The organism is Serratia liquefaciens (assembly GCF_027594825.1).
In the GTDB taxonomy this organism is placed as follows: domain Bacteria; phylum Pseudomonadota; class Gammaproteobacteria; order Enterobacterales; family Enterobacteriaceae; genus Serratia; species Serratia liquefaciens_A.
Window position 1 is genome coordinate 2,716,478 of the sequence record NZ_CP088930.1, and the last position, 57,671, is coordinate 2,774,148.

The 57,671-nt window shown below is 54.3% G+C and carries 38 protein-coding genes, 4 tRNA genes and 3 rRNA genes (1 of these 45 cut by a window edge); 13 read left to right on the forward strand and 32 right to left on the reverse strand.

What is annotated here, in order from left to right; translation table 11 throughout:
- The 3 genes in view from LQ945_RS12360 to LQ945_RS12370 are tightly spaced (at most 58 nt apart) and all read right to left on the reverse strand, a layout consistent with a single transcriptional unit that may run on beyond the window.
- Positions 1-683, reverse strand: the 5' portion of a protein-coding gene (locus LQ945_RS12360) for a type I polyketide synthase (protein ID WP_270100879.1). The gene continues 4,822 nt to the left of window position 1, outside the view; only the first 683 of its 5,505 coding nucleotides appear in the window; it begins with the start codon at positions 681-683; the stop codon falls past the left edge of the window.
- Positions 684-720: 37 nt separating this feature from the next.
- Complete coding sequence (locus tag LQ945_RS12365; RefSeq protein WP_270100880.1) at positions 721-2,520, reverse strand: non-ribosomal peptide synthetase; 1,800 nt, start codon at positions 2,518-2,520, stop codon at positions 721-723.
- Positions 2,521-2,578: 58 nt separating this feature from the next.
- Positions 2,579-5,674 carry an AMP-binding protein gene (locus tag LQ945_RS12370; RefSeq protein WP_270100881.1) on the reverse strand — a complete coding sequence of 1,032 codons (3,096 nt, stop codon included), beginning with the start codon at positions 5,672-5,674 and terminating at the stop codon, positions 2,579-2,581.
- A 1,103-nt stretch (positions 5,675-6,777) separates the two neighbouring features.
- On the opposite strand from LQ945_RS12370, the gene LQ945_RS12375 reads away from it, so the two are divergent.
- Together LQ945_RS12375 and LQ945_RS12380 are read left to right on the forward strand one after the other, a co-directional pair.
- Positions 6,778-7,272 (forward strand): molybdopterin-dependent oxidoreductase, encoded by a 495-nt coding sequence (locus LQ945_RS12375; protein ID WP_182825673.1) that lies wholly within the window; start codon positions 6,778-6,780, stop codon positions 7,270-7,272.
- Positions 7,269-9,053, forward strand: coding sequence for a hybrid sensor histidine kinase/response regulator (locus LQ945_RS12380; protein WP_269935988.1), 1,785 nt, complete (start codon positions 7,269-7,271; stop codon positions 9,051-9,053). Before LQ945_RS12375 ends, LQ945_RS12380 begins: the two co-directional genes overlap by 4 nt.
- Here the strand turns inward: LQ945_RS12380 and LQ945_RS12385 are convergent.
- The 4 genes from LQ945_RS12385 to LQ945_RS12400 form a co-directional block, all read right to left on the reverse strand.
- Entirely contained in the window at positions 9,043-9,894 is an 852-nt protein-coding gene (locus tag LQ945_RS12385; protein ID WP_044554851.1) for a helix-turn-helix domain-containing protein, read from the reverse strand. The two genes, LQ945_RS12380 and LQ945_RS12385, sit on opposite strands and share 11 nt — an antisense overlap.
- 455 nt (positions 9,895-10,349) lie before the next feature.
- On the reverse strand, positions 10,350-13,454 hold the full coding sequence (locus tag LQ945_RS12390) for an autotransporter outer membrane beta-barrel domain-containing protein (protein ID WP_270100882.1): 3,105 nt from the start codon (positions 13,452-13,454) through the stop codon (positions 10,350-10,352).
- A gap of 69 nt (positions 13,455-13,523) precedes the next feature.
- Positions 13,524-16,538: an autotransporter outer membrane beta-barrel domain-containing protein gene (locus LQ945_RS12395; protein ID WP_420136189.1), complete on the reverse strand. Its 3,015-nt coding sequence runs from the start codon at positions 16,536-16,538 to the stop codon at positions 13,524-13,526.
- Between the two features lie 493 nt (positions 16,539-17,031).
- Complete coding sequence (locus LQ945_RS12400; RefSeq protein WP_044548806.1) at positions 17,032-17,655, reverse strand: TetR/AcrR family transcriptional regulator; 624 nt, start codon at positions 17,653-17,655, stop codon at positions 17,032-17,034.
- A gap of 337 nt (positions 17,656-17,992) precedes the next feature.
- Here LQ945_RS12400 and LQ945_RS12405 point away from each other — a divergent pair, with 337 nt between their 5' ends.
- The gene (locus LQ945_RS12405) at positions 17,993-19,210 is read left to right on the forward strand and encodes a Tm-1-like ATP-binding domain-containing protein (protein ID WP_270100884.1); all 1,218 of its coding nucleotides are present in this window, start codon (positions 17,993-17,995) and stop codon (positions 19,208-19,210) included.
- A gap of 11 nt (positions 19,211-19,221) precedes the next feature.
- Positions 19,222-20,055: a phosphoenolpyruvate hydrolase family protein gene (locus LQ945_RS12410; protein ID WP_044548803.1), complete on the forward strand. Its 834-nt coding sequence runs from the start codon at positions 19,222-19,224 to the stop codon at positions 20,053-20,055.
- A gap of 124 nt (positions 20,056-20,179) precedes the next feature.
- On the opposite strand, the gene spy is transcribed toward LQ945_RS12410, so the two are convergent.
- Positions 20,180-20,677 carry an ATP-independent periplasmic protein-refolding chaperone Spy gene (gene spy / locus LQ945_RS12415; RefSeq protein WP_270100885.1) on the reverse strand — a complete coding sequence of 166 codons (498 nt, stop codon included), beginning with the start codon at positions 20,675-20,677 and terminating at the stop codon, positions 20,180-20,182.
- A 606-nt stretch (positions 20,678-21,283) separates the two neighbouring features.
- Here spy and pdeR point away from each other — a divergent pair.
- Positions 21,284-23,278 carry a cyclic di-GMP phosphodiesterase gene (gene pdeR, locus LQ945_RS12420; RefSeq protein WP_270100886.1) on the forward strand — a complete coding sequence of 665 codons (1,995 nt, stop codon included), beginning with the start codon at positions 21,284-21,286 and terminating at the stop codon, positions 23,276-23,278.
- Positions 23,279-23,294: 16 nt separating this feature from the next.
- On the opposite strand, the gene LQ945_RS12425 is transcribed toward pdeR, so the two are convergent.
- The gene (locus tag LQ945_RS12425; protein ID WP_020837470.1) at positions 23,295-24,161 is read right to left on the reverse strand and encodes a crotonase/enoyl-CoA hydratase family protein; all 867 of its coding nucleotides are present in this window, start codon (positions 24,159-24,161) and stop codon (positions 23,295-23,297) included.
- Positions 24,162-24,501: 340 nt separating this feature from the next.
- Here LQ945_RS12425 and yhjD point away from each other — a divergent pair, with 340 nt between their 5' ends.
- The 3 genes from yhjD to LQ945_RS12440 all read left to right on the forward strand — a co-directional run bounded on the left by yhjD (position 24,502) and on the right by LQ945_RS12440 (position 28,038).
- Positions 24,502-25,521 (forward strand): inner membrane protein YhjD, encoded by a 1,020-nt coding sequence (gene yhjD / locus LQ945_RS12430; RefSeq protein WP_262242336.1) that lies wholly within the window; start codon positions 24,502-24,504, stop codon positions 25,519-25,521.
- Positions 25,522-25,849: 328 nt separating this feature from the next.
- Positions 25,850-27,172, forward strand: a complete 1,323-nt coding sequence (locus LQ945_RS12435; RefSeq protein ID WP_182825532.1) for an MFS transporter — start codon at positions 25,850-25,852, stop codon at positions 27,170-27,172.
- 107 nt (positions 27,173-27,279) lie between these two features.
- Positions 27,280-28,038, forward strand: coding sequence for a CDP-diacylglycerol diphosphatase (locus tag LQ945_RS12440; protein ID WP_044548798.1), 759 nt, complete (start codon positions 27,280-27,282; stop codon positions 28,036-28,038).
- Positions 28,039-28,067: 29 nt separating this feature from the next.
- Here LQ945_RS12440 and LQ945_RS12445 read toward each other — a convergent pair whose 3' ends face one another.
- Positions 28,068-30,101: an AsmA family protein gene (locus LQ945_RS12445; protein ID WP_044548797.1), complete on the reverse strand. Its 2,034-nt coding sequence runs from the start codon at positions 30,099-30,101 to the stop codon at positions 28,068-28,070.
- A 99-nt stretch (positions 30,102-30,200) separates the two neighbouring features.
- Positions 30,201-30,986, reverse strand: coding sequence for a cyclic-guanylate-specific phosphodiesterase (gene pdeH / locus LQ945_RS12450; RefSeq protein WP_081835834.1), 786 nt, complete (start codon positions 30,984-30,986; stop codon positions 30,201-30,203).
- A gap of 147 nt (positions 30,987-31,133) precedes the next feature.
- Here pdeH and LQ945_RS12455 point away from each other — a divergent pair, with 147 nt between their 5' ends.
- Positions 31,134-31,337, forward strand: coding sequence for a 2-hydroxymuconate tautomerase family protein (locus LQ945_RS12455; RefSeq protein ID WP_020837477.1), 204 nt, complete (start codon positions 31,134-31,136; stop codon positions 31,335-31,337).
- A 165-nt stretch (positions 31,338-31,502) separates the two neighbouring features.
- Positions 31,503-32,435 carry a sugar kinase gene (locus LQ945_RS12460; RefSeq protein WP_270100887.1) on the forward strand — a complete coding sequence of 311 codons (933 nt, stop codon included), beginning with the start codon at positions 31,503-31,505 and terminating at the stop codon, positions 32,433-32,435.
- A 158-nt stretch (positions 32,436-32,593) separates the two neighbouring features.
- On the opposite strand, the gene ilvC is transcribed toward LQ945_RS12460, so the two are convergent.
- Positions 32,594-34,069 (reverse strand): ketol-acid reductoisomerase, encoded by a 1,476-nt coding sequence (gene ilvC / locus LQ945_RS12465; protein WP_126485974.1) that lies wholly within the window; start codon positions 34,067-34,069, stop codon positions 32,594-32,596.
- A 168-nt stretch (positions 34,070-34,237) separates the two neighbouring features.
- Here ilvC and ilvY point away from each other — a divergent pair, with 168 nt between their 5' ends.
- Positions 34,238-35,137: an HTH-type transcriptional activator IlvY gene (ilvY, locus tag LQ945_RS12470; RefSeq protein ID WP_269936249.1), complete on the forward strand. Its 900-nt coding sequence runs from the start codon at positions 34,238-34,240 to the stop codon at positions 35,135-35,137.
- 108 nt (positions 35,138-35,245) lie between these two features.
- Here ilvY and LQ945_RS12475 read toward each other — a convergent pair whose 3' ends face one another.
- From LQ945_RS12475 to LQ945_RS12510, 8 genes are all read right to left on the reverse strand, one after another.
- On the reverse strand, positions 35,246-35,947 hold the full coding sequence (locus LQ945_RS12475; RefSeq protein ID WP_269936250.1) for a DUF2461 domain-containing protein: 702 nt from the start codon (positions 35,945-35,947) through the stop codon (positions 35,246-35,248).
- Positions 35,948-35,968: 21 nt separating this feature from the next.
- The gene (gene ilvA, locus LQ945_RS12480; protein ID WP_262242641.1) at positions 35,969-37,513 is read right to left on the reverse strand and encodes a threonine ammonia-lyase, biosynthetic; all 1,545 of its coding nucleotides are present in this window, start codon (positions 37,511-37,513) and stop codon (positions 35,969-35,971) included.
- Positions 37,514-37,518: 5 nt separating this feature from the next.
- Positions 37,519-39,369, reverse strand: a complete 1,851-nt coding sequence (ilvD, locus tag LQ945_RS12485; RefSeq protein ID WP_182825526.1) for a dihydroxy-acid dehydratase — start codon at positions 39,367-39,369, stop codon at positions 37,519-37,521.
- Positions 39,370-39,465: 96 nt separating this feature from the next.
- Complete coding sequence (gene ilvE, locus LQ945_RS12490) at positions 39,466-40,392, reverse strand: branched-chain-amino-acid transaminase (protein WP_020837487.1); 927 nt, start codon at positions 40,390-40,392, stop codon at positions 39,466-39,468.
- A gap of 22 nt (positions 40,393-40,414) precedes the next feature.
- The gene (gene ilvM, locus LQ945_RS12495) at positions 40,415-40,672 is read right to left on the reverse strand and encodes an acetolactate synthase 2 small subunit (protein ID WP_020837489.1); all 258 of its coding nucleotides are present in this window, start codon (positions 40,670-40,672) and stop codon (positions 40,415-40,417) included.
- The gene (gene ilvG / locus LQ945_RS12500; RefSeq protein WP_270100888.1) at positions 40,669-42,315 is read right to left on the reverse strand and encodes an acetolactate synthase 2 catalytic subunit; all 1,647 of its coding nucleotides are present in this window, start codon (positions 42,313-42,315) and stop codon (positions 40,669-40,671) included. The genes ilvM and ilvG overlap by 4 nt, the downstream gene beginning before the upstream one ends.
- A gap of 142 nt (positions 42,316-42,457) precedes the next feature.
- Positions 42,458-42,556, reverse strand: a complete 99-nt coding sequence (ilvL, locus tag LQ945_RS12505) for an ilv operon leader peptide (RefSeq protein WP_015962288.1) — start codon at positions 42,554-42,556, stop codon at positions 42,458-42,460.
- A 133-nt stretch (positions 42,557-42,689) separates the two neighbouring features.
- A complete protein-coding gene (locus tag LQ945_RS12510; RefSeq protein ID WP_270100889.1) occupies positions 42,690-43,922 on the reverse strand; it encodes an MFS transporter in 1,233 nt (410 codons plus the stop codon).
- A 341-nt stretch (positions 43,923-44,263) separates the two neighbouring features.
- Between LQ945_RS12510 and LQ945_RS12515 the strand changes: the two genes are divergently transcribed.
- On the forward strand, positions 44,264-45,787 hold the full coding sequence (locus LQ945_RS12515; RefSeq protein ID WP_270100890.1) for a YifB family Mg chelatase-like AAA ATPase: 1,524 nt from the start codon (positions 44,264-44,266) through the stop codon (positions 45,785-45,787).
- A 27-nt stretch (positions 45,788-45,814) separates the two neighbouring features.
- On the opposite strand, the gene LQ945_RS12520 is transcribed toward LQ945_RS12515, so the two are convergent.
- Positions 45,815-46,153, reverse strand: a complete 339-nt coding sequence (locus LQ945_RS12520) for a DUF413 domain-containing protein (protein ID WP_270100891.1) — start codon at positions 46,151-46,153, stop codon at positions 45,815-45,817.
- A gap of 119 nt (positions 46,154-46,272) precedes the next feature.
- Here LQ945_RS12520 and hdfR point away from each other — a divergent pair, with 119 nt between their 5' ends.
- Positions 46,273-47,100 (forward strand): HTH-type transcriptional regulator HdfR, encoded by an 828-nt coding sequence (gene hdfR, locus LQ945_RS12525; protein WP_269936253.1) that lies wholly within the window; start codon positions 46,273-46,275, stop codon positions 47,098-47,100.
- A 4-nt stretch (positions 47,101-47,104) separates the two neighbouring features.
- Here the strand turns inward: hdfR and yjfF are convergent, their stop codons facing one another.
- The 11 genes from yjfF to LQ945_RS12580 form a co-directional block, all read right to left on the reverse strand.
- Positions 47,105-48,097, reverse strand: coding sequence for a galactofuranose ABC transporter, permease protein YjfF (gene yjfF, locus LQ945_RS12530; protein WP_270100892.1), 993 nt, complete (start codon positions 48,095-48,097; stop codon positions 47,105-47,107).
- Positions 48,094-49,095 carry a galactofuranose ABC transporter, ATP-binding protein YtfT gene (gene ytfT / locus LQ945_RS12535; protein ID WP_269936255.1) on the reverse strand — a complete coding sequence of 334 codons (1,002 nt, stop codon included), beginning with the start codon at positions 49,093-49,095 and terminating at the stop codon, positions 48,094-48,096. The genes yjfF and ytfT overlap by 4 nt, the downstream gene beginning before the upstream one ends.
- A gap of 17 nt (positions 49,096-49,112) precedes the next feature.
- A complete protein-coding gene (locus LQ945_RS12540; RefSeq protein WP_270100893.1) occupies positions 49,113-50,627 on the reverse strand; it encodes a sugar ABC transporter ATP-binding protein in 1,515 nt (504 codons plus the stop codon).
- A 23-nt stretch (positions 50,628-50,650) separates the two neighbouring features.
- On the reverse strand, positions 50,651-51,607 hold the full coding sequence (ytfQ, locus tag LQ945_RS12545) for a galactofuranose ABC transporter, galactofuranose-binding protein YtfQ (protein WP_270100894.1): 957 nt from the start codon (positions 51,605-51,607) through the stop codon (positions 50,651-50,653).
- Positions 51,608-51,921: 314 nt separating this feature from the next.
- A tRNA-Trp gene (locus LQ945_RS12550) sits at positions 51,922-51,997 on the reverse strand.
- 52 nt (positions 51,998-52,049) lie between these two features.
- Positions 52,050-52,126 (reverse strand) — tRNA-Asp (locus LQ945_RS12555).
- A 95-nt stretch (positions 52,127-52,221) separates the two neighbouring features.
- A 5S ribosomal RNA gene (rrf, locus tag LQ945_RS12560) occupies positions 52,222-52,337 on the reverse strand.
- Between the two features lie 98 nt (positions 52,338-52,435).
- Positions 52,436-55,345 (reverse strand): 23S ribosomal RNA (locus tag LQ945_RS12565).
- Between the two features lie 215 nt (positions 55,346-55,560).
- Positions 55,561-55,636, reverse strand: a tRNA-Ala gene (locus tag LQ945_RS12570).
- A gap of 107 nt (positions 55,637-55,743) precedes the next feature.
- Positions 55,744-55,820, reverse strand: a tRNA-Ile gene (locus tag LQ945_RS12575).
- 76 nt (positions 55,821-55,896) lie between these two features.
- Positions 55,897-57,439, reverse strand: a 16S ribosomal RNA gene (locus LQ945_RS12580).
- Together the 16S, 23S and 5S rRNA genes with 4 tRNA genes alongside form the textbook arrangement of a ribosomal RNA operon.
- Positions 57,440-57,671 lie beyond the last annotated feature (232 nt).

Genomic DNA, 57,671 nt, shown 5'->3' on the forward strand with positions numbered 1-57,671 from the left:
GCTGACTCCATCCCCCCTTGCATATACTGATATCCGCGTCGTTCAGGCGTATCGAGTGAAACGCCGCCGGCAACAATCAAGTCACTTTCACCATTCAACAAACTGTTGATCCCCATAACCACGGCGACCATCGCGGTAGAACACGCGCTTTGCACATTGACGCTAGGGCCTTTCAAGTTCAGTTTGTAGGAGACGCGCGTTGTCACGTAATCCTTATCGTTATTGGTTACCACCGAGGCGCCACTGACGTATTTTTGCACCTCAGGGTGTGCATTCACTTTATTGAGGTGCCACGCGGTACCCGTACCGCCAAATACACCGACTTTTCCGGGATAGGTGGCCGGTACATAGCCGGCATCTTCAAAGGCATGCCAGCTGCACTCCAGGAAAACCCGATGCTGCGGATCCATGATCTCCGCATCGCGTGGCGTGATATCAAAGAAGTTAGCGTCAAAATACTCAGCGTTGCCCAAAATCCCTCTGCGACGAATATAATTTGGCGAGGCAATCATTTCCTCTTCAATTCCACTGGCCCGGAGTTCCTCTTCGGTAAAGGTGCTGATCGTTTCTACCCCATCCAGCAGGTTCTGCCAGAACATTACGGCATCTTCTGCACCAGGGAAACGTGCGGACATCCCCACAATGGCGATATCCTTATCTCGGGTCGTTGCTTGATTATTCATCTTCCTACCTCACCATATGTAGCGTAATTGAAATGAATTACTTCTTTTTACCTAATATTTCCGCATGCTTTTCAACAATACGTTGACTCAGCATTTGTACTGTCGGGTACTGAAATAAATCCATAATTGAAACAGGTGTAGAAAATTTATCCTTTATTTCTCTATGCACTTTTGACATCAACAACGAGTTTCCTCCAGCATCAAAAAAGTTGTCCTTGGCTGAGAGATTTTTATTATTTAAAACCGACTTCCAAACCGATATTATTTTCGCCTCTACGTCAATATTCATCTTGGCTTTAATGTCACTCATATCTTCCTCATTTTTCTGTTCATAGGAGTGGAGATTAGACTTATCTACCTTGCCATTAGGGTGAACAGGCATTTTTCTCAAGGAAATAAACCTGGACGGCAACATGAAGAAAGGCAACGATTTTGCCAGGCAGTTTTTTAGCTCTTGGATATTGACCGACTGCTGATGTCGAGGGACATAAAACGCAGTTAATATGGGAATATTCTTATCCGGCTGTATTTCAACAATAACGGCAGCATGGGATATCTGTGGCAATGCCTGCAGGTGCGTTTCAATCTCCGCCAATTCAATTCGATGTCCGCGTAATTTTATCTGGTCATCTATTCGGCCTATAAACGCCAGGACACTATCATCAAGCAACTTTACCCAATCACCGGTTCGGTACATTTTATTGCCACCCGCACCGTTAAAGGGGTTATCCACAAAACGCTCATCGGTTAATGTTTCGGCATGCAGATAACCTTTGGCCAGAATATCCCCTCCTAAATAGAGTTCACCACAGCAGCCAGTCGGAACAGGCCTAAGCTGTTCATCCAACACATAGGCACAAGCATGCGGGATCGGCCTGCCAATCGGCACCATACTTTCTCTTTCCCCAGGGCAACACGGCCAGTGACAAGCAAAAATGGTCGCTTCCGTTGGCCCATAAAGATTGTGAATCTGGCCGGAGAACTGCTGTCCCAAATCATCGACTAAACTTTGCGGCAGTGCTTCACCGCCAGAGAAGATATGCGTTAATGTGCCGCAACTTCCCACAACCCCGGCATCAACGATAATGCGTAGTGCCGTGGGAACAAATTGAGCTACGGTAACATGATGATTCTGGATAAAATTCGCCATCAGTGAGGGATCGTATTTCATTTCCTCAGCGATAAGCGCACAACTTGCACCAGCCATTAATGGCCAAAATATTTCCCAAACCGAGACGTCAAAACTGAAGCTGGATTGGTTCAATACCACATCATTCTGACGCAGATGAAACGCGGTCTGCATCCAGTCCAGGTAGCGTACGACCGTACGGTGGCTAACCATTACGCCTTTTGGAGTACCGGTGGAACCGGAGGTATACATGACATAGCAAAGATGATCGTCACTGACTTTCGGAAGCGTAAGCGTTACGGGGACGGTCAGATCCAGAGCGGTGATATCCAACCATTCGCACCGCTGAGCGTTTACATTCAATACCGCTTCCGGTGCAGTATCTGTAACGACCAGTTTCGTCTTCGCATGGCCAATCATGTATGCAAGGCGTCTTGCAGGGTAATAAGGATCCAATGGTAGATAGCAAGCACCAGCTTTTAATATTCCCAATAAGCTGATGACAAGATCTACGCCTTTATTTAAATATACACCGACAATATCACCAGGTTGGACACCTCGATTTATTAATTGAGCCGCTAAAGCATTCGTGTACTGGTCTAGTTGCCGATAAGTAAGTTTATGTTTATCACATCTTAACGCAATTGCATTTGGTGAGTTATTGCTTTGCCACTTAAATTTAGCATGAACAACATTCTCAGATGCCATGATCTGCCCCTCTAATTTTCATTAAAATATTTCGTTTCTTATTTAAAAAAAACGGAAACTATCTTGGACCAACCATTGCAGTAAGTAATTCTATGTATTTTTCTGATAATATTTCTATCTGTTCAGCACTAAAAATATTTTGGTGATAATTGAATAAAATTCGCAATCTTTCTTCATCATTGACTGATAACATCAAATCAACCCTTGCCAAAGAACTTTCAATTGCAGAGACATGAAGTTCAATATTATCAATATTCACCGATGCCGGCATAGCGGTTAAATAGTTAAAGCATACGGGAACATAGAGTTTCTCGCTCCATCCCCTTGCACGAATATCATTACTCAAAAGCTCATAAGGCACCGCTTGATTATCTAAAATTGCATACATTCTCTTACGACATCGAGCCAATAGCACATCAATATTATCGTTTGAGGAAATCGGCTCATAATAAGTTACCCGATTGACAAAACACCCCAACAACTCAGTTTCTTCATAAAGCATACGGTTAGAAACCGGGACGCCAATCGGCACATGTCGATAACGCGTGCATGAGTTCAGCAACATATTAAATGCTGTCAACATGCAAACAAAAACGGTTGTTTGGCGGTTTTTAGAAAAATTTCTAAGCCGTTGCGTCAAATCCAGGGTTAGGGTAAAGCTTCGATTTTCACCTTCCTGATCCATCTGGGGCTGGAATTGGGATGCATCGACACCGCTGTTCACGTATTCCGCAAAGGTCTTCAGCCAAAACTGCCTTTCTTGCGGATAACGCGATGGTTGAATGATTTGTTGCTGCCATTGGCGGTAGTGCTGATAGCGTTTTCCTTGGCCAAGCCTGAAGCAGCGATCGCCAGCGCGATAGGCTCGTAGATAATGAACAAATTGCCGGAAGAACGCTCCTATTGAGTCATGATCAAAAACGGTATGATGCACCTGCACCAGCAAAACATGTTGCTCCTCTCCCAAAGCCAATAATTTGATGCAAATAAGCGGCACACGTTCAAGATCCATCTCCGGCGAACCGACGGACGCCAACAACAGCTCGTCATTTATCTCACCGGTGACTATGACTCCTTGGGGACAGCTTTGCTGCAAAATTTGAAGCGCTGATGAGGAATATTCCCCTTCTCGGCAAGTAATACTATCAAGGTCAAAGCGGCTGCGCAGAACCGGATTGTCCTCCAGAATCCGTTGGGTACACCATTCGAGGGCTTCATTATTTAACGGTCCGCGCCATGTTACGCGAAATGCAATCTGATAGGCCCGGGGGTCAGGGCTAATCTGAGCCAAGGTTAAGAAGTAACGTTGCTCACTGGAAAGAGAAGCCGATTCCAGTCCAATATCCAGGGAAACAGTATCTTCATCATTAACATAGTAAGGCACAATAAATGACAGCAGATGGGGTGTGGCGTTATTAAAAAATAGGGAGTAATCGATATCACTGAATACTCTACGCCGAATCATCTGTCGGGCCTGAATGACCTGTAGCGATCCTCCCCCTAAGTCAAAGAAGTTATCATCAGCCCCAAGCTCGCGAAACTTCAGGATATCCTGAAATATTTCAATAAGTTCCTGCTCGATTTCATTAGCGGCAGGGCGGTAAGAATAGCTCAGTTTCGGCCGAGTTGGGCAAGGTAAAGGCAGGCGTTGAAGATCCAATTTCCCATTAGGTAGTTTGGGCAATGTTTCGACGATAATAAAGTGTGACGGGATCATTGCTGCCGGTAGCTTTACACGCAAAAAGCTTCTTAATTCGTTTGTCGGAATGGCCGTGTCACGGCAGACCAAATATGCGATCAACTGCGCCGGCGCATCATTACCTTCACAGTGTGCACGCACCAAGGCATGACGGATTCTGTTGTCTTCACGTAAGGCGATTTCAATCTCTTCCGGATTAATACGTACGCCATTGATTTTGATTTGACGATCAATTCGCCCCAGATAAACAATGTCACCTTGCGAATCAAACTTACCTAGATCGCCGGTACGGTGGGCACGGAAGCAGATATTCTCACTTTTATAGGTGAAAAAACGCTGCTGGGTCAGGCTATCTTGATTGATATAACCCCGAGCGATCCCTTCGCCGACAATACATATTTCACCACTGTTGCCAGGCTCAACTGGCGTCAAACTTTCATCAACAATGATGATTTTGCTACCGCGTAATGCTTTACCCAAGGTGACAGCTTGCTGTTTCTCTAACCGGGCAAAAGAGCCATTAGCCGTCGCTTCCGTAGGGCCATAGAGATTATACAACTTGGCCTCGGGGCATTGTTCAAAGGTGAGTTCTTTTAGATCAAAAGGCACTGGCTCACCTGAAAGGAATACGATTTTTGGTAAATTAAATTGGCTGCCGACGTCGCGGTGATAACGCAACAATTCGTCCCATACCGTCGGCACGCAATAAATGGCACCTTGCGGATGTTGTTGATACCAGGACAACAATGCCTCAGGCTCCTGCAAACTATCGGCGGGCAAGATATGCAACGTGTCCCCACGAAGTAAAGGGGCATAAAGTTGAGTGACCGCTGCGGCAAAGCTCAAAGTTGATGTCAGGGGCAATACCGCCTGAGTTTCGGGCCAGAGTTCTTGATTAAACCAATTCAGATAATAACTCAGGTTACAGTGTTCTATGGCTACGCCTTTTGGTACCCCGGTAGAGCCAGAGGTATACAGCACATAAGCAAGGTCCGTTTCGCAAACGGCAGGTAGACGAATAGGAACAGCCAAATCTGGATAGCAGATATCTTCCAGCGCCAGTGTTGAAGGGAATAATTTTTCAATTCCAGATTTTTCGATGATAGAACGCGTTGTTAGCAGTAAAAAAACAGAAGCATCATCGAGGATTTTAATAATCCTCTCATTCGGCTGAAAGCGAGAAAGGGGAATGTAGGTACAACCCGCCTTCAGAATTGCTAACAACACTACGGGCATCATCAAGCCGGGTTCTAAATAAACGGCAACTCTCCCCCGTGGGTTCATGGGATACGCCGATAACAAGTAGCCTGCTAATAAATTGGATTGATGTTCTAATTGGCCATAACTCAAGGTGTTACCGCAGAAAGTAACGGCAATCTTATCCGGCCAATGGGCTGACCATGCTGAAATAGTTTCAAAAATAGGTTTTCTGCAATTCATGGCGATTCCTTCCATATTTCTTCAACTAAATCTCCACACAAATATGGGGAAATTCAGGTGGACACCCTATGTCTATTTTTTACTCAATATGATCCCCTGACCAAAAAAATTAGCCAAAAAGTATTATTAGATTTTTTAATAATTAATTCGTCGTTGCGACGTACGGTGAAGCACACGAGACCGTTTAGCCCAGTAGTATTTATCACACACTGGTAAAAACTCGATTAACCTTGCATGTTAAATAATATGGTGATTAAAAAGCGCTCTTTGACGCGATAGATATTAACGGTTAGCAATTAGTTAACAATGGTAATCCTATAGGTATAATTCTCAAAGATAAAAATGATTCCAAGTGTAAATCATCATACTTTCCACAAACACAAAAACGATCTATAAATGAACAAGTTGAATTTATCATAATGTTTTTGTTGATAAATAATTAAATTAAATTTAAGAAATTATTTGTTACATATAGATATTTTGAGTTAGTTTATCTTGTCTTAACTAAGTAGTAACTTAAACGAAATTAAACAAGTTGGCATCTATGTCGTTATCGCGAAAATATTTTTATAAATAGAAATCTGTGACTTAGTTTACATTTTATAAAATTCACAATAAATTATACCTTTTGTAAATATTACAAACATAAAGATTACAATTCAAGCATTCGCAGATTGATCATAAAATAACCGCACTCGTAAGTTAAACCCTTATTCAACTGAAATAATATAATTTTATATTCCGACACTACTATTTGACACATTAACGCTGCGGGAATACGTAAGGTGCTTACCATCGACATGTTTGCAGATACGTATCTGTTGCTAATGAACTTTTCCGTAGGCGGCCCAAGCTTCCTGCCATAGGCTTCGATAACAGTAATAGCAGGCTAACGTTTCTCTTGACCCCAAACACAGGGCCCTGAACTTTAGTATGGCTATACGGATAGCATCTAAAATCCTGGGTAGCCTCCCGTCTTTACAGGGAACGTCCATCGACCACGCCTCTTTTCACCCCCCTTACCTTTTCCTTCGACACAAACCTTCATTTTCTGCCATTATTTTGCCTGATCGAATAGGCGGAGCTCATGCAAGCATCCGCGACTCTGGAGAACATTGATGCTGTTCAATCTGTTTAAAAACACCCTGTGGGCATTTTTTGCGCTGGCAATTCTTCAATCCAGCGCGCTAAGTTTTACCCTGGAAGTCGCGGGAAACATCGAAAACACCACCGACCCGGTAAAGAAAAGCTATCTGTTTACCGATAAACAACTGTTGGCCATGCCGGTGCGCAGCATCACCACCTCTACCTCGTGGACGCCGCAAAGAAAGTTCGAAGGGATTGGCGTGGCGGACATTCTGGCGCGAGTCGGCGCCAAAGGCAGCACGCTGACATTTTATGCGCTGAACGATTATTACATCGACGTGCCGCTGTCCGATGTCGAAAAATACAACATGATTTTGGCTTACAAAATGGACGGCGTCATGCTGAAGATCAGAAACTTCGGCCCGCTGTTTTTGGTTTACCCGAGGGATGCCGCCGGGCCTGAGTTAAATTCGCCGCTCTACAACTCGCGCTTCATCTGGCAAGTGGACAGGATCGTAATTAAATGAAGCTCACAGGGTTTAAAAGCGGCAGCAGGCTGGCGATCCCGGCTATCTTCGCCGCACTGTTTCTGGTTGCCTCTACGGTGACGCTGTATTACTACAGCGCGACCCTGTCGAAAAAAGGGTTGTATGCTATCGCCGGCACGCAGGAAAACTACTCCTGGTCGATCGCCAAATTCTCGATCAAGCTGGCCGAGTTTGACACGCTGGTCGAACAGCTGAAAAACGCACCGCAGGTGGATAGCGAAGATCTTCGGCTCAGGTTTGAAATCCTTTATTCGCGTTTTTACGTGCTGGAAACGGTCTCCGAATCCACCCAGCCGCTGTATGCCGAACCGGGTTATCCCGAAGTGGTCACGCACATGCGCGAGAAAATGGATCAGATTGATCGTTTGCTGAACGACCCGAAAATTGATTTCTCTCTGATTTCGCAGGCGATGAAGCAAATCAAGCCCTATGCGATTGAGATGGCCAACCTGACCGATCATGCCGAAGTGAAGCAGCGCACCGCCGCCTACGAAGACTATATCGAGAAACGCCACATCATTTTCTATGGTCTGGTGATCGTGATGTTTTCAGTGATCGCGCTGATCGCCATCACGCTGATTGTGCTGCGTCAGCAGCGCCTGACCATCCGGCAGCAGGCCAAGGCCATTGAGGCGGAAAAAGCCACCCGCACCAAAAATGCCTTTCTGGGCGCCATCGGCCACGAGCTACGGACCTCGCTACAGAGCATCATGTCCGCCATTGATGTGCTGGTGAATACCAAGGTGTCGGCCGAGCACGCGGACACCTTCCAACGGCTGGAAACCGCCGCACAGCAAATTGAAAGTCAGATGAAAGACCTGACCGATTATGCCCATCTCGACAGCGGTATGATGGAACTGCGCATCGCCCCCTTCGACGCCCAGCAGCTGGTCGAGGAAACGGCGAATGAAATCAAAACGCTGCGCCAGAAAGATCGGGTCACTTTGCTGTGTGAAGTGGAATGCGGCCACCTGCAGATACATTCCGATCCGCTGCGCATCCGCCAAATTATCGTCAACCTGCTGACCAATGCGTTCAAATACACCGAAAGCGGGACCATCACCCTGCACAGCTGTTTGCGCAGCCAGGCTACCGGCAGTTCGCTGATTATTGAGGTTACCGATACCGGTATTGGCATTGAAAAAGGAATGCTGGATCAGATATTCCGGCCTTTCACCCAGCTTGATCAGTCGCATACCCGGCAATATGGCGGCGTCGGCATGGGGTTGGCGATTGTGCACGGGCTGGTGACGCTGCTCAACGGCACCATTACCGTCTACAGCGAGCTCAAAAAAGGCAGCACCTTTATCGTCAGCATTCCGGTCGAAGTCAGTAACGAGGAGGAGTTGGGCGAAATGCCGCTCCACCCGCATGGTTTGCCGCAGAAGCAGCAGCATATTTTGGTCGTCGATGACAATAAATCGGTGAGTGACGCCTTCTCGGCGCTGCTGGACAAGCTCGGCTATCAGCATGAGCTGTGCAATTCGTCTGAAAGAGCGCTGCAAAAACTGCTGCGGCGTCCTTACGACGCGTTGCTGTTGGATCTGCAAATGCCGGGAATCGATGGGGCCGCACTGGCTAAAAAACTGCGTGACCAACGTGGGCCCAATCGGCATATCCCGATTATCGGCATCAGTGCCTACACCCCTGAGCAACTGTCTGTCGAACAGCGGGCGCTGTTCGACAACTATTTAATGAAGCCGGTTCGGCTGGACGCCTTGTCATCCGCACTGGCTTCACGGCTCGCCGCTAAAGGTTGAAGCACCGCAGCAGTGCGGCTTCGATGACGTGGAGCCGCACGGGTTTTTCATAAGGGCCCAGCACATCATAGTCACGCATCGCCCTGGCGATTTCAGACTCGCGCTGGTCGGTCCCCAACTGACCGGTCAGCACCAAAACCGGCGCATCCGGGTTATCCGAAGCACGGATGGTTTCAATACAGCGATCTGCCGTTTCCTGACCGATCAACCAGTCGACCACGTAACCATCGAACAGGCTTTGCTGCAGTGCCTGACAAAAGCTGCTGACGTCGTAGAACGCCACGGCATGGAAACCGCGCCCGTTTAGGTATTTGGTCAACTCATCGGCCGCCAGGTGCGAATCGTCGAGCACCGCAATGCTCAAACGTTCGTCTTCGACGGCGGCAGGGCGAACCTCTATCAGTTCGACGCAATAACGTTGCCCCTGCGGCGCATCATCCGCGCGATAAATGCCCCATTGCCCAGCCTGCTGCAATGCGACATATTCCGCTGTACGCCCGCCAATCAGCTCATGGCCGATATAACCGACGCAGGCTAATTCCACCCCGCCCACGTAAAAGATGGCATCACGTGCAATAGTTTGCGCGGAGACGTCATGTTCAGCACCGGTATCTACGATCGCAGCCGGCGTTTCCCCTAATGCCGCCGCGACGTCGTTAATCTGCTCCAGAGTCCAGGGGCTTTGCCCTTTCAGCTTGCGATGCGCATGCGAAAAGCTCAGATCCAGAATACGGCTGAGCTCCTTGGCATGCTGCCGCTTACCAATCCCATAATGGACAAACAGTTCCCTGACCCGGTTTGCAATCGACTGTGAATCGAATTTCTGATGATTGTTATCCATTTTTTCCTTCGATTTTTTTTGCTGTTTTTTCAGTCGTTTTCATACTTGCCGTGCAAAAAAGCGATCGAAAACTGGTATATGGTACAATGTATTATCTAAACATTGCTTGACATACCACATTATATAGTCAAACATGGTATCAGAAGAGACACACAGCAACACCACAATAAAAATATAACAATAGTGAAATCGCATCACCAATAATCACAATAACACCAGGGAAAGCTCATTTTCGGTTGTCGTACTGAGAGAATGTATGCAACAGGCCTTCACCGAAACTTGAGCCGTAGCGCTAATCTGTTTTACCCGCATTTGAACCGAGATCCGCAAGGGTCTCGGTTTTTTCTTGCCTTATTTTTGCCGCAGCCCAAGCGGGTTCCGCTGTTACCTGCCGAAAAAAATAGGGCCAGCAAGCTGACCCTAAGGTTTAAATTCCGAAAGTGAAATGCGTTAGATCAGAACTTCCAGGTAAAACCGGCGTTGACGCTGTTGTCCTGGTAGTTTTGCGACAGCAGCCCGCCATAGCCCAGCGACAGCGTGGCGTTCTTGTTCACCGCCACTTCCGCACTGGCTTTCAGCACCGCACCGTCACGCGACGCCGACACGCTGTTCACCACGAACGGTGAGCTGCCGCCGTTGAACTTCAGCCCGGTTCCGCGATCCAGATCGCCGTACTGATGCTGCCAACCCAGCTCGCTGCGCAGCGCCACCGCGGTGGTTTTGCTCGCCTGCCACTCGGTGTCTGCACGCAGCCCCAACGTCGAGACCGTCGCGTCTGTGTGTTGCTTGTCACCGTGCAGCGCCGCCGCTCCGCCATCTTCCGAGATGCCGTTGTTCTGGAAGTTGATGTACGCCAGGTTGGCGAACGGCTCCAGATTCACCCAGGCCGCTTTTATGCTGTACCCCGCTTCGGCGAACACCTGCTCGGTGCGCGCGCTGTACTTCGCGGTTTCGCGATCCGACTGCATGCCGTAGTTAACCGAACGTGAGGTATCGAAGCGGTGCCAGGTGTAACCCCCACCGGCACGCAGCGCCAGTTCACCGAACTGTTTGCCGCCGTACACCGCCAGGTGGTAGTTGTCGCTGTCAGCATTCGAGCCATAGCCGCCGTCCAGCGAGGTGCGGGTATAACCGGTCGCGACCCCTAACCGCCATTCATTCGCCAGCGCCGAGTCCAGCCCCACCAGCACGCCGTAGGTCGATGCCTGATAGCCTGTGGCGTTGGCATCACCTGACGCGTGGTCCCAGGCCCCCAGCAGCTGTGCCCAGGCGCCACCGTCGTCGTCAGCCTTGATGTCCGGCGAGGTCGCCAGCCCTTCCGCCTGACGCAAACGGCCGTTAAGCGCGTCGCGCAGGTAGCGGCTGTCGTTCACCTGTGCCGAGGCGATATCCGCGTGGATCTGCCCCGACAGCTGGCGGAACGCCTGCCGCGCTTCCCCCGCCGAACCGGCGTTAAGGATGCTCTCAAACACCGGGTTGCCCGCCGCCAGCGCATCTGCCGCCGCCGCTACCGCACGCTCGTTCTGCGTTGCCGCCACGCTGACAAAACTGGTGTCATTACGGCCGACGTTGAGCGTCACCTGATTCGGCTGGTAGGTCAGCCCGGTGCCGAGGAACAAGTAGTTTGGCGCCACAGAATCAAATTGCCCGCTGATGCCCTGCTGGGCGGTCAGAATGTTGTACTGCTGGCCCAGCAGGCTGCGAACCTCACTTTGCGACAGCAGGTTGCCACTATTTTCCAGCGATACGGTCACCTCACCGCCGCCGATCGCAGCCGATCCGTTACTTTGGATCCGATCGCTTTGGCCGTTTGCTGCCACTTCCACCGCGTAACGGGAGCCCGATTCAAAGCTGACGTTGCGGGTCACGTTCAGCGTGCCGATCGAGTTGCCCGGTGCCACGGTGCCGCCGCTGCGCGCGGTCAGCGACCCTAACGTACCGGTCCCCCCCAGTACGCCGGCGTTTTGTACCGTCACGTCCGAAGTCACCGAGCCATTCACCGCCAGCAGGCCTTGATTGACCCACGTCGGGCCGGAGTAGGTATTGTTGCCGGTCAGTACTAATGCGCCCTGGCCCTCCTTGGTCAGGCCGCCATGGCCGTTGATATCATTGGAATACACTTCAAGCGAGCAGTGGTAGTCATCGCAAACTCTGGCGTGCAGTGTGCCCTGATCGATGATCGCCCCCTCACCGGGAATGTTGGCGATAAACTGCGATGATCCATAAGCCACGCCCGTCGGGTCCGGAATACGAAACTCCTCGGGGATATCATCGACGGTATAGAACATGCCCGGGCCGTTAATCGCCTTGCCCAGATTAATCATCCCCCAGCCATACAATGCATCGATGCCCGGAGCCCCCATATCGGTAGCGGTCGTTTTCAGCACATCGGCAATTTGTGCCGACGTCATGTACGGGAAACGCTGTAGCAATACGGCGACTGCGCCGGTCACGTGCGGCGTCGCCATTGAGGTACCGTTTTTGTTGCCATAGTCGGAGACCAACTGGTTCGGATCTGAACCGTTGGCTACGGTGCTGTAGATTTTACTGCCCGGCGAGGAAACGCAGAAGCTGGCGGTGTAGCCGCAGCGCGAAGAGAAGCTGCTGATGGTGTAAGGCACGCTGTTGGTGGAGGCAGCATCCTGCGCGACGCTGGCAACCGACAGCCAGTTAGGCGCAATATCCGGCACAAAATAGGCCAGGCCGCTGATCACATCCGGTTGGTTGTAGTTGCCGTCATTACCGGCGGCGAACAGCACCAGAATATTTTTACGTGCCGCATCGATAGCGCCCTGATAACCCGCCCCCGCCAGGCTGCCCAGCAAAGGTTTCACCTGATCAAACTGTTCCTGCGCGTCCTTTAGCTCGAAATGCAGCGCATCGGGTTTCTTGCCGTTATCCGAGAGAAAATCCGGAATGCTGACGCCCCAACTGTTGTTGATCACCCGCACGCCGTTGTTGATCATCGCCTGCCAGCCCGCGTTGGTCACGCTGCCATCCAGCCCGAGGAACTCACCGTAGGCCGGGCCGTCATTGTCGTTATCGACGCTGATGATTTGCGAATCGAAGGCCACACCGTGCATACCAGTACCGTCACGGTTGGCCCCGCTGATACCGGCTACGTGGACACCGTGGTTGCTTAGCAGGCCTTGTGAACCGCTGTAAAAATGGAAAGTGCCGTCAAAGTAAAAGCGATCGCCGGCCTTAATCCCCTCTCGATGCGGGTCGGTATAGGCGCGATAGCCTTCGGTGACAACGTTAGTCAGCTTGCCGTCACCGGCAAATTCCGGATGCTGGTTCACCGGGGTATCGAAGATCCCCACCTTTTGCCCTTTGCCGGTATAACCCGCCGCGTAGGCCTCATCGGCGTGAATGGCCCCCAACCCCCAGTTGGTATTGAATTCGTTACTGCGCCAGCTGGCCGGATCGCCGGCCTTGCCACCTTCCGTATAATGCGCAGCAGCCTGCGCCCCCCCGGCAGCCAACAACGCGCATAACAGGGCGTTCAGTTTCCATGTCGGCGCCAATGCCGGTTTATTATTTCCTGCAGATTGCTTCATTCCCTTATCCCTTTTTGTTTTTGGTAAAACCGCCCCAGACGGGACGGTTGTTCCGTTTGTTTTTTAAGATCAGAAATGCCAGGTAAAACCGGCGTTAACGCTGTTGTCCTGGTAGTTTTGCGACAGCAGCCCGCCATAGCCCAGCGACAGCGTGGCGTTCTTGTTCACCGCCACTTCCGCACTGGCTTTCAGCACCGCACCGTCACGCGACGCCGACACGCTGTTCACCACGAACGGTGAACTGCCGCCGTTGAACTTCAGCCCGGTTCCGCGATCCAGATCGCCGTACTGATGCTGCCATCCCAGCTCGCTGCGCAGCGCCACCGCGGTGGTTTTGCTCGCCTGCCACTCGGTGTCTGCACGCAGCCCCAACGTCGAGACCGTCGCGTCTGTGTGTTGCTTGTCACCGTGCAGCGCCGCCGCTCCGCCATCTTCCGAGATGCCGTTGTTCTGGAAGTTGATGTACGCCAGGTTGGCGAACGGCTCCAGATTCACCCAGGCCGCTTTTATGCTGTACCCCGCTTCGGCGAACACCTGCTCGGTGCGCGCGCTGTACTTCGCGGTTTCGCGATCCGACTGCATGCCGTAGTTAACCGAACGTGAGGTATCGAAGCGGTGCCAGGTGTAACCCCCACCGGCACGCAGCGCCAGTTCACCGAACTGTTTGCCGCCGTACACCGCCAGGTGGTAGTTGTCGCTGTCAGCATTCGAGCCATAGCCGCCGTCCAGCGAGGTGCGGGTATAACCGGTCGCGACCCCTAACCGCCATTCATTCGCCAGCGCCGAGTCCAGCCCCACCAGCACGCCGTAGGTCGATGCCTGATAGCCTGTGGCGTTGGCATCGCCCGACGCGTGGTCCCAGGCCCCCAGCAGCTGTGCCCAGGCGCCACCGTCGTCGTCAGCCTTGATGTCCGGCGAGGTCGCCAGCCCTTCCGCCTGACGCAGGCGGCCGTTCAGCGCGTCGCGCAGGTAGCGGCTGTCGTTCACCTGTGCCGAGGCGATATCCGCGTGGATCTGCCCCGACAGCTGGCGGAACGCCTGCCGCGCTTCCCCCGCCGAACCGGCGTTGAGGATGCTCTCAAACACCGGGTTGCCCGCCGCCAGCGCATCTGCCGCCGCCGCTACCGCACGCTCGTTCTGCGTTGCCGCCACGCTGGCAAAACTGGTGTCATTACGGCCGACGTTGAGCGTCACCTGATTCGGCTGGTAGGTCAGCCCGGTACCGAGGAACAGGTAGTTTGGCGCCACAGAATCAAACTGCCCGCTGATGCCCTGCTGGGCGGTCAGAATGTTGTACTGCTGGCCCAGCAGGCTGCGAACCTCACTTTGCGACAGCAGGTTGCCACTGTTTTCCAGCGATACGGTCACCTCACCGCCGCCGATCGTTGCCGATCCGCTGCTTTGGATCCGATCGCTTTGGCCGTTTGCTGCCACTTCCACCGCGTAACGGGAACCTGGTTCGAAGCTGACGTTACGGGTCACGTTCAGCGTGCCGATCGAGTTGCCCGGTGCCACGGTGCCGCCGCTGCGCGCGGTCAGCGACCCTAACGTACCGGAACCGCCCAGTAGGCCGGCGTTTTGTACCGTCACGTCCGAAGTCACCGAGCCATTCACCGCCAGCAGGCCTTGATTGACCAGCGTTGGCCCTGCGTAGCTGTTATTGCCGGTCAGCACCAGTGTGCCGATGCCCTGTTTGGTCAGGCCGCCATGGCCGGAAATATCGTTGCTCCAGACGTCCAGCCCACAATGAATATCGTCACAGACGCGCTCGGTAGGTTTGCCTTTGTCCAACACGGCACCGATACCTGGCAGATTCACCACAAATTGCTCCGGACCGTAGGCACCGCTGACGCGGAACTCCTCCGGGATATCCTGTTCGGTGACAAACATGCCCGGACCGTGGATCGCTTTGCCCAGATCGATCATTCCCCAGCCGTAAAGCGCATCGATGCCCGGCGCGCCCATATCGACGGTGGTGGTCTTCAGTACCGAAGCCACCTGCGCCCCTGTCATGTAAGGGAAGCGCTCCATCAACACCGCAATGCTGCCAGCCACGTGCGGTGCCGCCATTGAGGTCCCGCTGTATTTGGCATAGCCGGTGGTCAGGTTATCAACGCTGTTGCCTTCGATAATCGAGCTGTACACCCGGGAACCCGGTGCCGCAACGCAGAAGCTGGCGGTATAACCACAGCGAGAGGAGAAGCTGCTGATGCTGTAATCACCAGTGTTGTTCGGATCCTGCAGGCTGGCGACCGACAGCCAATTAGGGGCGATTTCCGGCACGAAATAGGCCAGACCGGCCATCGCGTCCGGGTTATTCAGGTTGTCATCGTTACCGGCGGCAAAGATGGTGACAATGCCGCTACGCGCCGCATCGATCGCCCCCTGATAAGCACCACCGGCTTTAGTACCGAGTATCTGTTTGATTTGGTCGAACTGTTTCTGCGCATCGGCGAGCGTGAAGTGGGGATAGGCCGGATCATTACCGCCCTGCTCGAATTTCTTGGTAATGCCAATACCCCAGCTGTTGTTGATAATGCGCGCGCCACTGGCGATCAATGCATTCCAACCCGCCTGATATACCGCGCCGTCGTTGCCGAGAATGATGCCGTCTTCCGGCCCCGGGTCACCGTTTTCGGCGCTGATGATTTGGGCGTTAAATGCCACCCCGTGCATCTCGCCGCCGTCGCGGTTACCGGCGGCGATACCGCCTACGTGGGTCCCATGCGAGCCGAGGGTGCCGTCGGAATCCACGCTTGGCGTGCCGTCATAGCGAAATACATCGCCCTTCTTCACCGGAATATAGGGATCGGTATATTCGCGAATGCCTGTCGTGACCAGATTGATCACTTTGTACTGACTGCCGAACTCCGGGTGTTTGGCATATACCGGCTGATCGAAAATACCGAGCTTAACGCCTTTTCCGGTATAACCGGCAGCGTAGGCCTGATCGGCGTGGATGGCCCCCAGCCCCCATTCGGCATTAAATTCCTTACTGCGCCAACTGGCGGGATCGCCCGGCTTTCCGCTCTCCACATAGGGCGCGGCCTGAACCCCACCGATCGCCGCCAGGCAAAAAAGCATCGCGCTCCATTGGGCGCGGTTAACGCCAATTTCAGGCCAGCCGAAGGCCGCCTGAACAGGCTTGACTCCTCTACGTCTATTTTCCATCCCAGATACCGTCCATTGTTGTTTGCAAATGTTTTATTGATTTTTTTGTGTAACAGTTTCGTAACACCAAATAAATAAAGCACAACAATCTCAAGCGCGCCTTATGGGTCAATAAAGCGAACGCTTAACGGAGGCACGTCGTTGTTAGAAAAAAGGCAGGAAAGACATAAGGGTTTTGAATGACTAAAAACGGGTGAGAAGAATGATTCCCTCCTGGCGAGATAAAAAGCTAATCAAATGATAAATAGAAATAAATTAAATAAAAAAAGCCGACGAATTCTCTTCCGCCGGCCATTAAAAAAAAGCATAGAATGTGTTTATTATTTCTTTTAATTATAAGAATTAGCAATATTCACTCAGTGAAATATGCTGGATTACACGGAACAGACCGTTGAAAATTGGATTATCATGCTAACGGTTTTTTGCTGTTCATCGCATCTTCTTCAGCCTGCCGAATAATGGCTTTCGCCATCCATTGCGTCACATCCTGAATACCCCCGAGTTCCAGCCCCCAGATATCTTTCAGTACCAGGAAAACTTCCGACCCATAAATCAGCGAAAAAGAATGAATCACCCGCTGTAACGCCTCAGGCGGCAGTTTATCCTGCAGCGGCTCTACCGCCAGTTTCAGCAGGCGTTTGCGATTACCGCGAACGAATTTGTCCACGGGCTTAAGGGTACTGGATTGCGCTTCGGCCCACTGTTGGAGAGACAGCAGCAATGCGGCACGTAGAGCTCCCTCATGTTGTTCCATTTGAGGATAGGCAAAGCCAAGTAATTGCTGAATTCGCACTCCAGCGTCATCATCTGTCGGTTGCCATTCAAGGATGGGTCCCAAACTCTCGGCAACGACTGCCGTGATCAATGCACTCTGGGTAGGGAAGTAACGATAAGCTGTCGCACGGGAAACCTGCGCATGTTGAGCCAGTTCAGTGATTGAAGGGAAAGCGCCACCATCAAACAACGTCATCGCGCTGGCGAGTAATAGCTTACGGGTTTTGGCTCGGGTGTGGGTCAAGTTTTGGGGCATGGTTGATGACACTGAGACCTCTTTTCACCAATAAAAACTGGCCAGAACAATAGATCGGGCGAATAAAGCCCACTGTAACAAACTTGCCCAACTTTGTGCCATGCACGAAAAAGGGTAAATTTTTCGGCTCACGCTTTCTAATGAGACGTTAATCTCATTTTTTAACTTATCCCTCTTGCATAAATGATACAGCCGTCTCATTATGATGATGAATTCACCGACTACGCTCAGCAATCTTAGTCAGCACCAGGGATTAAATTTATATAACCAATTAAATTATAACAAAATTATAGTATAGCGTGGCGGCCATCCGGACCTACAATTCAGGAACAGGCTAATGAATAATAATCAAGCAATCATTTATATTGCGACGACGGCAGATACTAAAGGACGAGAACTGGCTTATGTTCGTAGCCTGATCGCCGATACCGGACTCCCCACGCTAACCGTCGATTTGTCTACCCATCACATTCCGGCTAGCTACCCTGCCGATATTTCTGCGGTGACCATCGCCAGTTACCACCCCGAAGGCGAAAACGCCGTTTTTTGCGGCGACCGTGGTAAAGCCATTGCCGCCATGGCCATTGCTTTCGAACGCTTTATGCTTTCGCGCCAGGATGTCGCAGCCTTACTTGGCCTCGGCGGCTCGGGCGGTACTGCATTGATTACACCTGCTATGCAACAGTTGCCTATCGGTTTGCCAAAGCTGATGGTGTCAACCATGGCTTCCGGCGATACCTCTGGTTATGTTGGTGCCAGTGATATCAGCATGTTGTATTCAGTCACCGACATTGCCGGACTGAACCGTATCTCTCGCACCGTCTTGGGTAATGCCGCACATCAAATTGCCGGAGCAGTTCATTTTGCGACTCAAGTTAATGCCGACAATAAACCCGCCGTTGGTCTCACCATGTTTGGTGTCACGACCCCCTGTATTCAGGCAGTAACAGCGGCAATTGAAAATGAATGGGATTGCCTGGTATTCCATGCAACCGGCAGCGGCGGGAGGGCAATGGAAAAACTCATCGACAGCCATCTGTTAAACGGCGTGTTCGATTTAACCACTACAGAAGTCTGTGACCACCTGTTTGGTGGCGTACTTGCCTGTACAGAAGATCGTTTTGGCGCCATAGCCCGTACCGGTATTCCCTGCGTCATGTCCTGCGGTGCTTTGGATATGATCAACTTCGGACATCCCGACACCATCCCCTCTCATTACGCTGACCGTCAGTTTTATAACCATAATGCACAGGTGACTCTGATGCGGACTACTCCTGAGGAAAATGCCCAAATGGGCCGCTGGATTGGTGAAAAGCTAAACGTATGCCCGGGAGAGGTTCGCTTCCTGATCCCTGAAGGCGGTGTTTCAGCTCTCGATGCCCCAGGACAGGCATTTTGGGATCCTGAGGCGCTGGCCGCTTTCGTCAATGCTCTGGAAACAACGTGGCGACGCAATGAAAAGCACCGTCTGATCAAAATCCCTTACAACATCAACGATCCCCACTTTGCCGACGCTGCCGTGCAACAGTTTAGGGAGATCTTTTATTCTTATTGATTGGAGTTAACATGGCCAAACACACCCGACAGGCGTTACTTAGCACATTCCGGGAAATGATCGCCCGACGCGAACCGATCATCGGTGGCGGTGCTGGCACCGGCCTATCTGCCAAATGTGAGGAGGCTGGCGGTATTGATCTGATCGTCATTTACAACTCGGGCCGCTATCGCATGGCGGGCCGTGGCTCCTTGGCGGGTCTGTTAGCCTACGGCAACGCAAACGAAATCGTGATGGATATGGCCAAAGAGGTATTACCCGTAGTCCAACATACCCCGGTTTTAGCTGGGGTAAACGGCACGGATCCTTTTTGCCATTTTGATAAATTTCTTGATGAGATTAAAAATACGGGCTTTGCCGGAGTGCAAAACTTTCCGACTGTCGGCCTGATTGACGGCAACTTTCGCGCAAATCTGGAAGAAACCGGAATGGGGTATGCGTTGGAAGTGGATATGATTCGTCTGGCGCATGAAAAAGACCTACTGACCACCCCCTACGTTTTTAATGCGCAGGATGCCATCGCAATGACCGAAGCTGGCGCCGATATCATAGTACCGCACATGGGACTGACGACCGGTGGCAGCATTGGCGCAGAAACAGCACTGACCCTGGCTGATTGCGTCCCACTGATTAACGATTGGGCCCAAGCGGCCAAACAAATTCGCGAAGACGTTATCGTTCTCTGTCACGGTGGCCCGATAGCCACACCTGAAGACGCCGCCTATATCATGCAGCATTGCCCGTTAGTAGACGGTTTCTACGGTGCCAGTTCAATGGAGCGATTACCTACGGAGCTCGCATTAACTGAAACTACACGTCAATTTAAAAGCATTAGCAGAAATTGATGGGAAAATAACTCACTCGCACACAACACCAGGGAAACCCGCCAGATGGCGGGAAGTGAAGTAGCAGTGAGATAAACAAAAGGGCCAGAGATTTAATCTGGCCCTTTTTATTTACCGCATGAAATTATTTCTGTTCAGTCGCCATTTTCGACTTCATGTTATTCATGTGGTCCATCATTTTCTGTTCGCGTTTCTGATAATTCTCATTGTATTGTTTTTTCTGCTCTGGGGTCAGCAGGTTGTACATTTTATTTTCAGCTTTGGCGCGCTCCAGCATATGCTCGGACTGAGTTTTGCTGATGGCGTCAATTTGGGCTTTCGCTTTGGCTTCGTCGAAGCTGTCGGAGGCGACCAGGCTATGCAAGGCTTGGCGCTCCTCTTTCATGCCCGCACCGCGTTTCTGATGCGACTCTTTCATGATGTCGCGCATTTGTTGGCGCTGCTGCTCAGTCAGGTTCAGACCGGCGAATGGCCCGCCTTTACCTTCGCCTTTGTGGTGCATCATTTTCATTGGGGTGGCATCTGTCGTCGCAGGGGCCGCTGTCGTATCGGCAGCGAAAGCCATGGAAGCAGAACCCAGAGCCAGAGTAGAAGCGACAAATAAAGCGGTCAGTTTACGCATAATCATTTCCTTAAAATTATTCTTCATCAGGAGCGCTGTACGTGAACAGGCTCATCTTTCGTCGGAGATAATAATAGGCCGATAAACATATAGTAATGCGATGGAGTGTAAATTTATTAAAGCCCAGAACAGGTTTATTCGACAATAATGAATGAATTATGGAGATGATGCGTATTATATGGAAATTTTGGTTTCCCATAGCATGAATTTCCCCCAAATTGTTCAGTCCCCCCTATGGGGTTATTCCGGTCACCAGCCCACTTTATTATAATTTAGGCTTGTCCAGCGCAACCGTCTTGCAACAAGAGGGAAGCGGGGCAGAAATCGTACGGATCTCTCGAAACCACAGGTTCTCACTTACACTTACAGCTGCGCCCGCAATCGGCGCGATCGTCAGGATCCGGCACAACGCGCCACCTTGGGCACCGGCGGCCATGCAGCGTTTACGCTGCAAAACTAATTATTGGCTATATAATAGTTTCACCCTCTGCCCGTGAAAAACGTGTTATATGATGGAGATACGTGCACTACGGCCACTACCGGGCCAGAACCTGTTGCTGCGCCCATCGCACAGTCCTGGCTGTCGTGCCCTTTTGAGGAATCATCATGTTCGCAGACCAAGGCCTTATGCTTCTTAATGCCCATTTCGGCACCAACAGCCCTTATTGGCGGTTGGCGTTTGACAGCAATGCCCTGGCGTTGTCGGCAGTTAAAGGCAAAACCCATGTGGCCGTGGCGCTCAGCGCCATGCAGGCGGCCAAGATCCGCCGTCTGAGCGGCATTACCGCCAGCCTGGATATCACCATCACGCTGGGCGGCGAGCCAATACATCTGCATCTGGTCGGGCGCAGGATCAATAATCTGGAATGGGCGGGTACCGCCTCGGCCTTTAGCGACACCCAATCGGTCGCCCGCGACCTGGTACACGGCCTGTCATTTGCAGAACAGGTGGTGTCAGAGGCCAATTCGGTGATTGTGATTGTCGACCAGCACGGCCGAATTCAGCGCTTTAACCGACTGAGCGAAGAGTACACCGGCCTGCACGAACATGATGTTATTGGCAAAAATGTCTTTCAGCTGTTTATGAGCCCGGAAGAAGCGGCGGCATCGCGGCGTAACATCGCCGGTTTTTTTCGCAACGGATCATCCTATGAGGTGGAACGTTGGATCAAAACGGTAAAAGGTGAACGGCTGTTCTTGTTTCGCAACAAGTTCGTCCACAGCGGCAGCGGTAAAAATGAAGTCTTCCTGATTTGTTCCGGCACCGACATTACCGAAGAGCGTCGCGCTCAGGAACGACTGCGGGTGCTGGCCAATACCGACATTATTACCGGCCTGCCCAATCGCAATGCCATTCAGGACAAAATCACCCAGGCAATAGCCGCACGCGACGGTAATCATGTGGGTCTGGTGTATCTCGATCTCGACAACTTTAAAAAGGTTAACGACGCCTACGGCCATATGTTCGGCGACCGTTTATTGGTGGAAGTGTCGTTGGCGGTACTTGGCTGCCTCGCGCCAGACCAAACCCTGGCTCGCCTGGGGGGCGACGAGTTTCTGGTGCTGGCCCAGCAAGCCGACCGCGAGATGCTGCAACGGCTGGCCCAGCGTATTATCGACCGCTTGAAGACCCCCTTCCGTATCGGCCTTATCGAGGTCTATACCGGCTGTTCGATCGGCATTGCGCTATGTCCTGAACATGGCAACGATCTCGACAGCCTGATACGCAGTGCCGACACCGCCATGTACGTCGCCAAAGAGCACGGCAAACGTACCTATACCGTGTTCTCGCCGGAAATGAACAAACGCGTCGCAGAATACATGTGGCTGGATACCAATCTGCGAAAGGGGTTGGAACAAGAGCAACTGGTGGTGTACTACCAGCCAAAAATCGAGGCGCTCAGTGGCAAGGTATGCAGCGTAGAAGCTTTGGTGCGTTGGGACTCGCCCGAGCGTGGCCTGATCCCACCGCTGCAGTTTATCTCTTATGCCGAAGAGTCCGGTCTGATAGGCCCACTCGGGCGCTGGGTGCTGCAAACCGCCGCCAGACAGGCCGCCCAGTGGCAACGACAGGGCTTGAATCTGCGGGTGGCAGTGAATCTTTCCGCACGGCAGTTGGTTGATGATTCCATCGTTGAAGATCTCGCTCAGGTCTTACAGAGCAATCAACTGGCCCCCTGCCTGCTCGACTTTGAGCTTACCGAAAGCAGCCTGATTGAGGATGAAAAACGTGCCCGCGAAGTGATTACGCGGCTGCGCGATCTGGGGGCGCAGGTGCATCTCGATGATTTTGGCACCGGCTACTCTTCTTTGGCCCAGTTGGCCCGCATTCCGCTGGATGCCATCAAGCTGGATAAAAGCTTCGTGCGCGGGGTGAATTGCAATCCGGTTTCACAGTCGCTGGTGCGTGCCATCGTCGCGGCGGCCGAAGCGCTAAGGTTCCGGGTGATTGCCGAAGGTGTAGAGACCGAAAGCGAGAATCAGTTTTTGGATGAAGTCGGCGTGGATGAGAAACAAGGATTTCTTTTTGCGCGGCCAATGCTCCCGGACCAGTTGGAACATTGGCTGCAATCTTATTGCCCGCATCCCTCCTCAGCCTGATGCGGGCAGGGTGATTCTAGCCTGCACGACGCAGGTTTAGCGTGTGGCGGTCCTGTAGCATAACCAGACGCTCGATATAGGCACGATCTTTCTCCTCGATGGTGAAGGCCGAATGCACCCAATCCTCGGTAATATCCATCAGTTCCGAACGCGTGAGCTGCAACACCCGCTGACGGGCTCGCAGCATGGCGCGCATTCCATTCAGTTTGGGTCGGATGGTATCGATGAAGGTGCGGGTGGCCACATAGGCATCGCCGGGCTGGAACAACTGATCGACCAGGCCACGGCTTTCAAACCATTCCGCGGTGTGCGACTCCCCCCCCCAGATCAGCTCTTCCGCCAGGCGCATGCCTGCCTTGCGTGCCACCAGCGAATATCCCCCCATGCCGGGGAACAGGTTGAACGCAATTTCCGGAAACCCCATCCGGGCGTTGTTCTGTGCCAGCACGAAATGGTGCGCCAGCGCCGCTTCGAAGCCGCCCCCCAGGGCGCTACCTTCCACCATCGCAATGCTGACCGCCCCGGTATCAAACCCGCGCGCCGCCGCATGCACGCAGTCAATACAGGCACGTGCGTAAGCCATCATCGCCTCGCGTTTGCGGTTTTTAATGGCCTCGGCAAAGAACTGCAGATCGCCGCCGACGTTGAACATATTGGGCACCAGCGATCCGGTGACCCAAAAATCAAACTGCAATGAAGACTCTTTTGCTGCCTGCGCCAGCGTCATGATGTCTTCGATTAACGCCTGATTGAAGCAAGGGCGTGGTTCTGCACGTAGCAGCATCCACATAATGTGCCGCTCTTCCTCATAGTAGGCGGATATCTGGGTCAAATTGCCCGCTTCGGTAAACGGACGACAGGTGGGATGATTAAGTAATTTCATATGACCTTCCATTTTCTCTCGTGTTAACAGTTGAAACCGTTCCAGCCCCTACGGCTGCAGTTGCGCTGCGGCTGGTAAACCGCCGCGCCACATCATGAGTAAACGCTTTCTTGGTGATGAAACAGATAAAAATTGAAGGTCGGAGAATGAAAAAAACCGCGCTGGAACGCGGCTGACATAAGAATTTTACCTATCGGCATGCGGCAACATTTCACCGGGGGAGTGAACGCGCTAAGCTCACAAATTAGCCGGTTACCGGCCCCGGCGGCCAAAACGGCGAGCCTTTTGGCTATAATCAACATTGAGACAGCCTATTTATCGTTAAGGATATCGTGACGTAATGCCTACAGGATCAGATAAAGACCCCCGTCAGCCCAACAGTGAAGCGCCACAAAAACCGCTGATCGACATCAAGACCGGCCACCAGACCCTTGACCGGCGTATTTCCGGATTTTCACGTCTGGTCGAACGCATCAAGGCCTGGCCAAGCATCGCTCACCTGCTGCGCGCCACCGAGCGCTTTAACGATCGCCTGGGCAGCCAATTCGGCGCTGCCATCACCTATTTCTCGTTTCTTTCGCTGATCCCGATTCTGATGGTGTCGTTTGCCGCCGTCGGTTTTGTGTTGGCATCCAACCCGGACCTGCTGACCGGGCTGATCAATAAAATCGTCGGCAGCATCAGCGATCCGACCCTGGCCAGCACGCTGAAAAACACCGTCAATACCGCCATTCAGCAACGCACCACCGTGGGGCTGACCGGGCTGGCGCTGGCGCTGTATTCGGGGATCAGTTGGATGGGCAATCTGCGTGAGGCGATCCGTGCGCAGTCGCGTGACGTCTGGGAGCGCAATCCGCAGGATCAGGAAAAAATCTATTTCAAATACACCCGCGATTTTATCTCGCTGACCGGTCTGGTGGTGGCGCTGATTATCACCCTGACGTTGACCTCCATTGCCGGTTCGGCGCAGGCGGCGATCGTGCAGGCGCTGGGCCTGGAAGGCATCGAGTGGCTGCGACCGGCCATGACGCTGATTGCGCTGTCGATCTCCATCTTTGCCAACTACCTGCTGTTTTTGTGGATCTTCTGGATGCTGCCACGGCATAAGCCAAAGAAAAAGGCGTTGCTGCGGGGCACGCTGCTTGCCGCTATCGGTTTCGAAGTGATTAAGTTTGTGATGACCATGACGCTGCCGCAGGTGGCTAAATCCCCTTCCGGTGCCGCCTTTGGTTCGGTGATTGGGCTGATGGCGTTTTTCTATTTCTTCGCCCGCCTGACGCTGTTTTGCGCCGCCTGGATCGCCACCGCCCAGTATAAAGAGGATAAAACCCTGCCAACCTCAGAACAATCCGCGCCCTAAATCAACGCAATCATACCGGCCACTTTCTGATGGCCGGTTTTTTATTCTTCATTTAAACCACAAGCCCAGTACATAAAACCAAAAATAAGCTATCACGCCTGCCAAAACCAGCATAACAAACTACAGGCTAACTTTTCTTTTCGCCTTTTGCAGATGTTCAGTCTGCAAATCATTCATTTGGCAACGTTAAAATCTATGCAGAAACGCAGCGATGAAACATTAAGCTTTTTAACCGGTTAATCACCGCATTGTACAAAGTTTCATCATTGAAAAGGCATTTTGCTATGACTAAGATGGATTTTTACAAATTCAAAATATAAGAAATATTATGCAAGCCTCCATCGCACCAACTCTGGACGCCGACGACGCGTCAACACCGGTTAACTCACGCGGAAAAGTGATTGTCGCCTCGCTGGTCGGGACCGCTATCGAGTTTTTCGATTTTTACATTTACGCCACCGCTGCGGTGATCGTTTTCCCGCATATCTTCTTCCCACAGGGCGATCCCACCACCGCCACGCTGCAGTCGCTGGCCACTTTCGCCGTCGCTTTCATTGCGCGCCCAATTGGTTCGGCGCTGTTCGGCCACTTCGGCGATCGCGTAGGGCGTAAGGTGACCCTGGTCGCCTCGCTGCTCACTATGGGGATTTCCACCGTGCTGATCGGCCTGCTGCCAAGCTACGAAACCATTGGCATCTTCGCGCCAATCCTGCTGGCGCTGGCGCGCTTCGGTCAGGGTCTGGGCCTGGGTGGGGAATGGGGCGGCGCCGCCTTGCTGGCCACCGAGAATGCCCCGGCCAGAAAACGGGCACTGTACGGTTCCTTCCCGCAGTTGGGCGCCCCTATCGGCTTCTTCTTCGCTAACGGTACCTTCCTGCTGCTCTCCTGGCTACTGACGGACCAGCAGTTTATGGAATGGGGCTGGCGCGTGCCGTTTATTCTGTCCGCCGCACTGGTGCTGATCGGGCTGTACGTGCGAGTGTCACTGCATGAAACACCGGTATTCGCCAAGGTGGCAAAAGCCGGCAAGCAGGTGAAAATTCCGCTCGGCACCCTGCTCAGCAAGCACCTGAAAGTGACCATCCTCGGCACCTTCATCATGCTGGCGACCTATACGCTGTTCTACCTGATGACGGTGTACTCGATGACCTACGGCACCACGCCGCAGCCGCTGGGGTTAGGCTACTCGCGCAACAGCTTCCTGTGGATGCTGATGGTGGCTGTAATTGGCTTTGGCGTTATGGTACCGATTGCCGGTCTGCTGGCTGACGCCTTTGGCCGTCGCAAGACCATGATTGTCATTACGCTGCTGATGATCGCCTTCGCCTTCCTGTTCCCGAGCATGCTGGGCTCCGGCAACCAGGCGCTGGTGATGGGCTTCCTGCTGTGCGGCCTGAGCATCATGGGGCTGACCTTCGGCCCGATGGGCGCGCTGCTACCGGAGCTGTTCCCGACGGAGGTTCGCTATACCGGCGCCTCCTTCTCCTATAACGTCGCGTCAATTCTCGGGGCTGCGGTAGCGCCTTATATCGCCACCTGGCTGGCAACGCACTACGGTCTGTTCTATGTCGGTCTGTACCTGGCGGCCATGGCCAGCCTGACGCTGATCGCCCTGCTGCTGATGAAAGAGACCCGAGACAAGTCGCTGTAACCCTCTTACGCGGCCCCCATCAGGCGGGCCGCACTTCCCGTATTGTCTCCGGTCATAAAATCGGACTATGCTGAACGCTTCCCCTTTGACAGAAATGGAAATCAATAATGTCTCTGCGCCGCAGACTGTTTTGGTACGTTGTGCCATTGGTGGTGATCGCCATTGCGCTGGCTGCCTGGTTCTGGCTAAATCCCTCCAATTCAAACGCGCTATGGCGTATCGTCAGCCAGCAGTGCCTGCCCAACCAGCAAGCGCATAACAACCCTTCCCCCTGTGCGCAGGTCGACCCACAGGCCGGTTTTGTAGTGTTTAAGGATCGCAACGGGCCACTGCAGTATTTGCTGATGCCAACCGCCAAAATCACCGGCATTGAAAGCCCGCAGGTGCTGGAAGCCGCCACCCCAAACTTCTTTGAGCAAGCCTGGGCAGCGCGGCATTTTATGGCGGATAAATACGGGAAAGAGATTGATGACGCCGATATTTCGCTGGCGATTAACTCGGAATATGGCCGAACGCAGAATCAGTTGCATATTCATATTTCCTGCCTGTTACCGGCGGTAAAAACGCAGTTGGCACAGTACGCGACGGATTACAGTGAACGCTGGGAGCCCCTGCCTGGCGGCTTGTTGGGGCACGACTACCTGGTACGTAAGGTCACCGCCAAGGATCTAAATAAACAGGGGGCTTTCCGCCTGCTGGCGGAAGGAGTGCCACGAGCCGAGGGCCGTATGGGCAGTTTCGGCCTGGCGATGACCGCATTGCCGGGCGGTGATTTCCTGCTGCTGGCCACCGAACGCAGTTTGCTGCCGTTTACCCTCGCCTCGGCGGAAGAAATTCAGGATCACGACTGCCGGGTTCTGCAATAAAAATGGCCCGCAGTGCGGGCCATTAGCCGTCATTTTTTCTTCTTCATCTGCTGCAGAATTTGGCCGCACTGGTTTTCCTCACCGCCTTCGCTTGGCGAAACCAGCGCCAACAGCGCCGCTGCCGGCGTCAGCACCACGCCCAGCGCCACTGCCGCGGCACCGCGCGCAATCAACGGGCCGGCCTTCACCCCAGCGTCCGGATGCGCGAAGGTGCCTTTCACATACAGCGGCGAACGCAGCGTCAGCACGCGCATCCCCTTACTTTCCGGATCGATGGACAGATCCAGCCGCTCCGTGGCCAGATTGGTATTGCCGCTGATATTGATAATCGCGTTCTCGGTATCGAACACAAACAGCCGCGGTGCCGCCACACCGGTGCTAATCCCGATGTCCGCTGCCGCACAGTTAATGCCCACGACGTCGTCACCAAACAGCTGCGCCACCAGATAGTTACCGACGTTTAACCCAAGAATTTCCATCAGGCTACGGCTGATAACCCCATTGTTAATCACCATCCGCAGATCGCCGCTGCTGGTCGCCAGCAAGTCCGCCACCGAGTTGCCACTGCCGGTGAGTTTGGCATCGCCATTCAGCTGCCCGAGGCTACGTTTCATCGATCCCACGTTCGGCAGCAACTGTTTGAGCTGGAATTTCCGTGCATGCATATCCACCCGGCCCTGCATCGGATTTTTGCTGCCGTCGAGGCGCAGGGTGGCGTTGAGGTTACCACCCGCCACGCCGAACCGCAGCGGGTCCATCAGGATGGCACCGTTGTTCAACTGCAGATGGGTATAGAGATCGCTCAGCGGCAGCGAGCTGCCGTGCTCAATGCGCTTGGCGGTGAATTTGACGTCCGCATCCATCACCTTCCAGCTTTGGGTTTCAAACTTTTCTACCGGCAGCACCTTGCCGGCCGGCTGGCGGCTTTTTTCGCCGCGTCCGGCTTTTTCGGTGTTGGAGTCCGCGCCAATCAACGGTGCCAGATCGGCGAAGCGCAGCTGCTTCGACAGCACCTCCCCCTTCAGCTTCGGCCGGGGTTTGCTGGCAACATAGGTCAAATCACCGTGAATATCGCTGTCGCCGATTTTGCCGTCGAATTTTTGGTACTGGAATACGGCTCCGCCTTTCTCGTGCAGGCGGGCAATCAGGTGACCATCGGTAGAATAAGGTGGGGTATTCGGCAGCAGCACGCCGGTGAGGCCATACAGGTTCCCCAGACTGTCACCGGAGAATTTAAGCTGCAGATCCAACCCGCCGAGGTTCATCGGGTCAGACAGCGTACCTGCCACCACCACGCGGGTAGAGCCGGAACGCACATCTGCCTGCAGCGGGAATGGCGAGTCGGCACTTTGTAACGACAGCATACCGCCGATCTTGCCGCTGCCCACCAGCGGCTCACCGTTATAGGTGCCCTTCACCTTCCAACCGAAAACATAGTCAGGCGTGATGGCTTTGCTGGCGTCTTTTTTGCCCGTCACTTCGCTGAACGGCAAAGGTTTGCCGAGCGGATCAATCTCAGCGCGGAAATCCGCCTTCAGCGTGGCGTCTTTAAAAGCAATCTGACCCTTATCGAAAACGATGTCATTAACGTTCACCGTCCAGTCGGATGGGGGTTGATTGGGATCGCCGGCCAGGTTAAAGGTCCAGTTATTCTCGCCATTGGCCAGGCGCTGCAGGTTGGCGTTCGGCTGCTTCAGCCAAATGCGCGGGATCAGCACCTCTTTGCCCAACAACGCCAGTGGTGAGATGCTGGCTTCGACGCGCTGCAACTGAACCATGCTGTCGCCCGGGATATTTTCCGGGTTACCCAGCACGATATCTTCGGCATGAATACGCGGCCATGGCACCCAGGCACGCCAGCCGCCGTCATCTTTGTCGCGCGTCCAGGCCACGCCCAAGTCGCCACGGATGGCAAACGGGCGGTGCAGTTCGGCAGACACCTTGTCGTTAATGGTCGGTTTGAGGCGATTCCAGTCGAAGGCCAGCGCAAAGATCACCAACGCGACGATGACCAGCAGCACAATGCCGCCCACCCAAGTGAACGCTTTTCCTGTTTTTGTCATAACGGCTCCCTGAACGCGAAACTTGCCAACAATTGATAAGCAACTGTTATCAAGCCTAGCCGAGGATAGGCCAGAGTTCACGCTTTAGGGGGACGAGGATCAGGCAGTCGGCGCGGAAAATAATCTGGGCAAGGTTTGCAGGGTGTCGAAATGGGCCGGACGGGAAAGGTAGTACCCCTGCGCGGCCAGGGCACCAGAGCGCTGCACCAGCAGCCATTCCTGTTCGGTTTCCACCCCTTCTACGATCACCCCTTCGCTGTGCTGGTTCATTATTCTGACCAGCGTGGAGAGCAGTTGAATGCCATCCTCCGTCTGCTTAAGCAGGGTGAATAATTCACGCGCCACCTTGATGTATTGATAGCGCCAGGTGCTGACGGCGGAGAAATTCGCCAGCCCGCTGCCGAAGTCATCCAGCCACAGCCGCTCGGCGCCGGCAATCTGCTGCAACGGGCCGTTCAACGCCATTCCCGCATGCTCCACCAGCTCAAAGCGCAGATAAGGCATGCTGGCAATCTGTCGTTGCAACACATCATGCCGCTGCAACGCTTGCAGCGCGATACCGTCAATATTGACCGATACCATCAACGCGTGACGGGTCAACAGCGGCTGCCAGTGCTGGAGCAGAGTCAGCTGTTCCTGAATGATCTGCAGGCGTTTACGTACGTCAAGAGCGGCAAAATAGTGCTCCGGCGACAGCGGTTTGTCCGGCGCGGCAGGATGAGACACCGCCGTCAGCAGTTCGAGCGCCAGTAAAGTGCCGCAGGTGCGGTAGATCGGCTGAAAAGTATACTGACGCCGGCATTGCCGCCAAAAATGCTGTGCTTTTATATGGGTGCATACGGCAAGGAATGGCGCCAGCAGACCAGAAATCATCTTGGTTGTCATTGGAACTATCGCCATCGAAGGGACATGAAAACGTTCAGTCTGCGTGATTGCTTCCCTGGGTTTATCGGCAGCGGGCGATAAAACTTTAAGCGGCGGCAAAAGCCTTCTACAGTGAATAGCGATGTCAAAAAACCAAGGAAAAAAAACATGCCCTACGTAAATATCAAAATTACCCGTGAAGGCGCGACAGCGGAACAAAAGAAACAGCTGATCGCCGGCGTGACGCAACTGCTGGTGGATACGCTGGGGAAGAATCCGGCCACCACCGTGGTCGTCATCGATGAAGTAGAAACCGACAACTGGGGTATCGGCGGCAAATGCGTCACCGAGCTGCGTGCCGCCGCTAAATAACGGCGGATTCTTGTCTGCAGATCGGGAAATTTTTCAGTTTCCCGATCGTCGTCATAATTAAATTAAAACGTTGTTTTATTTTCGTTGACTCCCTCGCCCCTTGCCTTGAGACTGAATAGGTTTCGCTTCCATTCACCTTCTTCTTTCAGCCAGGGCTCGTTGACTATGACCACCCAGAATCTTGCCGTGATCGGCGAATGCATGATTGAACTGTCGCAAAAAGGCGCGGACCTTAGCCGCGGCTTTGGCGGCGATACGCTAAATACCGCCGTTTATGTTGCCCGCCAGGTGGCAGAAAGCACGCTGCAGGTGCATTACGTCACCGCGCTCGGCACTGACAGTTTCAGCGAGGAAATGCTGCACGCCTGGCAACGGGAGAAGGTCAATACGCGCCTGGTTCAACGGTTGGAAAACAAGCTGCCGGGCCTGTATGTGATCGAAACCGATGATGCCGGCGAACGCACTTTCTATTACTGGCGCAACGACGCCGCAGCCCGCTACTGGCTGGCCGGCCCGCAGGCGGAGAACCTGTGCCAACAGTTGGCCCATTTCGATTATTTATACCTTAGCGGCATCAGCGTAGCGATCCTCGACGCGGACAGCCGCATCAAGCTGCTGGCCTTGCTGCGACAATGCCGCGCCAACGGTGGCAAGGTCATTTTCGATAACAACTATCGCCCCCGCCTGTGGCAAAACCGGGAGGAAACGCAGCAGGCGTATCGCGAGGTGCTGGCCTGCACCGATATCGCGTTCCTGACGCTGGATGACGAAGATTTGCTGTGGGGCAAACAGCCGGTGGAACAGGTGGTGCGCCGCACGCAGCAGCTGGGCGTGACGGAAATTGTGATCAAACGCGGGGCAGAGGCCTGCCTGGTGTTCAGCGCTGAAGGCACCGAATTTGAAGTCCCGGCGGTACAGCTGCCGAAAGAAAAGGTGGTGGATACTACCGCGGCCGGGGACTCTTTCAGCGCGGGTTACCTGGCGGTACGCTTAACCGGCGGCGATGCCGTGCAGGCGGCGCAACGCGGTCACCTCACCGCCAGCACGGTGATCCAGCATCGTGGCGCCATTATCCCACTTGCGGCCATGCCGCAATGAATCCTGTTCCGTAGAAATGCGAAAGGCCAGCAATAATGCTGGCCTTTTTATTGGGCTCGAAAACCCAGCTCTGAACGGGCGCAGCATGCAGCGCCCCTACAATTTCATACACTGACATGGCAGGGGGCAAACATATTCGACCCGATTAGCAGGGGTATTTAGCCCGCAACCGCGATACGTTTCATATCCGTCATATAACCACGCAGCTTACGGCCAACGGATTCGATTGGGTGATTACGCACTGCTTCGTTCACGTCACGCAGTTGCGCGTTATCTACGGAAGTCCCGGCCACGGATTTGCCCAGATCACCCGCCTGCAGGGTAGTCATGAACTCTTTCAGCAATGGCACTGCCGCATTGGCAAACAGGTAGTTGCCGTACTCGGCGGTATCAGAGATAACCACGTTCATTTCGTACAGACGCTTACGCGCAATGGTGTTGGCGATCAGCGGCAGTTCGTGCAGCGATTCGTAGTAAGCAGATTCTTCGATGATACCTGCGTCAACCATGGTTTCAAACGCCAGCTCAACACCGGCTTTCACCATTGCCACCATCAGTACACCGTGGTCAAAGTATTCCTGCTCGCTGATTTTGCCTTCGAACTGCGGCGCGTTTTCGAACGCCGATTTTCCGGTCTCTTCACGCCAGTTCAGCAGCTTCACGTCGTCTTCTGCCCAGTCGGCCATCATGCCGCTGGAGAAGGCGCCGGAGATGATGTCGTCCATGTGTTTCTGGAACAGCGGCGCCATGATCTCTTTCAGTTGCTCGGACAGCGCATAAGCACGCAGTTTAGCCGGGTTGGACAGACGGTCCATCATCAGGGTGATACCGCCCTGCTTCAGCGCTTCGGTGATGGTTTCCCAACCGAACTGGATCAGTTTTTCTGCGTAAGCCGGCTCGGTGCCTTCAGCAACCAATTTGTCGAAGCACAGCAGTGAACCCGCCTGCAGCATGCCACACAAAATGGTCTGCTCGCCCATCAGGTCAGACTTCACTTCGGCGACGAAGGAAGACTCCAGAACGCCGGCGCGATGGCCGCCCGTCGCAGCAGCCCAAGCCTTGGCAATCGCCATGCCTTCGCCTTTAGGGTCGTTTTCCGGGTGAACCGCAATCAGGGTCGGTACGCCGAAACCACGTTTGTATTCTTCACGCACTTCGGTACCCGGACATTTTGGCGCAACCATCACCACGGTAATGTCTTTACGTACTTGCTCACCCACTTCTACGATGTTGAAACCGTGAGAGTAGCCCAGCGCCGCGCCGTCTTTCATCAGCGGCTGTACGGCACGCACTACCGAGGTGTGCTGCTTGTCCGGCGTCAGGTTAACCACCAGGTCGGCCTGCGGGATCAAGTCTTCGTAAGTCCCTACTTTGAAGCCGTTTTCGGTCGCTTTACGCCATGAAGGGCGCTTTTCGTCGATAGCTTCTTTACGCAGGGCATAAGCCACATCCAGCCCCGAGTCACGCATGTTCAAGCCTTGGTTCAGACCCTGCGCGCCACAGCCGACAATCACCACTTTTTTGCCTTTCAGGTAGCCGGCTTCATCAGCGAATTCGTCACGTGCCATAAAACGGCATTTACCCAATTGCGCCAACTGCTGACGCAGGTTCAATGTGTTGAAATAGTTAGCCATGGTGGTACTCCAGTTAGATGTTGTGTCTTGCATGTTATTTTCATTCCCCGCCTGTCTGTGCGGAGATTCGTTAAACTCAATGTATAACAGGAAACGCGTTGCTTAAATTGATATATTACGAATGTGATATTGCAATTTATGCAACACTCTTGCTGCGAGCGTACTGATATGGATTTGCGTGATTTAAAGCTGTTCCTTCATCTGGCCGAAAGCCACCACTTTGGCCGCACCGCCAAGGCGATGCACGTCAGTCCGTCGACGCTTTCCCGCCAGATCCAACGGCTGGAAGAGATCCTCGGGCAGCCGCTGTTTTTACGCGATAACCGCACCGTGCAGCTCACCGATGCCGGCGAGCAGCTAAAAGACTTTGCCCAGCAGACGCTGTTGCAATACCAGCAGCTGAAGCATTCTCTCGGCCAGCACGGCCCTTCGCTGAGCGGCGAGCTGCGGCTGTTCTGCTCGGTCACCGCCGCCTACAGCCACCTGCCGCCGATCCTGGACCGCTTCCGCGCGCAACATCCGCTGGTAGAAATTAAACTCACCACCGGTGACGCTGCCGACGCCGTCGATAAAGTTCAGTCCAACGAAGCCGATCTGGGCATTGCCGGCCGGCCCGAAACCCTGCCCACCAGCGTAGCCTTCACCAAAATCGGCGAGATCCCGCTGGTATTGATCGCCCCGGCGCTGCCCTGCGCCGTGCGTAGTCAGGCATTTGCCGAGCAGCCCGACTGGGCCAATATTCCGTTTATCCTGCCGGAGCATGGCCCGTCGCGAAAACGCATCGAGCTGTGGTTCCGTCGCCAGCGCATCGCCAATCCGCTGATTTACGCCACCGTCGGCGGCCACGAGGCGATTGTTTCCATGGTGGCACTGGGCTGCGGTATCGCACTGATCCCCGGCGTGGTGGTGGACAACAGCCCGGAACCGGTACGTAACCGCATCTCACAGTTAGAAAATATCTCTATGGTCGAGCCGTTCGAACTGGGCGTTTGCGTGCAGAAAAAACGCCTCAACGATCCGCTGATCGACGCTTTCTGGCGCTTGTTATTAACGGTCAAAAATCCTTAAAACGAAACCATTGCTTTCAAACATGATCATTTGCAATGCCGAGATAAAAATACCCTATGGATTTCATGTTGCAGCCAACAACGCTGCAACTTGAAAGACGACGGGTAGTTAGAGATCGGCTGGATCGACTTGTTTCATCGCCTCCACCTGCATCAACCAATGGTAAAGCGGCTCCAACTGCTGGAAAGCTTGCGCCAGCGTCTGCGTCAGCCCGGCGTTGAATAACCTCTCCACCTGGCTGTCGGTGGCCATCACCGCAAAAGATTTGCGGTTGTACCAGGTGGCAATGTCTGCCGCCTGCTCTTTAACCAGCGGGCGTTTGTAGCTTTCTCCCACCAGCTCGAACGGCGGCTGACAACAGGCCGCGACCTCGAGAAAAGGCTGCGGCCGGCGTTGCAACGTATGGCGAAACAGATCCATGGTTTGCTTGTTGGCACTGTAATAACCCAGCCCGTAGCGCCACATGTCCGGCCCCAGTTCGAAGAAATAAACCGGGGCGTCCTGCCAGTCTTTGCTCGGCCGTTTGAACGTCAGCCACATGCGGCTGCGATAACGTGATTTATCGTGAGAAAAACGCGTATCGCGATGAATGCGCGACAGCGTTTTACCTATCGCCGGGCGGGTTTCAAACTGCGGATCGAGCGCCAGCATCGTCGGGGCAAGCTCAGCCACCAGCGAGCGGAACGGCGTCAGCAGCTCACGATCGTAAACGCCGCGGTTGCCCTCAAACCATTCCTTGTCGTTCTCGATCCGCACCTGCTGAAGAAAATTCAGGCCCTGCTGGCTAAAGCCGTTAAATTTATCCGTCATGCGCCGTCCTTGTCGGTGCCCTTAGCCCTGCAAAAAGAAGCGGAACGCCGGGTTATCGGTTTCATCGTGGCAGTCGTAGCCCAGCGCCTGCAAATGCTGCTCAAACTCAGGTTCGGTCTGCGACAGCTCAAAGCCGGCCAACACGCGGCCAAAGTCGGTGCCGTGGCTGCGGTAATGGAACAGCGAGATATTCCAGTGAGTGCCCAGGGTTTGCAGGAACTTCAGCAGCGCGCCCGGCGACTCAGGAAACTCGAAGCTGTATAACCGCTCGCGCAGGGGTTTCGAAGGACGCCCACCCACCATGTAGCGCACGTGCAGTTTGGCCATTTCATCATCGGACAGATCCACCACCTGATAACCGTCGGCGTTCAGTTCATCGATGATTTCCAGACGTTCGGCATGGCCACGCGTCAGGCGGACGCCGACGAAGATACAGGCGTTGTCCGCATCGGCGTAACGGTAGTTGAACTCGGTCACCGACCGACCGCCCAGCAGTTGGCAAAACTTCAGGAAGCTGCCCTTCCGCTCAGGAATGGTCACTGCCAGCAGGGCCTCGCGTTGTTCGCCCAATTCGCAGCGTTCCGATACATAACGCAAGCCGTGGAAGTTCAGATTGGCACCGGACAGCACGTGCGCCAGGCGCTCGCCCTGGATGTTGTGCTGCTGAACGTATTTCTTCAGCCCGGCCAATGCCAACGCGCCGGAGGGTTCGGCAATGGCACGTACGTCTTCAAACAAATCTTTGACCGCCGCGCAGATAGCATCGCTGTCGACGGTGATGACGTCGTCCAGATATTCCCGGCACAGGCGGAAGGTTTCGTCACCGATGCGCTTCACCGCCACGCCTTCGGCAAACAGCCCGACGCGCGCCAAATCCACCGGCTGCCCCGCATCCAGTGCCGCGCGCAGGCAGGCGGAGTCTTCCGCCTCTACGCCGATCACTTTGATCTGCGGCATCAGCTGTTTGATTAACACCGCCACGCCGGCCGCCAGACCGCCGCCGCCCACCGGGACGAACACCCGGTCGAGATGCGCGTCCTGTTGCAGCAGCTCCATCGCCAACGTGCCCTGCCCGGCGATCACCGTTGGGTGATCGAACGGCGGAACGAAGGTCATGCCCTGCTTGTGCGAGAGCTCAATCGCCCTGGCCTTGGCTTCATCAAAGTTGGCGCCGTGCAACAGTACTTCGCCGCCGAAACCGCGTACCGCATCCACTTTGATGTCTGCGGTGGACACCGGCATGACGATCAGCGTTTTGATCCCCAGACGTTTACCGGAGTAGGCCACGCCCTGCGCATGGTTGCCGGCCGAAGCCGTTACCACGCCGCGCGCTTTCTGCTCTTCGTTCAGGCTGGCGATCATGGCATAGGCCCCGCGCAGCTTGAAGCTGTGCACCGGCTGACGATCTTCGCGCTTCACCAGAATGGTGTTGCCGAGGCGCGAAGAAATTTTGCTCATGGCCTGCAACGGGGTGACCTGAGCCACCTCGTACACCGGCGAGCGGAGCACCGCTCGCAAATACTCCGCGCCACAGGGGGCGTCGGGTAGGGGTTGCGATACCGCCATGATGCTTAGCCTCCCAGCTTGCTCTTGTCGCGTACGGCACCTTTGTCGGCGCTGGTCGCCAACATGGCATAGGCACGCAGCGCCAAGGAAACCTGACGCTCGCGATTTTTCGGTGTCCAGGCGCGATCGCCTCGCGCCAGCTCAACTTCGCGGCGAGCCGCCAGTTCACTGTCCGAAACGTCCAGCACCATGCTGCGTTTTGGAATATCGATGTCGATCATGTCGCCATCTTCGATCAGTGCAATCAGGCCGCCGCTGCCCGCTTCCGGGGAAACGTGGCCGATAGACAGGCCCGAAGTGCCGCCGGAAAAACGCCCGTCGGTGATCAACGCACAGGCTTTTCCCAGGCCCATGGATTTCAGGTAGGTGGTGGGATACAGCATTTCCTGCATGCCCGGCCCGCCTTTCGGCCCTTCGTAGCGGATCACCACCACGTCACCGGCAACCACTTTGCCGCCGAGGATAGCTTCCACCGCCGAGTCCTGGCTTTCGTACACTTTGGCCGGGCCGCGGAAAATCAGGTTGTCTTTGTCGACGCCGGCGGTTTTCACGATGCTGCCGTCCTGCGCCATGTTGCCGTACAGCACGGCCAGGCCGCCATCCTGGCTGAACGCATTTTCCAGCGAGCGGATACAGCCCTCTGCGCGATCATCGTCCAGCGTATCCCAGCGGCAGTCCTGCGAGAACGCCTGGGTGGTACGAATACCCGCCGGGCCGGCGCGGAACATTTTTTTCACCGCCTCATCCTTGGTCAGCATAATGTCATACTGCTCCAGCGTCTGCGGCAGGGTCAGGCCCAGTATGTTGTTCACATCGCGGTTCAACAGGCCTGCGCGATCCAGCTCACCGAGGATGGCCAGTACGCCACCGGCACGGTGCACGTCTTCCATATGGTATTTCGGGGTACTTGGCGCCACTTTACACAGGTGCGGCACCTTGCGTGACAGGCGGTCGATATCTTCCATGGTGAAATCAATTTCGCCCTCCTGCGCCGCAGCCAGCAGGTGCAGCACGGTGTTGGTCGAGCCGCCCATGGCGATGTCCAGCGTCATGGCGTTTTCAAACGCCGCCTTGTTGGCGATGCTGCGCGGCAGTGCACTTTCATCGTCCTGTTCGTAATAACGTTTGGTCAGGGCAACGATGCGTTTGCCGGCGTTGAGGAACAGATCCTTACGGTCGGCATGGGTCGCCAGCAGCGAGCCGTTGCCCGGCTGCGACAGGCCCAGCGCTTCGGTCAGGCAGTTCATCGAGTTGGCGGTGAACATACCGGAACAGGAGCCGCAGGTCGGGCAGGCGGAGCGTTCGATTTGTTCGCTGTCGGCGTCGCTGACGTTCGGGTTAGCCCCCTGGATCATTGCGTCAACCAGATCCAGCTTGATGATTTGATTGGAGAGCTTGGTCTTGCCGGCCTCCATCGGGCCGCCGGAAACGAAAATCACCGGAATGTTCAGGCGCAATGACGCCATCAGCATGCCCGGGGTGATTTTGTCGCAGTTGGAAATGCACACCATCGCGTCCGCGCAGTGGGCATTCACCATGTATTCAACCGAGTCGGCGATCAGTTCGCGTGACGGCAGGGAATAGAGCATGCCGCCGTGGCCCATGGCGATACCGTCATCCACCGCAATGGTGTTGAACTCTTTGGCAACGCCGCCTGAGGCTTCGATCTGTTCTGCAACCAGCTTGCCCAAATCACGCAGATGCACATGGCCCGGAACGAACTGGGTAAATGAGTTGACCACCGCAATAATGGGTTTGCCAAAATCGTCGTCGGTCATTCCGGTCGCGCGCCATAATGCGCGGGCACCCGCCATGTTGCGGCCGTGGGTGGTGGTGGCGGAACGGTACTTAGGCATGCTCTTCACTCCAAATGTATTTATTACAGGCGGCGAACGAACCGCCTGGATATTCTTGTCTGTCTGTCGTTTTACCCTAACAGGTAACGTCGTTATTTATGGATTTACCGGATCCAGCCAGCCGTATTTGTCTTCGGTCTTGCCGGTAAACAGGCCAAAGAACGCCTGTTGAATTTGTTTGGTCACCGGGCCGCATTTGCCAATGCCGACCTGGATGCCGTCGACGCTGCGCACCGGGGTGATTTCCGCCGCGGTGCCGGACATGAACACTTCGTCGGCCAGGTATAGCGACTCGCGGGACAGCACCTGCTCACGCACTTCGAAGCCCATGTCTTTCGCCAGCTTGATGATGGCGTCGCGGGTAATGCCCGGCAGTGCGGAAGAGGTGAACGGCGGGGTGAACAACACGCCGTCTTTCACTTCAAACAGGTTCTCGCCCGCCCCTTCGGAAATATAGCCGTGCACGTCGAGCGCAATCCCTTCCTGATAACCGTGGCGGCGCGCTTCGCTGCCCACCAGCAGGGAGGAAAGGTAGTTACCGCCGGCTTTGGCCGCGGTTGGGATGGTATTTGGCGCCACCCGGTGCCAGGACGAAACCATCGCATCGATGCCTTGCTCCAGCGCCTCTTCACCCAGGTACGCGCCCCAAGGAAACGCCGCGATAATCACGTCTGTCTTGTATCCGGCCGGCGGGTTAACCCCCATGCCGACGTCCCCCACAAACACCAGCGGACGAATATAAGCGCTGACCAGGTTGTTTTTACGCAGCGTAGCGCGGCAGGCTTCCATCAGCTCATCAACGCTTTGCGATACCGGCATGCGGTAGATTTTTGCCGAGTCGTGCAGGCGTTGCATATGCTCGCGGTGACGGAACACCACCGGGCCTTTATGCGAGTCATAGCAACGAACGCCTTCAAACACCGAAGTGCCGTAGTGCAGCGCATGCGACATCACGTGCACTTTGGCGTCAGCCCAGGGAACCATCTCACCATTGAACCAAATGTAATCGGCTTTCTTCGTCATTATTCTTTATCCTTCTCACGCATCAGGCGCTTATTTGTTGTGATGTTTGCTGTTGGATCTCAACGCAGGAGACGTCCATCAGTTTGCTCAACTGAGATGACAGTAGATCCACCGGACGCTGGCTGGCAACGGTCAATTCAATATTAATCTTGTCGGTATTTGATGCCGAAACCATATTCATAGCACAAACCTGAAAGCCGCGGTGACGCACGACGCGCAATACGCGCTCTAACATTTCAGGGCGAAAACGGGCCTGGATCGAGAGTTGATGCTGCATCATGAGATTTTCTCCAACATGGTTTCGTTACCGGCACCCGGCGGCACCAGCGGCCAGACGTTTTCGAGTTCATCGATCGACACGTGCAGCAGGTATGGCCCTTCGCTGTTGAATAAGGCGTCGAGCGCGTCTGCTACCTGGTCTTTACGGGTGATACGCTGGCCGGGAATGCCAAAGGCGTTGGCCAACATCAGGAAATCGGGGTTATCGGAGAGGTTGGTTTCGCTGTAACGCCCGTCAAAAAACAGCTGTTGCCACTGGCGAACCATGCCTAAACGCTGGTTATCCAGTAATACGATTTTCAGCGGCAGCTGTTTGCGTTTTATGGTGCCCAGTTCCTGTACGTTCATCATGAAGGAACCGTCGCCCGATACGCAGATCACCGTATCCTCAGGGCGCGCCATCTGGGCGCCAACCGCGGCCGGCACGCCGAACCCCATCGTGCCCAAACCGCTGGAGGTGATGAAATTCTCCGGGCGCTCGAAGGTCATGTGCTGCGCACTCCACATCTGGTGCTGGCCCACGTCGGTGGTCACCACGCTGTTGGCCGGCTTGCGCTCGGACAGCTGTTTCAACAACAGCGGCGCGTAGATCGGCTGGCCCGGATGATCATAACGCCAGGTGTGGGTTTCCTTCAGCTCAGCCACCCGCTGCTGCCAGGCGGCAATCTTCAGCGGCTGCTGCAACGCCGGCAGCAAGGCCTTCAAATCGCCCTCCAGCGCAACGTGCGCCTGGCGCAATTTGCTCATTTCCGCCGGATCGATATCCATGTGGATCACCTTGGCATGCGGCGCGAAAGCATTCAGTTTCCCGGTCACGCGGTCGTCGAAACGCGCGCCGACAGCGATCAGCAGATCGCACTCCTGCACCGCCAGGTTGCCACCCTTGGTGCCGTGCATGCCCAACATACCGAGGTAATACGGGTGAGCAGCATCCGCCGCACCCAACCCTTTTAGCGTGACAACGTTGGGCATTTGAGTCACCGCGATAAACTCACGCAGCGCTGGTACCGCCTGTGCCATGCCTACGCCGCCGCCGATGTACAACATCGGTTTGTGCGCCTGTGCCAGCAACTCAGCGGCCTGCGCTACCTCTGCTGCCGGGTAGTGTAATTCTTCGACGACCGGCACCAGGTGCGGATGCAGCTCGCCGTGGGCCAGTTGGATGTCTTTCGGGATGTCGATCAGCACCGGACCAGGGCGGCCGCTACAGGCGATGGCAAAGGCTTCCGCCATGATGCCCGGCAGCGCGTCCAGTGATTCCACCAGGAAGCTGTGTTTGGTGCAGGCCAGAGACAGGCCGAGAACATCGATCTCCTGAAAGGCATCGGTGCCAATCAGCGCGGAACCCACCTGGCCGGTGATGGCCACTAACGGAACCGAATCCAGCAGCGCATCGGCCAGGCCGGTGATCAAATTGGTGGCTCCGGGGCCAGAGGTGGCGATACAAACGCCGACTTTGCCGGTTGCGCGGGCATAACCAATGGCAGCCATTGCGGCGCCTTGTTCGTGGCGGCACAGTAGGTGTTCCACCCCACCGTCATACAATGCATCGTAGACTGGCATGATTGCGCCACCTGGATAGCCGAATACCTTATCAACTCCCTGCGCACGCAATGCTTGTACTACCCACTGAGCCCCGTTCATAGTTATTTCCCCGCCTTACTTCGACAACTGCAGGATTTTGTTCTGTTATTCATATTCTTATCCTCGCTTCACTTTTCTCTTGCCAATAAAAAACCCCCGGACCTTTCGGTGCGGGGGTTCTCTTGCGATTCCGGCTTGTTTTCTAAGCCATTCTTCGTCCAAGTGCAGCCCCGCACGGTGGGATAATAATCACCACCACGCTAATCACGACTAGGCTAATCACTTGGGCAAAGGCTTTCATAATGGGTTTGTTCACTGTGCTCGTTTCGAACTAATACCTACAGAGGTACCATAGTCCCGCGCGGCATGACAACACTTTTTTTGCGTTATTATTCGGCGCAATCTGGTCATACCTCGTGCAAAATGTCCGGTATTCAAACGTTAGCCTGCACGCCTGAAGACTTCACGGCACCCGAGATCGCTTTACCGCGCGTGTCCTTCCCAAAGAACACCAACAACGCAATCACGATTGCTACCGTACCGGCGATAATCGCCATTGCCAGCCCGTAATTATGGCCGTTATGTTCCGCTATCGTCGCCTGCAGCGTGGCGTTGACCGAGGCAATCAGATTACCCAATTGATAAACAAACCCCGGCAGTACCGCGCGGGTATTGGCCGGCACCAATTCGGTAAGGTAAGTCGGCACCACGCCCCAGGCGCCCTGTACCATGAACTGCATCAGGAATGCGCCAATCCCCAGCATCAGCGAGCCGCTGGAAAACGCCCACAGCGGGATCACCGGCAACGCCAGCAAGGCGGCAATGATGATCGCCTTCTTACGGCCGATTTTTTCCGACAGCGCTCCAAAGAAAACGCCACCGATAATTGATGCGATATTGTAGCTAATGGCAATGATACTGACGGTTTTAGGGTCGAAACCGTGCTGAACTTTCAAAAACACCGGATACATATCCTGAGTGCCGTGCGAGAAGAAATTGAACGCCGCCATCAGCAATACCAGGTAGCCGCACAGTTTCCAATGGCTCTTCAGCACCGGCAGCAATGCGCTGCTTTCCTTGCGTTCTCGGGCTGCCAGCCACACCGGCGACTCCTGCACGCAGTAGTAAATAAACGGCAGCAATAAAATGGGTGCCGCGCCGATCACGAACATGCCGCGCCAACCGATAATTTCAAACAGCAGGCCATACACTACCGCCGCCAACAGGTAACCAAAGGGGTAGCCGGCCTGGAAAATCCCCGACATCAGGCCACGCGAACGATCGGGGATGGTTTCCATCGCCAGCGATGAGGCCACGCCCCAGATCCCGCCCATCGCTACGCCGTACAACACCCGCAGCAGCAGGAATACCGTCAACGAGGGTGCCGCCGCGGACAGCAGTTCAAACACCGAGAAGAACACGATATTCAGCATCAAAATCGGTTTGCGGCCATATTTTTCCGCCGCACGGCCAAAGATCAGCGCGCCGATCGGGCGTACCGCCAGCGTCAGCAGGATCGCCAGCGTGACCTCCTCCATGCCGACATGGAAAGATTGCGCGATATCGCTGAGCAGAAAGACCAGCACGAAGAAATCGAAAGCATCAAGCGTCCAGCTTGAAAAGCTGGCGATGGCTGCATTGCGTTGCAGCGGTGTCCAACCAAACATAATGTTATCCCTACCGTAGAGTACGAAGTCATGAGGTTTAGCGGCTGCCGCGGCAGAATGCAGCGGCGGTCGGATTTTGTTAATTAAGTGATTTTTATTTTAATCAATTGTTAAATACACCCATTTCCCCCTCGCCTGCAATATGGTTAGCCTGCTAATGTGTTGCAGCGTTCGCGTAATTGTTAAGGGGTATTGCCGCCCTTTGCGAAGCCCTGCACAAAAAACAGCTATCTATCTGAAACCAATTATTTTAATCGCGGCTTATCGCGCAAATATTCCAAGGGCCAAGCGCGACGACGCAACACATCCCGCATCATGTTGCCTTCAGTAAGGAGAGCAATATGTCACTGGCAGTGATCTATACCCGGGCCACGCTGGGCGTTCAGGCCCCTTCGGTTACGGTGGAAGTGCATATCAGTAATGGATTGCCCGGCCTGACAATGGTCGGCCTGCCGGAAACCACGGTAAAAGAGGCGCGCGATCGGGTGCGCAGCGCCTTGATCAATAACGGTTTCACTTTTCCCGCACGGCGTATTACCGTCAATCTGGCACCGGCCGATCTGCCCAAGGAAGGCGGTCGCTATGATCTCCCTATTGCGCTGGCTATCCTGGCGGCTTCCGAACAGCTGCCGGCCGATAAGTTGGCTCGCTATGAGTTTCTTGGCGAACTGGCATTATCTGGCACCCTACGTGGCGTCAGCGGAGCCATCCCCGCCGCGCTGGCCGCTATGGAGTCAGGACGGCAATTGGTTTTGGCGGCCGCCAATGGGCCGGAGGTGGGGCTAATTACGCAGAGCAAAACCCTGGTGGCGGACCACCTGTTGGAGGTGTGCGCCTTTGTGTTGGGTAAAGAAGATTTACCGGTAGCCCATGCGCCGCCGGCAATGAACAACTCGCCAGAACCGGCCGATCTGCAGGATATTCTGGGCCAGGAACAGGCAAAGCGAGCGCTGGAAATCGCTGCGGCCGGCGGCCACAACCTGCTGCTGGTTGGCCCGCCAGGCACCGGGAAAACCATGTTGGCCAGCCGCCTGAATGGTCTTCTCCCGCCGCTGACCGATCGGGAAGCACTGGAAAGCATCGCGGTAGCCAGCCTGCTGCATCATGCTGCGCAAGCGCTACCGTGGCGACAACGGCCGTTTCGCGCACCGCACCATAGCGCCTCGATGGCTGCCCTGGTCGGCGGTGGTTCGCTGCCGAGGCCGGGTGAAATTTCCATGGCACACAACGGTGTCCTGTTTCTGGATGAACTGCCCGAATTCGAAAGACGGGTACTGGATGCGCTGCGCGAACCGCTGGAGTCCGGCGAGATCGTGGTTTCACGCGCCAGCGCCAAAGTCTGCTTTCCGGCACGGGTACAGCTGATCGCCGCCATGAACCCCAGCCCTACCGGGCATTATCAGGGCATGCATAACCGCGCATCGCCACAGCAGGTCCTTCGCTATCTTGGGCGGCTTTCAGGGCCCTTTCTCGATCGCTTCGATCTCTCGATTGAAGTGCCACTGTTACCGCCAGGCTTGCTTAGCAAAAAGCGCATTGCCGGTGAAAACAGCACTCAGGTAAGGGGGCGAGTGCTGTTGGCGCGCGAAAGGCAGCTCAGCCGAGCGGGAAAGATTAATGCCCTGTTGAATAATCATGAGGTCGAACGGGATTGTCGACTTAACGCTGCGGACGCGGATTTTCTTGAAACGACGTTAAACAGGTTGGGATTATCGGTTCGCGCCTGGCAGCGGATCCTGAAAGTGGCCCGCACGCTGGCGGATTTGGCGGGAGATCGGGATATTGATAAGCGCCACTTGAGTGAAGCGCTTGGCTACCGCAGTATGGATCGCCTGCTGCTGCAGCTGCATCGCAGCCTGGAATAATAATGGGGCCCAAAGGCCCCATTAAAATCAATCCTCGCTGTCGGTGTAATCTTCCACCGTATCAGCCTGCGGCTTACCGCCGGACAGGGTATGGAATTTTTTCGGGCGACGTGTGCGCGCCAGATATTTAGCCCATACTTTTTCCTGCTCGGTAACCGGTTCGCGCTCACCGTGGCACACTGCGACGAACAACTGTTCTTCTTCAGTGGCCGGCTGGCGTTTACCCATATCCAGCTCGTTGAACGCATACCCGAAACGCTCTAGCAATTGCGCTTCTTTAATGGTGAAATCGCCGTGACGGGAGAACCCGCGAGGGTAATGTTTATTATCAAAAAAACGATTGGTCGTGGTGAAGCTATCCGCCATCTGACACGCTCCTAATTCTCTCATGGCCGTGCTGTTTATGGCGCGGAGTATTAGATAGGCTTGACATTGTGTAAAACAAAACATTTAAATCTTAACGATAAAAATTACTGGAGATGGGTGTGGATACCGAATTACTGAAAACCTTTTTGGAGGTCAGTAGAACGCGTCACTTTGGCCGAGCCGCAGAATCCTTGTACTTAACGCAGTCTGCCGTCAGTTTCCGCATCCGCCAGTTAGAAAACCAATTGGGCGCGAATCTGTTCACCCGCCACCGCAACAATATCCGCCTGACGCCCGCTGGGGAGCGGCTTTTGCCCTATGCGGAGAGCCTGATGATGACCTGGCAATTGGCGAAAAAAGAGGTGGTGCGTTCACTGCAACATACCGAGTTATCCATCGGTGCCACGGCGTCATTGTGGGAGGCTTATTTGACCCCCTGGCTGCAGTCGCTCTATCAGCAACGTGAGGCATTGCAGCTGGAAGCCAGGGTGGCGCTACGGCACTCTTTGGTAAAACAGCTGCATGAAAGACAGCTCGATTTGCTCATCACCACCGAGCCGCCAAAGATGGATGAACTGGCCAGCCAGCTGTTGGGCAATTTCTCGTTGCGGCTGTTCTCTTCCACCCTGCGCGATCAACATGCGCCGATGCCCTATATCAAACTGGAGTGGGGGGCGGATTTCCATCAGCAGGAAAGCCGCATGCTGGAGAGCGACACTCTGCCGGTGCTCACCACCACCTCTGCGCACCTGACCCGGCAACTGCTGGAAACCACCGGTGGCTGCGCCTTCCTGCCCAGTCAGTGGGAGAAGGATTACCCGCAGTTGACCGCCATCGCCGAGATCCCGGCCATTATCCGCCCGCTGTACGCCGTCTGGTTGCAAAATAGTGACCAGCAGCCGCTGATCCGCCAACTGCTGAAAATACCTTTGAAAACCTCAGCATGAGGCGCTACAACGGCTTCAACCGAGGAGCCCGAGATTGGGTTCGCCTGCTGAGCCAAAACGCGCTTATCGCCTTCTGAAGGCCGATAAAGCAGAACAGCAGAATACCGATAACGATTTTTGTCCACCACGAACTGAGCGTGCCGTCGAAGGTGATGTAGCTCTGAATCAATCCCTGGATCAGCACGCCAAACAGCGTGCCCAAAACGGTGCCTACACCACCGGTCAACAAGGTGCCGCCAATCACGACGGCAGCAATGGCATCCAACTCCACGCCGCTGGCCGCCAACGCATAACCTGCCGAGGTATATAGCGAGAAAATGATCCCAGACAGTGCAGCCAGCGTGCTTGAGAGCATATAAATCAGTACGGTGATGCGTTGTACCGGTACGCCCATCAGTGCGGCAGAGATCCGATTACCGCCGATTGCGTAGACGTTATGCCCAAAGCGCGTACGGTGTGCCAGCACCATGCCGACCGCCACAACCAATAGCATCACCAGCGCCAACAATGTAAAACGCCCACCGCCCGGCAGTTTCCAGGCATAGTTTGCCAGCGTCACATACAGCGGATGATCGATGGGAATCGATTCCTCCGAAACAATAAAACTCATGCCCCGCACGAAGAACATTCCGGCCAGCGTGATAATAAACGCCGGTAGCTTCAGTACATCAATGATCCAGCCCATCAGCGCGCCAAACGACGCCCCCAGCAACAGCGCGATGATGAACGCATAACCCGGTGCAATGCCGTAAGTCCCGATCAACTTGGCCAGCAGCACCCCGGTGAAGGCGATCACCGAGCCGACAGACAGATCGATACCGCCGGAAAGGATCACAAACGTCATGCCGACCGCGACGATGCCCAGAAAGGCGTTGTCGGTCAGCAAATCGCACCACACCCGCGTTGAGGCAAAGCCGGGAAACTGCGTGAGACAAAAAGCGTAGCCCAGAAGGAACACCAGGAGGGTAATCAGCAGCGGAAGATTACGTTTGATCATGGTTTTCTTCTCCCAAGCAGGTGGCGCAGCGTGAAGCTTGGCGATTGCACCATCAATACCGCCAACACCACAATTGCCTTCAACACCAGGTTAAACTCAGGCCGATAGCCGGACAGCAGAATGCCAGTATTCATCCCCTGAATAATTAATGCCCCCACCACCGACAACAGCAGGTTAAAACGGCCGCCCAACAGTGAACCGCCGCCAATCACAACCGCCAGGATCGCATCCAATTCCAACCACAACCCGGCATTGTTGGCGTCAGCGCCACGGATATCCGCCGTGACGATAACGCCAGCAACGGCAGCGCACAGCCCGCAGATCACATACACCGCCATCACCACCCAGCCGGTGCTGACGCCGGCATTACGCGCGGAGCGCAGATTGATGCCAACAGCTTCGATAAACAGTCCCAATGCCGTTTTACGCGTTAACAGCCAGATCAACAGCAGCATGACCGCAGCAATGATCGCCGGCATCGGCAAATACATCAGCGCACCGCTGCCGAGCCACGCCAACCCCTCTCGCTCAAAGGTGACAATTTGCCCTTCGGTAATCAGTTGGGCAATGCCGCGCCCGGCCACCATCAGCATCAGCGTGGCAACAATCGGCTGTATCTGCAGCACCGCCACCAAAAACCCGTTCCACAGGCCGCACAGTGCGCCAACCGCCAGGGCGGCTGCCAGTACATAGCTCAGCGGATAACCGGCGCTGGTCAGCGTTGCCGCCGTGGCACCGGCTATCGCCATCACCGCCCCCACGGAAAGGTCGATACCACCGGTGGCGATCACCAACGTCATGCCCAATGCCAATAACGCGACCGGTGCGCCGCGATTAACAATGTCGATTACGCTGCCAAACAGTCGACCGTCCTGAATATGCAGGGAAAAGAAATTCGGGGCGACCAGGCTGTCGATCAGCAAAATCACCGCCAGCGCCCCCAGTTGCGTTGCTCCGGCAGGGATAACCCACCTGACTTTACGCGGCCCACTGGTCATGGAGAAACTCCTGAGGTTCATCCGGCCCCCTGTTGTGCGGCTATTACCTGCATGATCGCAGGCACCGTAATGGCGTTATGTTCGAGCTGCGCTACGTGTTTCCGATCTCGAAGCACAACGATGCGATCGGCATAACCCACCAGTTCCTCCAGTTCGGAGGAGATCACCAACAATGCCAGACCTTCGTCACAGAGTTTTTCGATCAAGCGAATGATTTCAGAATGTGCGCCAACGTCAATGCCGCGCGTTGGTTCATCCAGGATCAGAAAACGGGGTTTCGTCGCCAGCCAACGTGACAACAGCACCTTCTGCTGATTACCACCGGACAGATACTGGATTTGCTGTTCTGGCCCCGGAGTACGAATGCCCAACAGTTGGATATAGCTTTCAGTAATGCGGGTTTGCTCTTTCAGCGAGAGCGGCCTTAGCCAGCCGCGTTGAGCCTGCAGGGCCAAAATGATATTTTCCCGCACGGTCGCAGCACCGATGATCCCATCGGTCTTACGGTCTTCGGGGCAATACCCAAAGCCGAGGCTGGCGGCGTTACGTGGCGTCCGGATGTTCACCACACGCCCTTCGACTTTTACTCTGCCGTTATCGCGCGGTTTGATACCGAATATGAGCTGAGCCGTTTCGGTACGCCCCGATCCCAGCAGCCCGGCCAGCCCTACAATCTCACCCGGACGAATCTGTAGGTCGAAGGGCTCAACCATCCCGCGCCGCCCATAACCGCTGAATTCAACCAACGATGACGCCTCTGTGGGCGTATGCTCGCTGCGTTTCAGTAATGACTCATCAAAGGCATAGCCGAGCATCATCTGAACCAGTTCCATACGCGGTAAGTCGGCGGTGGCTTTCGTTCCCACTAACTTACCGTTGCGCAGTACGGTGATGCGATCGCTGATGCGATAAACCTGATCGAGGAAATGGGTAACAAAGATCATCCCCAATCCCTGGCTACGGAGCTGGCTGAGAATGTCCAGCAGCATGCTGACCTCTTTGGCATCCAGGCTGGCGGTCGGCTCATCAAGAATCAAGACTTTGGCGGACAGGTCGACGGCCCGCGCGATAGCGATAATCTGCTGGATAGCAATGGAGTAATTACCCAGCGGCTGGCTGACATCCAACTGTAGCCCATACCCCAGTAAAAGCTGCTGAGCCTGGCGCAGCAGCTTTTTTTGATCGATCAGGCCAAAGCGCGTGGGTTCTCGCCCGATGAACAGGTTGGCGGCCACCGAGATGTTCGCCAGCAAGTTAACTTCCTGATAAACCGTGCCAATACCCAGCGTCTGCGCCTGCGCGGTGCTCTGCGGGGCAATGGCGATGCCTTCCAGTAATACCTCGCCGGCGGAACGTTGATAAACCCCGGTCAACGCTTTGATCAGCGTAGATTTCCCCGCGCCATTTTCGCCCAGCAGCGCCATGATTTCTCCGCGCTGCAACGTGACATCAACCTGCTCCAGCGCTTTTACGCCAGGAAATTCAACGGATAATCCCTTAATCGTCAATAACGTCGTCTGAGAGTTAACCATCTGCTGTTCCGCCGGTGAGTAGATTAATAACCCATGCTTTTCTTCAGCTCGAATTCCTGTTTAGCCGTATCCGGTTGCAGCAGCTTAGACTCGGTCTGGATAAACTTCGGCGGCGGGGTACCGTCTTTCTTCATCGCCAGCAGCGCATCAAACGCCGGACCGGCCATATTCGGCGTTAGCTCGACCGTGGCATTGGCTTCACCGTCCATCATCGCCTTGAATATGTCAGGCACACCGTCGATAGAAACGATTTTGATCTGTGAGCCCGGCTTTAAGCCTGCCTCTTTGATCGCCTGGATGGCGCCGATTGCCATGTCGTCGTTATGTGCATAAACGGCGCAAATATTTTTGCCGTTTTGCTCGGCCTTGATGAAGCTTTCCATCACTTCTTTGCCTTTGCTGCGCGTGAAATCGCCTGATTGCGAGCGGATGATCTTAACGTTGGCGGCAGAGGCTATGCCGTCAGCAAAACCCTTCTTACGGTTGAGGGCAACGCTGGCGCCCACGGTGCCCTGCAGCTCCACCACGTTGCAAGGCTTGCCGGCGACCTCTTTCACCAGCCATTCTCCTGCGACTTTACCTTCGTGCACGCTGTCAGAAGCCACCGCCGCGGTATACAGCGAAGGGTCGTTTACCTCAATCATTCGGTCGAGCAGGAATACCGGGATCTTGGCCTCTTTGGCTTCCTGCAGCACAGGCGTCCAGCCGGTGGCGACAACAGGGGCAATGAAAATGGCGTCAACGCCCTGAGCAATAAAAGATCTGACCGCTTTGATCTGGTTTTCCTGTTTTTGCTGCGCATCGGCGATTTTCAGCGTGATATCCCGCTTTTCCGCTTCCTGTTTCGAGACCTTGGTTTCCGCCGAACGCCAACCCGATTCGGAACCAATCTGTGAAAAGCCGACGACCAGCGGTGCCGCCTGTCCCGTACCTACCAAGGCGCCAGTAATGGCGGCCGCTAACAGCAGACGTCTAACCATGTTGTTCTCCTCGCGCTGCCCTGACATGGAACCACGCCGGACAGGGATTATCGTTGTTGTGTATGCTGCATTTTTTCTGGTGAAGTGGGTGTCCTTAGGGTTGGACACACATTAGGTGTAGTCGAAAATCAGGCAGGAATAATGCGCAGCATCACATCACGGCAGAACAACCATTTTGTACATGGATCCAGCCAAAAATGTCTAAATTGGGAACGATTTCGGTGGGAGTTTTAAGCGATCTTTCAGGGGAATTGTGGGAGATGGGGAAATTTCACGCAAAAAAAACCCTTCGCTTTCGCAAAGGGTTTCTAATATGGCAGGGGCGGAGAGACTCGAACTCGCGACACCCGGTTTTGGAGACCGGTGCTCTACCAACTGAGCTACGCCCCTAAATCTCGCTTAACATTATGCCTGCTAAGTTAGCAGGCATAATTTAAATAAGTGGCGGAACGGACGGGGCTCGAACCCGCGACCCCCTGCGTGACAGGCAGGTATTCTAACCAACTGAACTACCGCTCCACCGATTCTTTTACGTCATATCTTTCGATATGGGCAAAACCGCGCTTGGCGATCCTGCTCATTACCAGTCGTCAGGCTGATAACGTTTATTTGATGCCTGGCAGTGTCCTACTCTCGCATGGGGAGACCCCACACTACCATCGGCGCTACGGCGTTTCACTTCTGAGTTCGGCATGGGGTCAGGTGGGACCACCGCGCTATTGCCGCCAGGCAAATTCTGTTTCATTCCAACCGCTACTCACGTAGCCATTGAAACCAATCTCGGAACTTCGCTGAAAATCTGTCTCTCTAAAACACCTTTGGTGTTGTAAGGTTAAGCCTCACGGATCATTAGTACTGGTTAGCTCAATGCATCGCTGCACTTACACACCCAGCCTATCAACGTCTTAGTCTTAAACGTTCCTTCAGGGGCCTTAAAGGCCCAGGGAAGACTCATCTCGAGGCAAGTTTCGCGCTTAGATGCTTTCAGCGCTTATCTTTTCCGCACTTAGCTACCGGGCAGTGCCATTGGCATGACAACCCGAACACCAGTGGTGCGTTCACTCCGGTCCTCTCGTACTAGGAGCAACCCCTCTCAATCTTCCAACGCCCACGGCAGATAGGGACCGAACTGTCTCACGACGTTCTAAACCCAGCTCGCGTACCACTTTAAATGGCGAACAGCCATACCCTTGGGACCTACTTCAGCCCCAGGATGTGATGAGCCGACATCGAGGTGCCAAACACCGCCGTCGATATGAACTCTTGGGCGGTATCAGCCTGTTATCCCCGGAGTACCTTTTATCCGTTGAGCGATGGCCCTTCCATTCAGAACCACCGGATCACTAAGACCTACTTTCGTACCTGCTCGAGCCGTCACTCTCGCAGTCAAGCTAGCTTATGCCTTTGCACTAACCTCACGATGTCCGACCGTGATTAGCTAACCTTCGTGCTCCTCCGTTACTCTTTGGGAGGAGACCGCCCCAGTCAAACTACCCACCAGACACTGTCCTCACCCCGGATTACGGGGCCGAGTTAGAACATCAAACATTAAAGGGTGGTATTTCAAGGTTGGCTCCACGCAGACTGGCGTCCACGCTTCAAAGCCTCCCACCTATCCTACACATCAAGGCTCAATGTTCAGTGTCAAGCTATAGTAAAGGTTCACGGGGTCTTTCCGTCTTGCCGCGGGTACACTGCATCTTCACAGCGAGTTCAATTTCACTGAGTCTCGGGTGGAGACAGCCTGGCCATCATTACGCCATTCGTGCAGGTCGGAACTTACCCGACAAGGAATTTCGCTACCTTAGGACCGTTATAGTTACGGCCGCCGTTTACTGGGGCTTCGATCAAGAGCTTCGCCTTGCGGCTGACCCCATCAATTAACCTTCCAGCACCGGGCAGGCGTCACACCGTATACGTCCACTTTCGTGTTTGCACAGTGCTGTGTTTTTATTAAACAGTTGCAGCCAGCTGGTATCTGCGACTGGCTTCAGCTCCGAGAGCAAGTCTCTTCACCTACGCGCCAGCGTGCCTTCTCCCGAAGTTACGGCACCATTTTGCCTAGTTCCTTCACCCGAGTTCTCTCAAGCGCCTTGGTATTCTCTACCTGACCACCTGTGTCGGTTTGGGGTACGATTCTGTGTTACCTGATGCTTAGAGGCTTTTCCTGGAAGCTTGGCATCAACTACTTCTGCACCGTAGTGCATCGTCATCACGCCTCAGGGTTGAATAAGCAACCGGATTTACCAGGTCACTCCCCCTACACGCTTAAACCGGGACAACCGTCGCCCGGCTAGCCTAGCCTTCTCCGTCCCCCCTTCGCAGTAACACCGAGTACAGGAATATTAACCTGTTTCCCATCGACTACGCCTTTCGGCCTCGCCTTAGGGGTCGACTCACCCTGCCCCGATTAACGTTGGACAGGAACCCTTGGTCTTCCGGCGAGCGGGTTTTTCACCCGCTTTATCGTTACTTATGTCAGCATTCGCACTTCTGATACCTCCAGCAACCCTCACAGGTCACCTTCAACGGCTTACAGAACGCTCCCCTACCCAACAACGCCTAAGCGTCGCTGCCGCAGCTTCGGTGCATGGTTTAGCCCCGTTACATCTTCCGCGCAGGCCGACTCGACCAGTGAGCTATTACGCTTTCTTTAAATGATGGCTGCTTCTAAGCCAACATCCTGGCTGTCTATGCCTTCCCACATCGTTTCCCACTTAACCATGACTTTGGGACCTTAGCTGGCGGTCTGGGTTGTTTCCCTCTTCACGACGGACGTTAGCACCCGCCGTGTGTCTCCCGTGATAACATTCTTCGGTATTCGGAGTTTGCATCGGTTTGGTAAGCCGGGATGGCCCCCTAGCCGAAACAGTGCTCTACCCCCGAAGATGAGTTCACGAGGCGCTACCTAAATAGCTTTCGGGGAGAACCAGCTATCTCCCGGTTTGATTGGCCTTTCACCCCCAGCCACAAGTCATCCGCTAATTTTTCAACATTAGTCGGTTCGGTCCTCCAGTTAGTGTTACCCAACCTTCAACCTGCCCATGGCTAGATCACCGGGTTTCGGGTCTATACCTTGCAACTATTCGCCCAGTTAAGACTCGGTTTCCCTACGGCTCCCCTATACGGTTAACCTTGCTACAAAATATAAGTCGCTGACCCATTATACAAAAGGTACGCAGTCACCCAACAAAGTAGGCTCCCACTGCTTGTACGTACACGGTTTCAGGTTCTATTTCACTCCCCTCGCCGGGGTTCTTTTCGCCTTTCCCTCACGGTACTGGTTCACTATCGGTCAGTCAGGAGTATTTAGCCTTGGAGGATGGTCCCCCCATATTCAGACAGGATGTCACGTGTCCCGCCCTACTCATCGAACTCACAATTAATGCATTTTAGTGTACGGGACTATCACCCTTTACTGTGCGACTTTCCAGACGCTTCCACTAACACAAGAACTGATTCAGGTTCTGGGCTCCTCCCCGTTCGCTCGCCGCTACTGGGGGAATCTCGGTTGATTTCTTTTCCTCGGGGTACTTAGATGTTTCAGTTCCCCCGGTTCGCCTCATACGACTATGTATTCATCGTATGATAGTGCAACGAATTGCACTGGGTTTCCCCATTCGGGTATCGCCGGTTATAACGGTTCATATCACCTTACCGACGCTTATCGCAGATTAGCACGCCCTTCATCGCCTCTGACTGCCTAGGCATCCACCGTGTACGCTTAGTCACTTAACCTCACAACCCGAAGGTGTTTCTGTAAACAGAGAACACTGTCGTGCTGTTTATTTGAGAGACTCTATGACAGGTTAATCCTTACCCCAATAGTTCTACGGAGGGATAAGTTTCAGCTGTCATGTTTCAATTTTCAGCTTGTTCCAGATTGTTAAAGAGCAAAATACTTCGCAGCATACTGTTACCAGTACACTCTGAAGTATTGATACAGGACTATATGGTGGAGCTAAGCGGGATCGAACCGCTGACCTCCTGCGTGCAAGGCAGGCGCTCTCCCAGCTGAGCTATAGCCCCATACAGTCACTTGCAGATACCTTTATTACCTCATTCGATTCCAAACAAGACGCGGCGCCACGCGGCTTTACAGCCATGCGGTGAAGCAACGCAGTATGGGAAAGAATTGGTAGGCCTGAGTGGACTTGAACCACCGACCTCACCCTTATCAGGGGTGCGCTCTAACCACCTGAGCTACAAGCCTATTAAAGGTATTTCTGCTCGTTACTTTTTCATCAGACAATCTGTGTGAGCACTTCACGCGAATCAATATCATTAGGTAAGGAGGTGATCCAACCGCAGGTTCCCCTACGGTTACCTTGTTACGACTTCACCCCAGTCATGAATCACAAAGTGGTAAGCGCCCTCCCGAAGGTTAAGCTACCTACTTCTTTTGCAACCCACTCCCATGGTGTGACGGGCGGTGTGTACAAGGCCCGGGAACGTATTCACCGTAGCATTCTGATCTACGATTACTAGCGATTCCGACTTCACGGAGTCGAGTTGCAGACTCCGATCCGGACTACGACGTACTTTATGAGGTCCGCTTGCTCTCGCGAGTTCGCTTCTCTTTGTATACGCCATTGTAGCACGTGTGTAGCCCTACTCGTAAGGGCCATGATGACTTGACGTCATCCCCACCTTCCTCCGGTTTATCACCGGCAGTCTCCTTTGAGTTCCCGCCATGACGCGCTGGCAACAAAGGATAAGGGTTGCGCTCGTTGCGGGACTTAACCCAACATTTCACAACACGAGCTGACGACAGCCATGCAGCACCTGTCTCAGAGTTCCCGAAGGCACTAAGCTATCTCTAGCGAATTCTCTGGATGTCAAGAGTAGGTAAGGTTCTTCGCGTTGCATCGAATTAAACCACATGCTCCACCGCTTGTGCGGGCCCCCGTCAATTCATTTGAGTTTTAACCTTGCGGCCGTACTCCCCAGGCGGTCGACTTAACGCGTTAGCTCCGGAAGCCACGCCTCAAGGGCACAACCTCCAAGTCGACATCGTTTACAGCGTGGACTACCAGGGTATCTAATCCTGTTTGCTCCCCACGCTTTCGCACCTGAGCGTCAGTCTTTGTCCAGGGGGCCGCCTTCGCCACCGGTATTCCTCCAGATCTCTACGCATTTCACCGCTACACCTGGAATTCTACCCCCCTCTACAAGACTCTAGCTTGCCAGTTTCAAATGCAGTTCCCACGTTAAGCGCGGGGATTTCACATCTGACTTAACAAACCGCCTGCGTGCGCTTTACGCCCAGTAATTCCGATTAACGCTTGCACCCTCCGTATTACCGCGGCTGCTGGCACGGAGTTAGCCGGTGCTTCTTCTGCGAGTAACGTCAATGCACAGTGCTATTAACACTGAACCCTTCCTCCTCGCTGAAAGTGCTTTACAACCCGAAGGCCTTCTTCACACACGCGGCATGGCTGCATCAGGCTTGCGCCCATTGTGCAATATTCCCCACTGCTGCCTCCCGTAGGAGTCTGGACCGTGTCTCAGTTCCAGTGTGGCTGGTCATCCTCTCAGACCAGCTAGGGATCGTCGCCTAGGTGAGCCATTACCCCACCTACTAGCTAATCCCATCTGGGCACATCTGATGGCATGAGGCCCGAAGGTCCCCCACTTTGGTCCGAAGACGTTATGCGGTATTAGCTACCGTTTCCAGTAGTTATCCCCCTCCATCAGGCAGTTTCCCAGACATTACTCACCCGTCCGCCGCTCGTCACCCGGAGAGCAAGCTCTCCTGTGCTACCGCTCGACTTGCATGTGTTAGGCCTGCCGCCAGCGTTCAATCTGAGCCATGATCAAACTCTTCAATTAAAAGCTTGATTTGCTTCAACTCGTGAAGCGATGCTCGAAAATTAACTTTCGTAATAATCAGACCGTTGACGAATCAACCGACTGACTTATTGCTTGGTCACTCTTCAAGACTTGATATTTTTTCGAACCCGAAGGTTCTGGATATCGTCTTGTGGAGTGCCCACACAGATTGTCTGATAAATTGTTAAAGAGCAGTGAGTTAGGTTGCTAACTCGAGGTGGCGTATATTACG

What these genes read in the sequence shown, in the direction of transcription:
- yjfF (WP_270100892.1), bottom strand. Translation starts at nt 48,097, where the DNA reads ATGATCAAACGTAATCTTCCGCTGCTGATTACCCTCCTGGTGTTCCTT.
- LQ945_RS12410 (WP_044548803.1), top strand. Translation starts at nt 19,222, where the DNA reads ATGGCCAAACACACCCGACAGGCGTTACTTAGCACATTCCGGGAAATG.
- LQ945_RS12375 (WP_182825673.1), top strand. Translation starts at nt 6,778, where the DNA reads ATGCTGTTCAATCTGTTTAAAAACACCCTGTGGGCATTTTTTGCGCTG.
- LQ945_RS12370 (WP_270100881.1), bottom strand. Translation starts at nt 5,674, where the DNA reads ATGGAAGGAATCGCCATGAATTGCAGAAAACCTATTTTTGAAACTATT.
- yhjD (WP_262242336.1), top strand. Translation starts at nt 24,502, where the DNA reads ATGCCTACAGGATCAGATAAAGACCCCCGTCAGCCCAACAGTGAAGCG.
- LQ945_RS12540 (WP_270100893.1), bottom strand. Translation starts at nt 50,627, where the DNA reads ATGGTTAACTCTCAGACGACGTTATTGACGATTAAGGGATTATCCGTT.
- ilvG (WP_270100888.1), bottom strand. Translation starts at nt 42,315, where the DNA reads ATGAACGGGGCTCAGTGGGTAGTACAAGCATTGCGTGCGCAGGGAGTT.
- ytfQ (WP_270100894.1), bottom strand. Translation starts at nt 51,607, where the DNA reads ATGGTTAGACGTCTGCTGTTAGCGGCCGCCATTACTGGCGCCTTGGTA.
- LQ945_RS12475 (WP_269936250.1), bottom strand. Translation starts at nt 35,947, where the DNA reads ATGACGGATAAATTTAACGGCTTTAGCCAGCAGGGCCTGAATTTTCTT.
- ilvD (WP_182825526.1), bottom strand. Translation starts at nt 39,369, where the DNA reads ATGCCTAAGTACCGTTCCGCCACCACCACCCACGGCCGCAACATGGCG.
- LQ945_RS12440 (WP_044548798.1), top strand. Translation starts at nt 27,280, where the DNA reads ATGTCTCTGCGCCGCAGACTGTTTTGGTACGTTGTGCCATTGGTGGTG.
- ilvM (WP_020837489.1), bottom strand. Translation starts at nt 40,672, where the DNA reads ATGATGCAGCATCAACTCTCGATCCAGGCCCGTTTTCGCCCTGAAATG.
- ilvC (WP_126485974.1), bottom strand. Translation starts at nt 34,069, where the DNA reads ATGGCTAACTATTTCAACACATTGAACCTGCGTCAGCAGTTGGCGCAA.
- ilvA (WP_262242641.1), bottom strand. Translation starts at nt 37,513, where the DNA reads ATGGCGGTATCGCAACCCCTACCCGACGCCCCCTGTGGCGCGGAGTAT.
- LQ945_RS12435 (WP_182825532.1), top strand. Translation starts at nt 25,850, where the DNA reads ATGCAAGCCTCCATCGCACCAACTCTGGACGCCGACGACGCGTCAACA.
- ilvL (WP_015962288.1), bottom strand. Translation starts at nt 42,556, where the DNA reads ATGAAAGCCTTTGCCCAAGTGATTAGCCTAGTCGTGATTAGCGTGGTG.
- LQ945_RS12395 (WP_420136189.1), bottom strand. Translation starts at nt 16,538, where the DNA reads ATGCTTTTTTGCCTGGCGGCGATCGGTGGGGTTCAGGCCGCGCCCTAT.
- LQ945_RS12425 (WP_020837470.1), bottom strand. Translation starts at nt 24,161, where the DNA reads ATGAAATTACTTAATCATCCCACCTGTCGTCCGTTTACCGAAGCGGGC.
- ytfT (WP_269936255.1), bottom strand. Translation starts at nt 49,095, where the DNA reads ATGACCAGTGGGCCGCGTAAAGTCAGGTGGGTTATCCCTGCCGGAGCA.
- spy (WP_270100885.1), bottom strand. Translation starts at nt 20,677, where the DNA reads ATGCGTAAACTGACCGCTTTATTTGTCGCTTCTACTCTGGCTCTGGGT.
- LQ945_RS12390 (WP_270100882.1), bottom strand. Translation starts at nt 13,454, where the DNA reads ATGAAGCAATCTGCAGGAAATAATAAACCGGCATTGGCGCCGACATGG.
- LQ945_RS12385 (WP_044554851.1), bottom strand. Translation starts at nt 9,894, where the DNA reads ATGGATAACAATCATCAGAAATTCGATTCACAGTCGATTGCAAACCGG.
- LQ945_RS12520 (WP_270100891.1), bottom strand. Translation starts at nt 46,153, where the DNA reads ATGGCGGATAGCTTCACCACGACCAATCGTTTTTTTGATAATAAACAT.
- LQ945_RS12400 (WP_044548806.1), bottom strand. Translation starts at nt 17,655, where the DNA reads ATGCCCCAAAACTTGACCCACACCCGAGCCAAAACCCGTAAGCTATTA.
- ilvE (WP_020837487.1), bottom strand. Translation starts at nt 40,392, where the DNA reads ATGACGAAGAAAGCCGATTACATTTGGTTCAATGGTGAGATGGTTCCC.
- LQ945_RS12460 (WP_270100887.1), top strand. Translation starts at nt 31,503, where the DNA reads ATGACCACCCAGAATCTTGCCGTGATCGGCGAATGCATGATTGAACTG.
- LQ945_RS12365 (WP_270100880.1), bottom strand. Translation starts at nt 2,520, where the DNA reads ATGGCATCTGAGAATGTTGTTCATGCTAAATTTAAGTGGCAAAGCAAT.
- pdeH (WP_081835834.1), bottom strand. Translation starts at nt 30,986, where the DNA reads ATGACAACCAAGATGATTTCTGGTCTGCTGGCGCCATTCCTTGCCGTA.
- LQ945_RS12380 (WP_269935988.1), top strand. Translation starts at nt 7,269, where the DNA reads ATGAAGCTCACAGGGTTTAAAAGCGGCAGCAGGCTGGCGATCCCGGCT.
- LQ945_RS12455 (WP_020837477.1), top strand. Translation starts at nt 31,134, where the DNA reads ATGCCCTACGTAAATATCAAAATTACCCGTGAAGGCGCGACAGCGGAA.
- LQ945_RS12510 (WP_270100889.1), bottom strand. Translation starts at nt 43,922, where the DNA reads ATGTTTGGTTGGACACCGCTGCAACGCAATGCAGCCATCGCCAGCTTT.
- LQ945_RS12445 (WP_044548797.1), bottom strand. Translation starts at nt 30,101, where the DNA reads ATGACAAAAACAGGAAAAGCGTTCACTTGGGTGGGCGGCATTGTGCTG.
- ilvY (WP_269936249.1), top strand. Translation starts at nt 34,238, where the DNA reads ATGGATTTGCGTGATTTAAAGCTGTTCCTTCATCTGGCCGAAAGCCAC.
- LQ945_RS12515 (WP_270100890.1), top strand. Translation starts at nt 44,264, where the DNA reads ATGTCACTGGCAGTGATCTATACCCGGGCCACGCTGGGCGTTCAGGCC.
- LQ945_RS12405 (WP_270100884.1), top strand. Translation starts at nt 17,993, where the DNA reads ATGAATAATAATCAAGCAATCATTTATATTGCGACGACGGCAGATACT.
- pdeR (WP_270100886.1), top strand. Translation starts at nt 21,284, where the DNA reads ATGTTCGCAGACCAAGGCCTTATGCTTCTTAATGCCCATTTCGGCACC.